The organism is Streptomyces sp. NPDC002476 (assembly GCF_042889785.1).
Taxonomy (GTDB): Bacteria; Actinomycetota; Actinomycetes; order Streptomycetales; family Streptomycetaceae; genus Streptomyces.
The window spans coordinates 1-57,671 of sequence record NZ_JBIARH010000038.1; the positions used below are offsets into that span (position 1 = coordinate 1).

At 72.9% G+C, this 57,671-nt stretch carries 44 protein-coding genes and 2 pseudogenes (1 of these 46 running past the window's edge); 17 read left to right on the top strand and 29 right to left on the bottom strand.

From position 1 onward, the window contains the following. Positions 1-493: 493 nt before the first annotated feature. Positions 494-943, top strand: coding sequence for a PTS glucose transporter subunit IIA (locus ACFYXM_RS30100; RefSeq protein ID WP_389294082.1), 450 nt, complete (start codon positions 494-496; stop codon positions 941-943). Between the two features lie 76 nt (positions 944-1,019). After that, positions 1,020-2,690, top strand: a complete 1,671-nt coding sequence (gene ptsP / locus ACFYXM_RS30105; RefSeq protein WP_389294084.1) for a phosphoenolpyruvate--protein phosphotransferase — start codon at positions 1,020-1,022, stop codon at positions 2,688-2,690. Between the two features lie 105 nt (positions 2,691-2,795). Here ptsP and ACFYXM_RS30110 read toward each other — a convergent pair whose 3' ends face one another. After that, a complete protein-coding gene (locus ACFYXM_RS30110) occupies positions 2,796-3,659 on the bottom strand; it encodes a hypothetical protein (RefSeq protein ID WP_389294164.1) in 864 nt (287 codons plus the stop codon). 218 nt (positions 3,660-3,877) lie between these two features. Then, positions 3,878-5,854 (bottom strand): acetoacetate--CoA ligase, encoded by a 1,977-nt coding sequence (locus ACFYXM_RS30115; RefSeq protein ID WP_389294086.1) that lies wholly within the window; start codon positions 5,852-5,854, stop codon positions 3,878-3,880. A gap of 241 nt (positions 5,855-6,095) precedes the next feature. Between ACFYXM_RS30115 and ACFYXM_RS30120 the strand changes: the two genes are divergently transcribed. Continuing rightward, a complete protein-coding gene (locus tag ACFYXM_RS30120) occupies positions 6,096-8,444 on the top strand; it encodes a glycoside hydrolase family 31 protein (RefSeq protein ID WP_389294087.1) in 2,349 nt (782 codons plus the stop codon). Positions 8,445-8,682: 238 nt separating this feature from the next. Here ACFYXM_RS30120 and ACFYXM_RS30125 read toward each other — a convergent pair whose 3' ends face one another. Next, entirely contained in the window at positions 8,683-9,270 is a 588-nt protein-coding gene (locus tag ACFYXM_RS30125) for an NUDIX domain-containing protein (RefSeq protein ID WP_389294089.1), read from the bottom strand. Between the two features lie 57 nt (positions 9,271-9,327). Here ACFYXM_RS30125 and ACFYXM_RS30130 point away from each other — a divergent pair, with 57 nt between their 5' ends. Then, complete coding sequence (locus ACFYXM_RS30130; RefSeq protein WP_389294091.1) at positions 9,328-10,134, top strand: M15 family metallopeptidase; 807 nt, start codon at positions 9,328-9,330, stop codon at positions 10,132-10,134. Between the two features lie 115 nt (positions 10,135-10,249). After that, positions 10,250-10,603: an Mpo1-like protein gene (locus ACFYXM_RS30135; protein WP_389294093.1), complete on the top strand. Its 354-nt coding sequence runs from the start codon at positions 10,250-10,252 to the stop codon at positions 10,601-10,603. 302 nt (positions 10,604-10,905) lie between these two features. Here ACFYXM_RS30135 and ACFYXM_RS30140 read toward each other — a convergent pair whose 3' ends face one another. The 4 genes from ACFYXM_RS30140 to ACFYXM_RS30155 are packed head-to-tail and all read right to left on the bottom strand — an operon-like array spanning position 10,906 to position 15,285. Next, positions 10,906-11,511 carry an ATP/GTP-binding protein gene (locus ACFYXM_RS30140; protein ID WP_389294095.1) on the bottom strand — a complete coding sequence of 202 codons (606 nt, stop codon included), beginning with the start codon at positions 11,509-11,511 and terminating at the stop codon, positions 10,906-10,908. Beyond that, positions 11,492-11,917: a DUF742 domain-containing protein gene (locus ACFYXM_RS30145; RefSeq protein WP_389294096.1), complete on the bottom strand. Its 426-nt coding sequence runs from the start codon at positions 11,915-11,917 to the stop codon at positions 11,492-11,494. The genes ACFYXM_RS30140 and ACFYXM_RS30145 overlap by 20 nt, the downstream gene beginning before the upstream one ends. Positions 11,918-11,926: 9 nt before the next feature. After that, positions 11,927-12,370: a roadblock/LC7 domain-containing protein gene (locus ACFYXM_RS30150; RefSeq protein WP_073790261.1), complete on the bottom strand. Its 444-nt coding sequence runs from the start codon at positions 12,368-12,370 to the stop codon at positions 11,927-11,929. After that, positions 12,367-15,285, bottom strand: a complete 2,919-nt coding sequence (locus tag ACFYXM_RS30155; protein WP_389294098.1) for a nitrate- and nitrite sensing domain-containing protein — start codon at positions 15,283-15,285, stop codon at positions 12,367-12,369. Before ACFYXM_RS30155 ends, ACFYXM_RS30150 begins: the two co-directional genes overlap by 4 nt. Before the next feature lie 405 nt (positions 15,286-15,690). On the opposite strand from ACFYXM_RS30155, the gene ACFYXM_RS30160 reads away from it, so the two are divergent. After that, positions 15,691-16,173, top strand: a complete 483-nt coding sequence (locus ACFYXM_RS30160) for a hypothetical protein (RefSeq protein ID WP_389294100.1) — start codon at positions 15,691-15,693, stop codon at positions 16,171-16,173. Between the two features lie 93 nt (positions 16,174-16,266). On the opposite strand, the gene ACFYXM_RS30165 is transcribed toward ACFYXM_RS30160, so the two are convergent. The 6 genes from ACFYXM_RS30165 to ACFYXM_RS30190 form a co-directional block, all read right to left on the bottom strand. Continuing rightward, on the bottom strand, positions 16,267-21,015 hold the full coding sequence (locus ACFYXM_RS30165; RefSeq protein WP_389294102.1) for a hypothetical protein: 4,749 nt from the start codon (positions 21,013-21,015) through the stop codon (positions 16,267-16,269). Between the two features lie 126 nt (positions 21,016-21,141). Further along, positions 21,142-22,068, bottom strand: coding sequence for a hypothetical protein (locus ACFYXM_RS30170; protein ID WP_389294104.1), 927 nt, complete (start codon positions 22,066-22,068; stop codon positions 21,142-21,144). A 283-nt stretch (positions 22,069-22,351) separates the two neighbouring features. Next, the gene (locus ACFYXM_RS30175) at positions 22,352-23,878 is read right to left on the bottom strand and encodes a hypothetical protein (protein WP_389294105.1); all 1,527 of its coding nucleotides are present in this window, start codon (positions 23,876-23,878) and stop codon (positions 22,352-22,354) included. A gap of 84 nt (positions 23,879-23,962) precedes the next feature. After that, positions 23,963-27,658 carry a hydantoinase B/oxoprolinase family protein gene (locus ACFYXM_RS30180; RefSeq protein WP_389294107.1) on the bottom strand — a complete coding sequence of 1,232 codons (3,696 nt, stop codon included), beginning with the start codon at positions 27,656-27,658 and terminating at the stop codon, positions 23,963-23,965. Positions 27,659-27,791: 133 nt separating this feature from the next. Continuing rightward, positions 27,792-29,210, bottom strand: a complete 1,419-nt coding sequence (locus ACFYXM_RS30185) for a HEAT repeat domain-containing protein (protein WP_389294109.1) — start codon at positions 29,208-29,210, stop codon at positions 27,792-27,794. A gap of 218 nt (positions 29,211-29,428) precedes the next feature. Further along, positions 29,429-29,821 carry an ankyrin repeat domain-containing protein gene (locus ACFYXM_RS30190; protein ID WP_389294111.1) on the bottom strand — a complete coding sequence of 131 codons (393 nt, stop codon included), beginning with the start codon at positions 29,819-29,821 and terminating at the stop codon, positions 29,429-29,431. A 429-nt stretch (positions 29,822-30,250) separates the two neighbouring features. On the opposite strand from ACFYXM_RS30190, the gene ACFYXM_RS30195 reads away from it, so the two are divergent. Together ACFYXM_RS30195 and ACFYXM_RS30200 are read left to right on the top strand one after the other, a co-directional pair. After that, positions 30,251-30,445 (top strand): hypothetical protein, encoded by a 195-nt coding sequence (locus tag ACFYXM_RS30195; protein ID WP_362031962.1) that lies wholly within the window; start codon positions 30,251-30,253, stop codon positions 30,443-30,445. A 44-nt stretch (positions 30,446-30,489) separates the two neighbouring features. Then, complete coding sequence (locus ACFYXM_RS30200) at positions 30,490-32,151, top strand: hypothetical protein (protein ID WP_389294113.1); 1,662 nt, start codon at positions 30,490-30,492, stop codon at positions 32,149-32,151. Between the two features lie 73 nt (positions 32,152-32,224). Here the strand turns inward: ACFYXM_RS30200 and ACFYXM_RS30205 are convergent, their stop codons facing one another. After that, positions 32,225-33,724, bottom strand: coding sequence for a PLP-dependent aminotransferase family protein (locus ACFYXM_RS30205; protein WP_389294115.1), 1,500 nt, complete (start codon positions 33,722-33,724; stop codon positions 32,225-32,227). 101 nt (positions 33,725-33,825) lie between these two features. Here ACFYXM_RS30205 and ACFYXM_RS30210 point away from each other — a divergent pair, with 101 nt between their 5' ends. The 4 genes from ACFYXM_RS30210 to ACFYXM_RS30225 all read left to right on the top strand — a co-directional run bounded on the left by ACFYXM_RS30210 (position 33,826) and on the right by ACFYXM_RS30225 (position 37,474). Beyond that, a complete protein-coding gene (locus ACFYXM_RS30210; RefSeq protein WP_389294117.1) occupies positions 33,826-34,638 on the top strand; it encodes a YitT family protein in 813 nt (270 codons plus the stop codon). Next, on the top strand, positions 34,635-35,399 hold the full coding sequence (locus ACFYXM_RS30215; RefSeq protein WP_389294119.1) for a glycerophosphodiester phosphodiesterase: 765 nt from the start codon (positions 34,635-34,637) through the stop codon (positions 35,397-35,399). Before ACFYXM_RS30210 ends, ACFYXM_RS30215 begins: the two co-directional genes overlap by 4 nt. 46 nt (positions 35,400-35,445) lie before the next feature. Next, positions 35,446-36,834, top strand: coding sequence for an MFS transporter (locus tag ACFYXM_RS30220; RefSeq protein ID WP_389294121.1), 1,389 nt, complete (start codon positions 35,446-35,448; stop codon positions 36,832-36,834). A gap of 265 nt (positions 36,835-37,099) precedes the next feature. Further along, positions 37,100-37,474: an RNA polymerase-binding protein RbpA gene (locus ACFYXM_RS30225; protein ID WP_007262928.1), complete on the top strand. Its 375-nt coding sequence runs from the start codon at positions 37,100-37,102 to the stop codon at positions 37,472-37,474. A 158-nt stretch (positions 37,475-37,632) separates the two neighbouring features. Here the strand turns inward: ACFYXM_RS30225 and fxsA are convergent, their stop codons facing one another. The 4 genes from fxsA to ACFYXM_RS30245 form a co-directional block, all read right to left on the bottom strand. Then, a complete protein-coding gene (fxsA, locus tag ACFYXM_RS30230) occupies positions 37,633-38,232 on the bottom strand; it encodes an FxsA family membrane protein (RefSeq protein ID WP_389294123.1) in 600 nt (199 codons plus the stop codon). A 100-nt stretch (positions 38,233-38,332) separates the two neighbouring features. Then, positions 38,333-39,100 carry a polyprenol monophosphomannose synthase gene (locus ACFYXM_RS30235; RefSeq protein ID WP_389294125.1) on the bottom strand — a complete coding sequence of 256 codons (768 nt, stop codon included), beginning with the start codon at positions 39,098-39,100 and terminating at the stop codon, positions 38,333-38,335. Positions 39,101-39,660: 560 nt separating this feature from the next. Then, on the bottom strand, positions 39,661-41,307 hold the full coding sequence (locus ACFYXM_RS30240) for an amidohydrolase (protein ID WP_389294127.1): 1,647 nt from the start codon (positions 41,305-41,307) through the stop codon (positions 39,661-39,663). 213 nt (positions 41,308-41,520) lie between these two features. After that, positions 41,521-41,961: an Lrp/AsnC family transcriptional regulator gene (locus ACFYXM_RS30245; protein ID WP_073790285.1), complete on the bottom strand. Its 441-nt coding sequence runs from the start codon at positions 41,959-41,961 to the stop codon at positions 41,521-41,523. 201 nt (positions 41,962-42,162) lie between these two features. On the opposite strand from ACFYXM_RS30245, the gene ACFYXM_RS30250 reads away from it, so the two are divergent. Beyond that, the gene (locus tag ACFYXM_RS30250; protein WP_389294129.1) at positions 42,163-42,561 is read left to right on the top strand and encodes a hypothetical protein; all 399 of its coding nucleotides are present in this window, start codon (positions 42,163-42,165) and stop codon (positions 42,559-42,561) included. 480 nt (positions 42,562-43,041) lie between these two features. Here ACFYXM_RS30250 and ACFYXM_RS30255 read toward each other — a convergent pair whose 3' ends face one another. Continuing rightward, positions 43,042-44,214: an acyl-CoA dehydrogenase family protein gene (locus ACFYXM_RS30255; protein WP_389294131.1), complete on the bottom strand. Its 1,173-nt coding sequence runs from the start codon at positions 44,212-44,214 to the stop codon at positions 43,042-43,044. Positions 44,215-44,576: 362 nt separating this feature from the next. On the opposite strand from ACFYXM_RS30255, the pseudogene ACFYXM_RS30260 reads away from it, so the two are divergent. Together ACFYXM_RS30260 and ACFYXM_RS30265 are read left to right on the top strand one after the other, a co-directional pair. After that, positions 44,577-44,924: pseudogene (locus ACFYXM_RS30260) on the top strand (chitinase); the annotation flags it as partial. A 329-nt stretch (positions 44,925-45,253) separates the two neighbouring features. Continuing rightward, positions 45,254-45,355, top strand: a pseudogene (locus tag ACFYXM_RS30265) (VOC family protein); the annotation flags it as partial. 245 nt (positions 45,356-45,600) lie between these two features. Here ACFYXM_RS30265 and ACFYXM_RS30270 read toward each other — a convergent pair. Then, entirely contained in the window at positions 45,601-46,968 is a 1,368-nt protein-coding gene (locus tag ACFYXM_RS30270) for a peptidase C39 family protein (protein WP_389294132.1), read from the bottom strand. A gap of 205 nt (positions 46,969-47,173) precedes the next feature. On the opposite strand from ACFYXM_RS30270, the gene ACFYXM_RS30275 reads away from it, so the two are divergent. Both ACFYXM_RS30275 and ACFYXM_RS30280 read left to right on the top strand, forming a co-directional pair. Next, positions 47,174-47,782: a uridine kinase gene (locus ACFYXM_RS30275; RefSeq protein ID WP_389294134.1), complete on the top strand. Its 609-nt coding sequence runs from the start codon at positions 47,174-47,176 to the stop codon at positions 47,780-47,782. A 400-nt stretch (positions 47,783-48,182) separates the two neighbouring features. Beyond that, positions 48,183-50,093: an AAA family ATPase gene (locus tag ACFYXM_RS30280; protein WP_389294136.1), complete on the top strand. Its 1,911-nt coding sequence runs from the start codon at positions 48,183-48,185 to the stop codon at positions 50,091-50,093. A 100-nt stretch (positions 50,094-50,193) separates the two neighbouring features. On the opposite strand, the gene ACFYXM_RS30285 is transcribed toward ACFYXM_RS30280, so the two are convergent. The 9 genes from ACFYXM_RS30285 to ACFYXM_RS30325 all read right to left on the bottom strand — a co-directional run. Then, positions 50,194-51,291 (bottom strand): hemolysin family protein, encoded by a 1,098-nt coding sequence (locus ACFYXM_RS30285; protein WP_389294138.1) that lies wholly within the window; start codon positions 51,289-51,291, stop codon positions 50,194-50,196. Further along, complete coding sequence (locus tag ACFYXM_RS30290) at positions 51,288-52,655, bottom strand: hemolysin family protein (RefSeq protein WP_389294140.1); 1,368 nt, start codon at positions 52,653-52,655, stop codon at positions 51,288-51,290. Before ACFYXM_RS30290 ends, ACFYXM_RS30285 begins: the two co-directional genes overlap by 4 nt. A 233-nt stretch (positions 52,656-52,888) precedes the next feature. Continuing rightward, a complete protein-coding gene (locus tag ACFYXM_RS30295) occupies positions 52,889-53,353 on the bottom strand; it encodes a PH domain-containing protein (RefSeq protein ID WP_389294142.1) in 465 nt (154 codons plus the stop codon). 33 nt (positions 53,354-53,386) lie between these two features. After that, positions 53,387-54,235 carry an ATP phosphoribosyltransferase gene (gene hisG / locus ACFYXM_RS30300; RefSeq protein ID WP_389294144.1) on the bottom strand — a complete coding sequence of 283 codons (849 nt, stop codon included), beginning with the start codon at positions 54,233-54,235 and terminating at the stop codon, positions 53,387-53,389. An 89-nt stretch (positions 54,236-54,324) separates the two neighbouring features. Continuing rightward, positions 54,325-54,597: a phosphoribosyl-ATP diphosphatase gene (locus tag ACFYXM_RS30305; RefSeq protein ID WP_018524273.1), complete on the bottom strand. Its 273-nt coding sequence runs from the start codon at positions 54,595-54,597 to the stop codon at positions 54,325-54,327. Positions 54,598-54,632: 35 nt separating this feature from the next. Further along, positions 54,633-55,118 carry a 6,7-dimethyl-8-ribityllumazine synthase gene (gene ribH, locus ACFYXM_RS30310; RefSeq protein WP_073790303.1) on the bottom strand — a complete coding sequence of 162 codons (486 nt, stop codon included), beginning with the start codon at positions 55,116-55,118 and terminating at the stop codon, positions 54,633-54,635. Between the two features lie 58 nt (positions 55,119-55,176). Further along, positions 55,177-56,475 (bottom strand): bifunctional 3,4-dihydroxy-2-butanone-4-phosphate synthase/GTP cyclohydrolase II, encoded by a 1,299-nt coding sequence (locus tag ACFYXM_RS30315; RefSeq protein WP_389294146.1) that lies wholly within the window; start codon positions 56,473-56,475, stop codon positions 55,177-55,179. Beyond that, positions 56,472-57,116: a nicotinamide riboside transporter PnuC gene (locus ACFYXM_RS30320; RefSeq protein ID WP_389294148.1), complete on the bottom strand. Its 645-nt coding sequence runs from the start codon at positions 57,114-57,116 to the stop codon at positions 56,472-56,474. The genes ACFYXM_RS30315 and ACFYXM_RS30320 overlap by 4 nt, the downstream gene beginning before the upstream one ends. Then, positions 57,113-57,671, bottom strand: the 3' portion of a protein-coding gene (locus ACFYXM_RS30325) for a riboflavin synthase (protein WP_389294150.1). It continues 59 nt past the right edge of the window; 559 of the gene's 618 nt are visible here — the last part of the coding sequence; its start codon lies beyond the right edge, outside the window — the gene reads right to left on this strand; the stop codon is at positions 57,113-57,115. Before ACFYXM_RS30325 ends, ACFYXM_RS30320 begins: the two co-directional genes overlap by 4 nt.

The following is a 57,671-nucleotide window of genomic DNA, read 5'->3' on the forward strand; positions in this document are numbered from 1 at the left end:
ACGCTTCCTTTGTACTCACCCCGACCTTCCGGTCCAGGCTTTCCTCCGGGCTTTTCCCTTCGGTCTTGCGTTTCCGACTCTATCAGACTCTTTCGTGTCCGATTCCCGGTCGAAGCGGGCCTCTGCAGAGCAGAATAATTCGCCTTCCAGATTTACGCTTTCGCGCTTTCCTCTTTCGGCGAGCCCGACTCTATCAGGCATTTTCCCTTTCCCTGACCGGCCCCCTGCGGACATGCGGGTGCCCATCCTGAAATGGAATCGTGCGTGAGGAGTCGTCACCGACCCCGAATCCATGTTGCATCGGGGCCAGGCGGAGGTATGACCATACAGGTGGGCCCAGGGCGAGGCAAATCGTCCCGGTGGCCGCTCAGGGTCTCGAACCGTCAGCACTCGGGCGGAATCGGAACTTCTTTTGACCTACGCTGCTGAACAGCACGCCGTCGTCCGCGAGCCGTGACGACGCCACCCGAGCCCCACCCCTGGGAGGTTCCCCATGACCGCTGTGACGTCGCCTCTTGCCGGACGTGCCATCGGGCTCGCCGCAGTGCCGGACCCGGTTTTCGCCGACGCGATGGTGGGCCCGGGGACCGCGATCGATCCCGTGCGTGAGCCGTCCGAGGTCGTGTCGCCGGTCGAGGGCATCGTCGTCTCACTCCACCCGCACGCGTTCGTCGTCGTGGACGGGCAGGGGCACGGTGTGCTCGTCCACCTCGGTATCGACACCGTTCAGCTCAACGGCGAGGGCTTCGAACTCCTTGTGAACAAGGGGGACACGGTCGCGCGCGGCCAGGGGATCGTGCGGTGGGATCCCTCGGGTGTGGAGGCGGCGGGCAAGTCTCCCGTGTGCCCGGTCGTCGCACTCGAGGCCACGGCCGATTCCCTTGCCGACGTCCGGGAGGACGGGGACGTGAAGACCGGCGACACACTGTTCGGCTGGCAGTGACGGACTCGGCGAAGTGACAGCGGACCGGATATCCACAGCGGGGGCACGGCCCACCGCACGACCGGGGACGGGTGAGATGGAGACAACGCTGCGAGGCGTCGGCGTGAGCCACGGGGTGGCGATCGGCCAGGTGCGTCATATGGGTACGGCCGTGCTCGAACCGCCGGCCAAGCAGATCCCGGCCGAGGAGGCGGAGCGCGAACAGGGGCGCGCCCGTCAGGCGGTGGAGGCCGTGGCGGCGGACCTGATCGCGCGGGGCAATCTGGCCGGGGGCGAGGCGCAGCACGTCCTCGAGGCCCAGGCCATGATGGCGCAGGACCCGGAGCTGATGGCCGATGTGGAGCGGCGCATCGCCGTCGGCAGCTCCGCCGAACGGGGGGTCTACGACGCCTTCGCCTCCTACCGGGCGCTGCTCGCCAATGCCGGGGAGTACCTCGCGGGGCGGGTCGCCGACCTCGACGACGTGCGCAACCGGATCGTGGCCCGGCTGCTCGGTGTGCCGATGCCCGGCGTGCCGGACAGTGACCAGCCGTACGTACTGATCGCGCGGGACCTGGCGCCCGCCGACACCGCGCTGCTCGACCCCGCGCTGGTGCTCGGTTTCGTCACCGAGGAGGGTGGGCCGACCAGTCACAGCGCGATCCTGGCCCGGGCGCTCGGTGTGCCCGCAGTGGTGGCCCTCCCCGGTGCCATCGAGCTGGCCGAGGGTGCTGTCGTCGCGGTGGACGGCAGCACCGGCGAGGTCTTCGTGGAGCCCGGCGCCGAGAAGCGTGCGGAACTGCGGAGCGCCGCCGCCTCGCGCAAGGCCGCGCTGGCCGCGTCGACCGGTCCGGGGGCGACCTCCGACGGTCACAAGGTCCCGCTGCTCGCCAATGTGGGAGGACCGGGGGACGTGCCCGCGGCGGTCGAGGCCGGTGCTGAGGGCGTGGGTCTCTTCCGTACCGAGTTCCTGTTCCTGGACGACAGCGAGCGGGCGCCGTCGGAGGAGAAGCAGTTCGCGGCGTACCGGGCGGTGCTCGAGGCGTTTCCCGAAGGGCGCGTCGTGGTGCGGGTGCTGGACGCCGGTGCCGACAAGCCGCTCGCCTTCCTGACGCCCGCGGACGAACCGAACCCGGCGCTGGGTGTACGCGGGCTGCGGAGCCTGCTGGAACACCCGGAGGTGCTGCGGACCCAGCTCACCGCGCTGGCGAAGGCGGCCGAGGGTCTGCCCGTCCATCTCGAGGTCATGGCCCCGATGGTGGCGGACCGTACGGACGCGAGAGCCTTCGCCGACGCCTGCCGTGAGGCGGGGCTGGGGGCGAAGTTCGGGGCGATGGTGGAGATCCCGTCCGCCGCGCTGCGGGCACGCTCGATCCTGCAGGAGGTGGAGTTCCTGTCGCTGGGCACCAACGACCTGGCGCAGTACACCTTCGCCGCCGACCGGCAGGTGGGGGCGGTGTCCCGGCTCCAGGACCCCTGGCAGCCGGCGCTGCTCGACCTGGTGGCGCTCTCGGCGGAGGCGGCCCGGGCCGAGGGAAAGAGCTGTGGCGTCTGTGGTGAGGCGGCCTCCGATCCGCTGCTCGCCTGCGTTCTGACGGGGCTGGGTGTGACGTCGTTGTCGATGGGCGCGGCGTCCATTCCGTATGTGCGCGCCGCTCTGGCCAAGCACACACTGGCGCAGTGCGAGCGTGCCGCCTCGGCCGCGCGTGCGGCGGACTCCGCGGAGGAGGCGCGGACGGCCGCCCAGGCCGTCCTGTCGGGCGAGTAGCCGCGCGCCGCGTACCGAGGTGAAGGGGCTCCCCGCCCGGTGAGTGCGGGGAGCCCCTTCGGTGTCCTCGCGCGGTGTGTCCCCGTTCCGGTGTTCCCTCCGTTCTCAGTGGTGTTCTTCCGGCTCGTCGGCTCCGAGGTCGAAGCCCGCGCAGTAGTCCACATGCGGCTCGGGGGCGACGGGTTCGCCGGTGTCGGCGTCGGTGCAGTAGGCGCTGAAGACCTCGCCCGCGGTGAGCGGAACCAGGCAGGCGCGGTCCAGGCGCCAGCCGTGGACGCGGTCCCGGGCGCCGGGATTGCTGGTGCGGAGCACGACTCCCCCGGGCTTTTCGAGGGCGATGCCTACGGCGAGGACGGTGACGAACTCGACGCCCTCCGCCGATTCGAGGCGAACGGGGCCCCCGGTGTCACGTTCGGCGTGGAGGACCGAGAGCAGGTGCTCGCCCGCCGCGGGCGCCGAGCAGACGAGGTGGTGGGTGCCCGGCCCCGCGGTCTCCAGCATGCGCAGCAGGAGATGGGAGGCCCGGTCGAAGGCGGCGCGGCCGATGTCCTGGCCGCAGTCCGCGCACTCCCCGAGGCCGGCCAGGGTCATCGTGGCGTACTCCCAGGTGGCCTGGCGGACGGCCCGGTCGACCAGGAGCGGGATCAGGTCGTCGATGCGCTGGCCGGTGTACGCGACGGTGGCTCCGGACGCGGCGACCTCCGCGGTGAAGCGGCTGCGGCTGGCGGGGGCGTCGGCCGCGATTCCGGACTCGGCGCAGAACTCCGCGTACTCCTCGGGGTCGAAGAGGGCGACCGTGGCGTGCCTGCCCTGTGCGGCGAGGGACTTGAGCAGGCCCTCGACCTGCTGGAGATAGACGGTGTGGTCGTCGAAGACGAAGGTGCGGTAGCGCCGCATCGCCGCGAAGTCCCGTTCGTCGGCCAGCAGGCCGATGGTGCTGGGGGCTTCGCGGCGCAGCATGCGGCGCATGGACGTCCCGGTACGGCCGCGGCTGCGGGGCCGGGCGGTGGCGACGGTCCTCTCCCGCCCCGGCCGTTCCTGCGCGGCCCTTTCGTGCGTGGTCCTCCCGGGCTCGGTCCCGCCGGGCCCGGTCCGCCGGATGTTGTTGTGGTGCGCCATGTGACTCCCCCAGTGCGCTGACGAACATTGCTCACTCAGAGTAATCAAGGGCACTGACAACGTGGCGCTCAGCGACGTCTGCGGGCGAGGTCCTCGAAGAAGTGGAGGAGTTCGAGGTTGTCGACGGAGCCGGGGTTGACCGCCTTGGCCAGGGCGGTTCCCTGCAGGAGGCGTTTGACCGGAACCTCGATGCGCTTGCCGGTGAGGGTGTGCGGGATGCCGGGGACCTCGATGACCTCGTCCGGGACGTGACGCGGCGAGAGGTTCTCGCGGATGGTGCGCTTGATGCTGTCGCGGAGGTCGTCGTCGAGCACGGCGCCCTCGGTGAGGTGGACGAACAGCGGCATCCAGTAGCCGCCGTCGGGTTCCTCGATGCCGATGACGAGGGATTCGCGGATCTCGGGGAGCCTCTCGACGGCCTCGTAGATGTCCGACGAGCCCATCCGCACGCCCTGGCGGTTGAGGGTGGAGTCGGATCGGCCGTGGATGACGACCGAGCCCCGTTCGGTGATCGTGATCCAGTCGCCGTGACGCCAGACGTCGGGGTACATGTCGAAGTAGCTGTCGTGGTAGCGGCTGCCGTCGGGGTCGTTCCAGAAGCGGATCGGCATGGACGGCATGGGTGCGGTGACGACGAGCTCGCCGACCTCGCCGACGAGCGGTTTGCCTTCGGGGTCCCAGGACCGCAGGTCCGTGCCGAGGCAGGGGGCCTGGAGCTCGCCGATGTGTACGGGAAGGGTGGGGACCGCACCGGCGAAGCAGCTGCACACGTCCGTTCCGCCGCTGATGGAGGCGATCCACAGGTCGTCGCCGACCTCGTCGTGCAGCCAGCGGAATCCGTCGGGCGGGAGCGGGGATCCGGTGGTGGCGACGCACTGGATTCGGGAGAGGTCGAGGTCGCGCCCGGGGTGGATGCCGGCCTTGCGACAGGCCATCACGTAGGAGGCGGAAGTGCCGAAGAGGGTGGCTCCGGTCTGTTCGGCGACCCGCCACTGGGCGCCGATGTCCGGGAAGCCGGGGCTTCCGTCGTACAGCACGAGCGTGGTGCCGGTGAGCAGGCCGGAGACGAGGAAGTTCCACATCATCCAGCCGGTGGAGGTGTACCAGAAGAACCGGTCCTCGGGGCCGAGGTCGCAGTGCAGGCCGATCTGCTTGAAGTGTTCGAGCAGGATGCCGCCCTGGGACTGGACGATGGCCTTGGGGAGTCCGGTCGTACCTGACGAGTACAGCACCCACAGCGGATGGTCGAAGGGCACTGGCTCGAAGACGGGTTCCGTGTCCGCGGCGGTGAGGGCGGACCATTCGAGCGCGCCGTCCGGGGCGTCCGTGCCCAGGAGCGGGATGTGGACGACGGCGCGCAGGGTGGGGAGTTCGCGGCGCAGCTCGGCGACCGTGTCGGCGCGGTCGTACTCCTTGCCGCCGTAGCGGTAGCCGTCCACCGTGAACAGGACGACGGGTTCGACCTGTTGGAAGCGGTCGAGGACGCTGCGGGCGCCGAAGTCCGGGGCGCAGGACGTCCAGACCCCGCCGACGGCGGCGGTGGCGAGGAAGGCGATGACGGCCTGGGGAATGTTGGGGAGGTACGCGCCGACCCGGTCGCCCGGCCGGACGCCGAGGGCGCGCAGTTCGGCGGCGAGGGATCCGACCCTGCGGCGGAGTTCGGACCAGGAGACCGCGGCCTGGGTGTGGGTCTCGTCGACGTGGAGCAGCGCGGGGGCGTCCGCGCGCGAGGGGTCCTCGGCGGCGCGCAGGGCGTGTTCGGCGTAGTTGAGGGTGGCGCCCGGGAACCACTGGGCGCCGGGCATGGTGCGGTCGCCCAGGACGGACTCGTACGGGGTGGAGAACCGTACGTCGAACCAGTCGGCGACGGCCTTCCAGAAGGTGTCGAGTTCCTCGACGGACCAGCGGTGCAGTGCCGGGTATCCGCCTTCGGCCGGGGCTCCGTAGCGCCCCGCCGCCCAGTTCTGGAAGCGGGTGACGGCCGCGGCGGCGACGCGGTCGGGGCCGGGCTGCCAGAGCGGGGTCTCGTCGGTTGCTGCGGTCATGGGCTGCTCCCTGACTGTACGGATACGCGGGGCGGGCTTGGGACGCGCACACGTGCCGGGGTGTGCGCGTGAAGCGGCCGTTACGGACGATGCCATGTGATCGTCGTTCGCACCAGGGTTCACCGCACATGCTCCGGTGTCCGCACATGTGGGCCGACCACGGGTACGCGCGGGCCGATCGCGGGTGAACGGAAGTTGAACGGGGCCCGCCCCCGGTCCGTCGGGTGGCAGGGTGATCCGCATGGATGGTCGTGACCTGGTGCGCTCGGTGAAGTTGGTCGGTTCGGCGCGGGGGCTGCGCATGGTGCGCGCAGCCGTGCGCAGGCGGAACGCGGACGCGCGGGCGCTGCCGCGCCGTGGTGCGGAGCGGGCGCGGGTGCCGGGGCTCGTGGTGGGCGCGGAGCCGGGGCCGGGCGGGGGCGTGGTGCGGTTCGCGCGGTCGGAGCTGCGGGTCCGGGTGACGGTGGGCGGCGCGGTGTTCTGGAGCTGGGACGGGGCCGATCCGCTGCCGTCGTACGCGCTGGCCGGTGCGGCACCGGAGGCGGATCCGCGGGCCCGGCTGGAGCCGGACACGGAGGACGGCTGGCAGGTGGTGTCGGAGCGGCTGACCCTCGCGGTGTCGCGGCACGGGGCCGTGGAGCTGCGGACGCCGGGCGGGGTGATGCTCCGGCGCGAGCTGCCGCCGCGCTGGTGGGAGCCGGTGGCAGGGGGAACGGCCCGGTGGGTGCAACGGTCCGAGGTGCCCGCGGACGCCCGGTTCTTCGGGCTCGGCGGGCGGGCCTCGGGGCCTCGGCTGCGGGACGGGGTGTACCGGCTGTGGAACACCGATCCCGGGGGGCGGTTCGGGCCGGAGGACGATCCGTTGTCCCTGACCATGCCGGTGCAGCTGGTGGTGTCCGACACGGGGACGCATCTGGTGTTCCACGACAACAGCTGGTCGGGGCGGGTGACGCTGCGCGAGGGCGAGGAGGGCGCGGGTTCCGGCCATGACCGTCCGGGCACGTGCGAGGTGCGGATGGACGGCGGGCCGCTGCGGTGCTGGGCGACGGCGGGTACGCCGGCCCGGGTGCTGCAGAGCTGGACGGCGCTCACGGGCGCCCCGGCGCTGCCGCCGTCATGGGCGCTCGGTCCACAGCACGCCCGTTGGGGGTTCGGCGGCGAGCGGGAGGTGCGGCGGATCGTCGCCGGGTACCGAAAACGGGAGCTGCCGCTGTCCGCGCTGCATCTGGACATCGATCACTTCGACGGAAACCGGGTGTTCACCGTCGACCGGGGACGTTTCCCGGATCTGCCGGGGCTGGCGGAGGAGTTGCGGGAGAAGGGGGTCCGGCTGGTGTCGATCGTCGATCCCGCGGTGAAGGCGGAACCCGGGTACGCGGTGTTCGACTCGGGCACGGAGGTCGGCAGCCGTGGGGCGTTCGTGCGGGACGCCCGGGGGCGGGTGGTGCGCGGAGAGGTGTGGCCGGGTGAGTGCGTGTATCCGGACTTCACCGATCCGCTGGTGCGGGAGTGGTGGGGCGGGCTGTACGAGGAGCGGCTCGAGCAGGGGTTCTCCGGGGTGTGGCACGACATGAACGAGCCGGTGTCGTTCGCGGCGTTCGGGGATCCGACACTGCCGCGGTCGGCGCGGCACTGCCTGGAGGGCCGCGGTGGGGATCACCGCGAGGCGCACAACGTGTATGGGCTCGCCATGGCGCGTGCCGGTCACGAGGCGCTGCGCCGGCTGCGGCCGCGGGAGCGTCCGTTCCTGTTCTCGCGTTCGGGCTGGGCGGGGATGCAGCGGTACGGGGGCACCTGGTCCGGTGACGTGGCGACCGGCTGGCCCGGGTTGCGGGCGTCGCTGGCACTGGTGCTGGGGCTCGGGCTGTGCGGGGTGCCGTACTCGGGGCCGGACGTGGGCGGGTTCGACGGGTCCCCCTCGCCCGAGTTGTATCTGCGGTGGTTCCAGCTCGGTGCCTATCTGCCGTTGTTCCGGACGCACGCGGCGATCGACGCGGGCCGGCGGGAGCCGTGGGAGTTCGGGCCGCAAGTGCTGGAGTACGCGCGGGCCGCGCTGGTGGAGCGAGAGCGGCTGAGGCCGTACTTCGAGACGCTGGCGGGGCTGGCCGCGCTGACGGGCGCGCCGTACGTGCGGCCGCTGTGGTGGGGGGCGCCCGGGGAGCGCGCGTTGCGGGACTGCGAGGACGCGTTCCTGCTGGGGGACGCGCTGCTGGTGGCGCCGGTGCTGGAGCGGGGCGCGGACCGCCGGGCGGTGCGGCTGCCGCGGGGGCGGTGGTACGACACGGTGACGGGTGAGGTCCACGAGGGGCCGGGGCAGGTGTTGCTGGACGCTCCGCTGTCCCGGGTGCCGGTGCTGGCGCGGGCCGGTTCGGTGCTGCCCGTGCGGGGTGCGGACGGGGAGGTGGAGCTGGAGGTCTGGGCTCCGGCGGCGGGACGCACCGGCGGCGGGCTGGTGGTGCCGGACCCGGGCGACGGCCGGGAACGGGCGGATGTCGAGCGGTACACGACGAGGCTGGTGGACGGAAAGGTCGTGGTGGAGCGGGAGGGGGCGGAGGGACCCGGCCGCCCGGTACGCGTGCGCGGCGCGTAGGCCCGGGGCGCGCGACGGGGCGAGCACGCAGTGCCGGGGCGCGCGGTCGCGGATGCCCGGTGCCGCAGCGCGCGGTCGCGGATGACTGGTGCCGGGGCGCGCAGCAGGACGGCTCGGAGTACCGGAGCGCGCGGTCACGGAGGCGTGATGCTCGGACGCACGCCGGCGGACGGGGGGCACCGGCCGTGGTGGCGGGCCCGGGGCGCGCGATGACGGGGCGCCCCGCGGGGTCGTCCGGTCAGTGGTAGCCGCCCTCGAACCACGACCGGGCGGCGAGCGTGTGCAGGGGGAAGGCGAGCTCGGTGGGTGCGCCGAGCACGTGGAAGCCCGTGGTCTCGTCGGTCGGTACAGAGGGCGGGAGGGCGGCTTCGGGGCGTGCCGGGAGGAGCCCGAAGAGGAGCAGGTGGCCTTCCGGGTCGCTGAGGGCGTCGGCGAGCCGGACGTCCCCTTCGTCGGCCTCGATACCGGTCTCCTCACGGAGTTCGCGCACCACGGCGTGCTTCCAGTCCTCGTCGTGGTCGATGAAGCCGCCGGGGAGCGCGACCCCGCCGAACTGCGGCGCGATGGTCCGGGTGATCACGACGAGGCCGGTGCCGTCGCGGCCGGTGACGGGGAGCAGGGCCACGGCGACCGGCAAGGGGTTGCGGTAGGCCGTGTCCCCGCAGGCGGCGCAGGTGCGGGGCCAGTCGGCCGGGGCTGCCGGGGCTGCCGGGGCTGCCGGGGCTGCCGGGGCTGCCGGGGCTGCCGGGACGGCGTACGGTGCGCCGCACGTGGCACAGTGGGAGCCCTTGACCGGCTTCTGCGGATGATTCGTGAACGCGGACACGCGCGGACTGTATCCGATCCTCTGTCGCGCTCTCCCCCGTTCCAGGATTATGTGCCCATGACAGGTATGGGTTCCGCCTTCCGTGTCCTGGTGACCGCTGCCGCCGCCCTGCTCGCCGTCACCGCCACCGCCCCGGCGGCCCGGGCCCGGCCCGAGCCGAAGGCCCCCGGCGAATTCGTCGCGCTCCGCTCGGTCGACCCGACGATCATCCAGGAGATGCGCTACCCCACCGCCCACACCTTCATGGGCGTGCCGGTGGACGGCTACCGCGAGCCGCTCTGCATCCTGACGCGTCCCGCGGCCCGGGCCCTCCACCGCGCGCAGACCCGGCTTCTGCGCCGGGGCTACTCCCTGAAGGTGTACGACTGCTACCGGCCGCAGCGGGCGGTCGACCACTTCGTGCGCTGGGCGAAGGACCTCGACGACCAGACGATGAAGGGCGAGTTCTACCCCCGGGTCGACAAGTCGCGGCTGTTCGCGGACGGGTACATCGCGGAGAAGTCCGGGCACAGCCGGGGCAGCACGGTGGACCTGACGCTCGTGAAGCTGCCCGCCGCACCGGCCGGCCCGGACGAACCCGGCCGGTGGAACGTGCCCTGCTACGCACCGCAGGACGAGCGCTTCCCGGACAGCTCCGTGGACATGGGCACGGGTTTCGACTGCTTCGACACGCTCGCCCACACCGACGACCCGCGGGTCCAGGGGGCGCAGCGGGCCAACCGGCAGTTCCTGAAGCGGACCCTCGCCGAGGCCGGATTCGTGAACCTGGCCGAGGAATGGTGGCACTACACCCTCCGGGCGGAGCCGTTCCCGGACACCTGCTTCGACTTCCCGGTCGCGAGAAGGTCCATGGCGGGGCACTGACACGCGGACGGGAGGGAGCGGCCGGGACCACCCCCGCGGGTTCCGGCCGCCCCTCCTCCCCCTCCGACGCGTCCGGGCCGTTTCCGGTTGCCGTCCGGGCCATTACGGTGCCCGTATGTCACAACAGGAGTTCGATTCGTACGAGGAATTCTGGCCCTACTACGTCGCGATGCACTCCAGGGCCGCGACCCGCTGGGTCCATCTGACCGGGACCCTCACCGGTCTCGCGGTCGCCGCCTACGGCCTGGCGCGGGGACGCAAGAGGTACGCCGCCGCGCTGCCGCTGATCGGCTACGGGACAGCCTGGCCAGCCCATTTCCTGATCGAGAAGAACAACCCGGCCACGTTCGGGCACCCCGTCTGGTCGCTCCGCGGTGACGTGCGGATGATCCGGACGATGCTGGCGGGACGCGACCACGAGCTGGCGGAGACCGCCGCCGAGTGGCTCGCCGTCAACCGTCGGCCGTGACCGCGGGCGGCGGTCTTCGCGGGGTGCCGGACGCCGCCCTGTCCGGCCCTCCGGCCGAGCGACGGGAAGACGTTGCCGGGAGCGGTACCAGGCCGTGTCGTCGAAGTGCCGTCGTCCGGCCGGAGACCGGGCCGTGCGGCGTCCGGTGCTTCCCCGAGTTCTCGGCTTCGCTCGAACAGGGGAGACCCCATGGACCGCAAGGCGGAGGACCGTCCGCGTACGGGACGTACGCGGGTGATGCGACAACGCCGCGAGGTGCCGTGCCGGGCGTCGCGAGCCGGTGAACCTTCCCGGTCACAGCACTATGTTGTCGCGGGCTCGCGCGGGCGCTCCACCCGGTCCGCCGCGTGCTCGACGACCGTCACCAGCGCGTCCCGCGCGGAGGAGCGGTCCCGCGCGTCGCACATGAGCACCGGCACCTCGGGGTCGAGGTCGAGCGCCGCCCGAACGGTCGTGACGGGGAAGACGTCGGCGCCCTCGAAGCAGTTCACGGCGACCACGAACGGGATCCGGCGTCGCTCGAAGTAGTCGACCGCCGCGAAACAGTCCTCCAGGCGTCTGGTGTCCGCGAGCACGACCGCCCCCAGCGCCCCCTGGGCCAGTTCGTCCCAGAGGAACCAGAACCGGTCCTGGCCGGGGGTGCCGAACAGGTACAGCACCAGGTCCTCTCGCAGGGTGATGCGGCCGAAGTCCATGGCCACCGTGGTGGTGGTCTTCGTCTCCACCCCCGCCACGTCGTCCACGGGACGGCCCGCCTCGCTGAGCCGTTCCTCCGTCCGCAGCGGCCGGATCTCGCTGACCGCGCCGACCAGAGTCGTCTTGCCCACGCCGAAGCCGCCCGCCACCAGGATTTTCAGGGTGACGGGATCGACGGGCCGCTTGCGGCGGCTAGAGCGCCCGAAGGCCATTGATCACCTCGCGAAGAATGCTCACGTCCGGCAGCTCGGCCGGCGGAACGGGACGGGTCACGTGCACGAGTTCGTCCTCGACGAGGTCCCCGACCAGGACCCGGACCACCCCCACGGGGAGGTCCAGGCCCGCCGCGAGCTCGGCGATCGACTGGGGCGTGGCGCTGCACAGCTCGACGATCTCCACGTGTTCCGGGGAGAGCGTCTGGTCACGGGCGGGGGCGTCGGCCGCGGGTTCGGGGACGACGACCGCGATCAGGTCGAGCCGATGACGGGAGGCGCTGCTGGTGCGCCCGCGGGTCATCGCGTACGGGCGGACCACGGGTCCCGCCTCGGCGTCGTACCAGCGTGACGTCTGCGGGCCCGTATGCGGTGCCGGGGGTCCCAAGGAGGAATCAGCGCTCATGCCGTCCGTTCACCCCCCGGCGGTCTGACCGGTCGTCCGGGGCGCGTTGGCCAGGTGGGCGCCGACGCGCTTGACCATCAGCGTCATCTCGTACGCCACCAGGCCGACGTCGGAGTCGGCGTCGGCGAGCACGGCGAGGCAGCTGCCGTCGCCCGCCGCCGTGACGAAGAGGAACGCCTCGTCGAGTTCGACGACGGTCTGGCGGACCCCGCCGGCGTCGAAGTGGCGTCCGACGCCCTTGGCGAGGCTGTGGAAACCGGAGGCGACGGCCGCCAGGTGTTCGCTGTCCTCGCGGGTGAGTTCCTCGGACGTGCCGGTGGCGAGACCGTCGCTGGAGAGCACCAGTGCCTTGCGGATGCTGGCGACGCGTCCGACGAGTTCGTCCAGGAGCCAGTTGAGCCGGCCGGAGCCCCGGCGTTCGGTGGTGGTTGCTACGGCGTTCGGTGCGGTCATCGACCGTCCCCTTCGGAAGTGGTTCCTTGTGCTGTGTCACCGGGACCGGTCATGTCCTCGGCGTTCTGCCTGCGGCCGCGCTGCCAGCCGCGTTGGAGCGAGGCCATGCGGTCACGCACCTCGTCCGCGTCGCGTTCGAAGTCCCGTGCCGGTCCCGTCCGGGCCGGTCCGGCGTCGCGACCGCCGGTCACCTCGCGCAGTTGCGGGGCGAGGCTCGCCTGCCGGATGCGGCGGGGCAGACCGCCCACCGTCTCGCGGGGCGGTCGGGAGGCCGTCGCGCCCTCGCCCCCGGCGGCCGAGGCCGGGGCGGGCCCGGCGGATTTCCAGGGGCCCGCGGACTCCCGGGGTCCGGCGGTGTCGTGCGGTGCGGCGGAATCGCCGGCCCCGGCCTCGGAGAGCCACGGTCCGACGGCGGCCGGTCTGGTCGCACCGTCGGTACCCGGGTTCCTGACGCCCGGTGCCCCGGCGACCGGGCCGCGGTCCCCGCTCCGGCGGGGCGGGGAGCCGTGCTCGGCGGTGACGGGGTGGGCGCGCCCCGCCTCGCCGACCCGGCGCCCGTTGTCGGCGACCAGGGTCGGCGGTTTACGGCGGGGCAGCGGCACCGGTCCGGCGGGGCGCCCCGCCCGCCCGCCGCCCGCGGCGTCGCCGGGCCGTCCGGACGCCTGCCGGTGCGGTTCGCGGTCGCGCCCGAGGTCACGGGCGCGGAAGATGCCGCCGCACTCGCTGTCGGCGTCGTCGAGGTCGGCCGCTCCGCTCAGCACCGGATCGAGCAGGGGGTCGTTCGCCAGGTCCGCCGTCTCCACCGGGCCCTCGAGCTCGACCGGCCCGTCCAGCAGGACCGGGTCCGCGATGCCCGCGGGTACCGGTACGAGGCCCGGGGACCTTCCGGTGGCCCGGCGGTCCGGCGCCCCGTCCGACCGGTCCTTGCCGCCGCCCGGCCCCTGGCGGCCGGACGTCCTCGTGCCCGTGGCCGTCTCCTCGGAGCGCCGGTCGAGACGGAAGCCGGCGCCGTGCGTCTCGGGTGCGTCGGTGAGCAGCGCCCCCGGGATGAAGACGACCGCGGTCGTGCCTCCGTACGGGGAGGTCTGCAGCGAGACACGGACGTTCTGCCGCTGGGCGAGGCGGCTGACCACGAAGAGGCCGAGCCGGTCGGTGTCCGACAGCTCGAACTCGGGAGTCTCGGCGAGCCGCAGGTTCGCGTCGAGGAGGGCGTCGGGGGCCATGCCGAGGCCGCGGTCGTGGATCTCGAGCGTGAAGCCGTTGGAGACGCGTTCCCCCAGTACCTGCACCGCGGTGTGCGGGGGCGAGAACACGGTGGCGTTCTCCAGGAGTTCGGCGATCAGGTGGGTGAGGTCGGCCACGGCGGGGCCGCTCACACCGATGCGGGGCAGCCGGCGGACCTCGATCCGCTCGTAGTCCTCGACCTCGGCGACCGCTGCCCGTACCACGTCCATCAGCTGGATCGGTTTGCGCCACTGGCGGGACGGGGCCGCACCGGAGAGGATCACCAGGCCCTCGGCATGGCGGCGCATGCGCGTGGTCAGGTGGTCGAGGCGGAACAGGTCCGCGAGTTCGTCGGTGTCCTCGGTGCGGCGTTCCATGGCGTCCAGGAGCGTGAGCTGCCGATGCAGCAGCACCTGGTTGCGGCGGGCGAGGTTGACGAAGACCTCGGACACACCGCGCCGCATGTCCGCCTGCTTGACGGCGGCTTCGACGGCGGCGCGTTGCAGGGTGTTGAGTGCCTGCCCGACCTGGCCGATCTCGTCCCGTTCGTACTGGAGACGCGGTGCCTCGGTCTCGACATCGATCTGTTCACCGGCCGCGAGTCGGCGCATCACGCTCGGCAGCCGGACTCCGGAGACGTCGTGGGCGTCCTTGCGCAGCCGGGAGAGGTCTCGGATGAGCTCGCGGCCGATGCGCACGGAGACGAACACCGAGGCCAGCAGGGCCAGGAAGCCGAGGACGCCGGCCACCCCGGCCTTGATCAGGACGCTGTAGCCCGCGGGCTTGCCGCGGTCCTGGAAGCGGTCGTTCATCTCGGTGGAGTCGGTGGCCAGCCGGTCCAGGACCGGTGTGGCCACCTCCTGCCAGCGCTCGGCGTCGACCACGCGCGGTTCGTCGGTGGGACCGGCGTCCAGGAGTGCCTTCTCAGCGGTTCTCAGCGCTTCGCTGTCCGGGCTCGACCAGTACCGCACCACCCGTTGGCGTTCCGCCGACGGGAGCATCTCGCCGTTGATCTCGTAGAGCAGTCCGCGGTTGGCGACGAGATCGGAGACCTGGCGCAGTTCGGTGGCGGTGATCCGCCCGGCGATGAGTGACGAGGCGACCAGCGCGTCTTCCCGGGAGAGCATTTCGCGGGCCCGTGAGATACCTACCAGCGCGCGGACCTGCTTGTCCATCGACACGTTCTCCATCGTGCGAAGACCGGTCAGAAAGCTGTGGCAGGGATCGACGAGTCGCCCGTAGAACTCCATCGCCTTCGAACGGTCGATGGTGCGCCGGTCGACCGATTCGCGGAGCGCGCCGAGGCCCTCGGCCGTCCCGAGAAGGGAGTTCAGCCGGGTCTCGTCGTCCGTCCGCAGAGCGTCTCGGACGTCCTCGCGTCCCGCGCTGTCCCTGACCTCCGTCAGGGCGCGGTCGGTGGCATCCCGTTGGCGCCGCAGCAGGGTCGGCCCGTCGGAGGTCCTGGGGTCGGCGAGGAGGACGAGTGTCTGACGGCGCTCTTCCTGGAGGGCGCGGACGGTGTTCTCCAGAGGATGGCCGACCTTTTCCACGACGGTGTTCGCGCGCATCAGATGACCGGCTTCACGCCCTGTCAGAAATGTGGCGAAACCCCAGAGTCCGGTGAGGGAGAGGAGGGGCACCAGCAGCAGTGCCACGATCTTCCTGCGGATGGACTTCCCGCGAAAGCGCACGGCCTCCCCCAGCCCGACCCCACGGGGCGAGGGGTCGTGTTCCGTCAACAAACGGCGCGAGCCTACTACCGACGGGGAGGCAACTCGAAGGGATGTCTGGGATGTTTTTCAGCCGCGACCCCGGTGTTGATCACACGTTCTCCCGGTATTCCGGACCGTGAATTTCGCGAAAGCGGCAGAAGAGCCCCGTGGAGGCATCACACTGTCGGGGAGGTCAGTTGGCTGGAAATTTTCGCTCGATGACGGATCGGGGGAATTTTCCCACCCTGTCACTCGTCTCCCTGTACGGGGCAGGGGAAACAACGGGAGCACTCGGGACAGGACGGTCCGTTCCACCCGCGCGTAGAGACGGCACATCCCGGGCAGAAACCCTGAAGTCGGACATTGGTGGGGAGTTGAGAGTTCTTGGATACGGAAGAACGCCGGGGCCGGGGGCCGTCGGCCCCGGCCGCGAGAACGGCCTCGGCAGCCGCCCCCGGCGCGCCGATCCCGCGTCAGCGACGCCGGCAGCTCTGGGTGGAGGAGCCGGCCACCCGTTGGCGGATGCCGGATCCCGTCCGCACGGCCGCCGTGCGTGCCGTGCTCATCATGTCGTTGACGATCATCCAGGCCGTGGTGGCCTTCCTGTGCACACTGGCGGAGTCCTGGCTGGCCTTCCCGATGGTGCTGAGCAGTGTGGCCAGCACGGTGATCGCGACCTGGGCGGTGCTGGACGTCTGGGTCACCCGGCAGGTCTGGAACCAGCGCCACGGCGTGGTGTCCGCGCCGAGCAGTTCGGCACGGCAACTGCGCCGTGAGCGCCGCGGCGCGCGCCGGGCCGCACGGGCCGCCCGGCGGGAGGAGGCGCGCACACGCCGCCGGGGCGCGGGCGACTTCTCGCGGGCCTGACCGTCCCGTCCGCCCGGGCCGTCCGGGCCGCGAGGCCGTCCGGCCCGGCGGACCGGCGGACCGGACGGCCCCGTGGACCGGGACGCCTGGCGTCTACGCGCCGGACGGGGCCGAGGCCGCGGTCCGGGTGGTGTCGGCCGGTGTCGTGGCGGTGCTGCGCTTGAACATGCGGGTGGCGGTGATCTCGCCGTGCACCGTCTCCCCGCTCGGGTCCTGCTGCGGCAGCCCCGGGCGCAGGTGCTCCTCCACGCTGATGTACTTCAGCCCCGCCCGCAGGTCCGCGTCGTTGCGCAACCGGATGACCAGCGGGAACTCGGCGAGCGCCGTGGTGTCGAACAACCCCGTGGTGTAGAGCAGCTGCACACCGAGCGCGTCGGACACCGCGCGCTGGAGCTCCAGCAGATACGTGGCGTTGGCGCGGCCGATGGGATTGTCCAGGAACAGCGTGCCGGCGTGCCGGTGCTGGATCCGGTCCTGGCCCCGGTCGTTGCTGCGCAGGGCGGCCATCGTGCAGTACAGGGCGATGGCGGCGGTGAGCAGCTGCCCGCCGGAGAACACGTCGCCCATCTGCCCGACCGGGACCCGTTCGGCCCGCAGCACCGCGTCCGGCTTGAGGATCTCCACGGCGACGCCCCTGGGCTCCAGCGCCGCCTGCACACCGCGCAGCAGGAGGGACATGCCGTCCCTGCGCAGGTCGGAGTTCTTCCTGAGCGCGGCGCGGGTGGCCTCGTCCACGACCTCGCCGAGCCGTTCGGTGAGGGTCGCCTGGTCGGGTTCCTCGAAGCGGATCCGGAGGAACTCCTGGCCCGACCACTCCCCCAGCCCCTCGGGGAGCCGGGAGAGGCGCTGGGCGGACCGGAGCGTGGTCAGCGAGGACTCCACGAGTCCGCGCAGCCGGTCCACGATGGAGTCGCGGTTGCGCTCCAGTTGGGTCAGCTCGTCGGTGAGGACACGGAGCCTCGGCGCGAAGGCGGCGGCCCACTTCTCCGCGTGCTCGGGCAGCGCCGCGGCCGGCAGCTCCCGGATCTGCTGACGGGCGGGGGTGCGGACCTGCTCGTACCGGGTGGAGTTGGCGTGCCGGACGAGGACGTCGCTCGCCTCCCGGACCGCGCTCTCGGCGGCCGACAGGTCGGCGGCGCAGCCGCGCAGCGATCGGCGGGCCTCGGTGGCCGACCGCCGTGCCTCGTCGAGGCCGCCGGGGTACGGCTCGGGCGCCTCGGGCTCGTCCTCCGTGCCGTGGTCCCGCAGCAGGTCACGCAGGAGCGCCGCGGTCTCGTCGAAGCCCCCCGCCGACTCCTCGGCGATGCGGTGTGCGTGCAGCAGTTCGGCGTGGGCGGCGCGGGCGGTGTCCAGGGTCGCGGTGGCGGACGCCAGTTCGGCCGTGGCGATGCGCAGAAGGATCTGGGCCTGATCGGCGTCGGTGGGGACCAGTTCGGGGGAGAGTTCGGTGTGGTGGGGCTCGCCGTCGGCCGGGGCCAGGCGCTCGGCCTCGCCGCGCAGTCGGCCGAGCTGCTCGCTCGCGGCGGAGGCCCGGGTCTCCAGGGTCTGGACCAGCGATTCGGCACGGGCGGCGGCCGCCTGCCGGGACGGGCCGTCGGCGCCGTCGGTGCTTTCGAGGAGCTGGGCGGCCCGGGTGCGGACCTTGTTGGTGAGCCGGTCGAGTTCGGCGAGGGCGGCGCTCTCGTCGCCCTCCGCGCGTGCCTGTTCGGCCCGCAGGTCGGCCCCGACGCCCACCTTCTCGTACAGCTGCGACGCGGCTCGGTACGCCTCCCGCAGCGCGGGCAGGGCGGGGCGCGAGGCGTCGTCCTCCGGTTCCGGGAGGTGCTCGGGGGCGCCCGCGATCTCGGCGCGCTCGGCACGCAGCGCGCGGGCCGTGCGCCGGGCGTCGTCGGCGGCGCGCTGGGCGGCCCTGCGGTCCTCGTCGGCGGCGCGGGCCCGTTCCAGGCAGACCGTGGCGCGGGCCTGCGACTCGGCGGCCTCGTCGGTGAGTTCGCGCAGCTTCGCCTGCCAGGCGGCGCGTTCGCGGAGCCGGTGCGCGAGTCCCGCGAGTGCGTCGGCGGCGCGGCGGGCGCGCTGGGCGGCCTCCTGGCGTTCGTCGCGCACGCGGGCGGTGTCCGCGGCGGCCTCGTCGGCCTCGGCGCGCAGGGTGCGGGCCTCGGCGAGCCCGGCCTCCGCCGTCTCGGCGGCGGTACGGGCGGTTCCCGCGGCCTCGGCGAGCTCGGCGAGCATGCCGGGCGGGCAGTCGGCGCGCCAGGAGCCGATGCGGGCGGCGAGGGAGCGGTCGGCGGCGAGACGGGCGGCGAGGGAGCGGATGTCCTCGTCACGGGCGGCGGCCCTGACCCTGAGGGCCTGCCGTTCCTCGTCGGCCGCGTGCTCGTCGTGCATCGCCGGGTTCGGCGGGACGAGGAACACGCCTTCCGTGTCCGCGGTCGAGCCGGGGGCGGGGACCGGGGCGAGCAGCGCGGCGGCCGTGCCCACGGCCACGGCGGAGCGAGGCAGCAGGGCGGCGGCGCTCAGGACCTCGCGGGCGCGGGCGTGCGAGTCGGGGTCGGTGATGACGACACCGTCGACGAGTTCGGGCCGGGCGGCGAGCACGGACGCGTGGTCGGCGGGGTCGACGGCCTGGGCGAGGTAGCGCCAGCCGGGGAGGGCCGGGATGCCGTGCTCGCCGAGGTACTCGACGGTGGCCAGGACGTCGGGGCCGGGTGGCAGCAGTCCGCCGTCGCCGAGCGCGCCGAGGATCCGGGCGTCGTCGGCGGCGGCGGTGCGCAGGTCGAAGAGACGGCGTTCGGCGGAGGCGATGGACTGGTCGAGCAGGTCCCGCAACTGGTCGGCGCCACGATCGAACTCCTCGACGGTGAGGGGCTGTTCGTGGTCGGCCGGCCGGCCGGTGCCGTGCGGTCCGCGGGCCGGGCGGTCCGCCGGGCCCGCACGGCCGCTGTCCGGTCCGCCTGCGTCCGCGTCCTGTCGGGGGCCGGGTACGCCGGTGTCCCGCACGGCGGGCAGCCCCAGCAGTTCCGCCAGGCGGGGGGACGCGGCGATCGACTCGGCGGCCCTGCGCTCGGCCTCGTAGGACTGTTCCGCGGCGCGAGCGGCGTCGGCGGCGCGCGCCGCGGCCAGTTCGGCGCGGCTCTCGGCCGCCGCGGCCTCCCTGGCCCGTTCGGACGCCGAGCGGGCGGCTTCCCTGGCGGTGTCCCAGGCGGCGACGGCCGACTTCTCGGCGTCGCTGGCGGCGAGGGCGGAGCGCGCGGGGTCGGCGTCCGGCGCGGTGTCGTCGAGCCAGCCCGCCCGTACCGCCTCGGCCGTCTCCTGCTCGACCTCGGCGAGGCGCTGGCGCAGGTGTCCGGATTCGCTGCGGGCCCGCTGGGCTTCGGTCGCGGCGATGGTGGCGTCGCGGTGGGCGGTCTCGCCCGCGGCCTGGAGGGCGTCCGAGCGGGCCTCCTCCTCGTTGGCCAGCGACTCGCCCGCCTCGGCAGCGGTGTGCAGGGCCCGTACGAGATCGGTGGCGGCCCGGGCGCGGGCGGCGAGCGCCGGTGCGGCGTCCCGCTCGGCCTCACGGATGGCGGCGGCGACGCGGGCGGAGCGGTCGGCGGCGGCGCGGTGGCGCAGGACGGCCTCGGCGGCCTGCCAGGCGGAGTGCAGGGTGCGGGCGTCGCCGAGTTCGCGGCGCTGGGCGGCCGCGCCCTTCTCCGCGGCGGTCAGCGCCAGGGAGGCGTGCCGGTAGGCCAGTTCGGCGGCGATGAGGGCGCTGCGGCCGCGGGCCTCCTCGGCGGTGGTGACGGTGTGGGCGGCGGAGGTCACCTGCTGGGCCAGTTCGGCGGCGCGGCCGCGTTCCTCTCCGGCGCGGGCGGAGAGCCTGCGGGCGAGCGTGCGGGTGCGGCGTTCGGCGCCCGCGTGGATGTCGCGGGCGCGGGCGCGGGACTCGGTGGCCTCCACGATCCGTCCGAGCAGATCGACCGAGCCCGCCGTGAAGTCGCGTTCGGCGGTCAGCTCGGCCCGGCGGCCGAGCTTGTTGCCGAAGCCGCTCACCAGGTCGGCGAGGCCGTCCGTGTCCCGGGCGTCGGTGACGGCCCGCAGCAGCAGGTCGGTGAAGTCGGAATCCTTCTTGACGGCGAAGAGTCCCGCCGCCTCGCCCTCGTCGGCGTTCATCTCGCGCTGGTAGCGGAAGAGTTCCGGGTCCAGGCCGAGGTCCCCGAGGTGTTCGTTCCAGCGGTCGTGGATCTCCTCCCAGTGCACGTCGAGGTGCTGGTAGAACTTGCCCGCCTCCGTCAGGGCGTCGCGGAAGCCCTTCATCGTGCGCCTTCGGCCCTTCGCGCCGGAGGCGCCCTCGGCGGGGCGGTGCACGGTGGTGGACTCGGCGACCGGCAGGGAGTCCAGGCTGAGGCCGGGGCCGGGGCGGAAGGAGTACCAGGCCTCGGCGAATTTCCGCGGGTCGTTGGAGACCTGGCGCCCGCGCCACTCGCTGACCTTGCCGACCACCACGCATTCGCCGGTGAGGGTGTGCTGCCATTCGAGGGCGACATGGCCGCAGTCGTCGGCGAGCAGGAACTTGCGCAGTACACCGGAGCTGGCGCCGCCGAGGGTGTTGCGGTGGCCGGGCAGCATCACCGAGAAGATCAGCTTCAGCAGCACCGACTTGCCGCCGCCGTTCTCCAGGAACAGCACCCCGGCGGGGGCTGGTCGGCGCGGCGGGCCGACCGGCTCCTCCTCGAAGAACTCCGCCTGGGCCGGGGCGGGGTCGGGCACGGGATCGCCCACTCCGCGCAGGTCGAGCACGGTGTCGGCGTAGCGCGCGCCGGCCGGCCCGATGGAGTAGAGGCGGATCCGGGACAGCTCGTACATTTCGGCGGACTCTCGTCGTTCAGGGAGCGGGAGGGGATATCGGGAGAAAACGAGGTTTCGGGGAACGGGCGGGGACGTCCGGCGGCGGCAGGGCCGACGGTGCGTACCGGTGGCGGCGTGTGCCGGTCAGGCGTGGAAGGGCAGTCCGGCGTCGGCGGCCAGCTCCAGGTCGTCCCCGTCGGGCGGCGGCAGCAGCGTCGCCGTTCCGTCGGTGACCGGTACGACGCCGAGTTCCAGGAGCTCGGCCATGGCGGCGCCGCCGGCCATGTCGCGGACCTGGAGCTGGTAGCGGGCGGTGGTGCGGAAGGCGCCTCCGGCGTCGTCGCCCGTGCGCTGGAGGAATCCGGAATCGGTGAGGAAGGCGACCGCCTTGCCGACGATGCCGGTCGTGGAGCCGGCCAGTCTCCGGGCGTCCTTGGTGGCTCCGGTGGCGCTGCGCCGGGCATAGATCCGCCAGGCCGCCTCCAGTCCGGGGGCGTCGGTGGCCGGGTCCGTGTTGTCGCCGTGCTCCTCGGCGCGTTCCTCCAGGCGGCGGCACGCCTGGCGGACGAACGCGTCGACACCGTTGACGGTGATCCGGCCGATGTACACGTCGTCGGCGAGGTCCTCGGGACGGGGGAAGGCCATCGCCGCGACGGCGAGGTGGGCGAGCCCGTGCAGGAAGCGGTCGGCGGAGTCGGACGAGGCGCGGCGGGCGTAGTCGCCCATGCGGACGGCGAAGACGGAGTCCTCACCGGCGGTGACGGCCATTCCGGCGCGCGGGGACACCTCCAGCACGACGAGGCCGAGGCCGGTCGCGACGGCGTCGGCGAGGCGGGCGAAGCCTGGCTCCTCCCGGTAGCGGCGGAGGAGGTCGGCGTAGGCGAGGTCGCGGGCGGGCAGCAGCTTGGGCTGCAGGCCGAAGGCGACGAGCCGAGCCGCGTCGGCCGCGTCGGCCGGGGTGAGGGAGGCGGGCGCGGGGGCGGCCGGTGCGGCCGGGGCCGTGCTCTCGGCGGCGTACGCGGCGGTCGGCTCGGTCCACGCGTCGGCGTGCTGTGCGTGGTGGTCGCTCACGACGGTCGCTCCTCGTTGCGGTGACTCTGGTGACTCTTCGGTACGGGTCGGGCGGCGCCGGGTCTCGCGGCGTCCGCCCGGGGCGGTGCGGTCCGTGCGCCCGGAGCCCGTCCGGCCGGCGGGCGGGTCGCGTCCGCTGCGGTCGGTACTGCGCCCGGCGCGGGGTGCACGGCCGGGGCGTACGCCTTTCCCCGGGGCCGGGCGGCGTCGGGGCGGCGGGGTACGCGGCCGGTGCGCCCGGGGCGGGCCGTCGCCGTCCCCTCCGGTGCGCACGGGGCGCCGGTCATGACGCCTCCGAGCGGTCCGCGGCCATTCCGGCCGCGTCGAGGAGGGCCGTACCCACTATCAGGTCCGCGCCGCCGAACTCCTGGTCGTCCAGCGGTGTGCCGTCGTCGACGGAGAACAACAGGCGTTCCTCGCCCTGCCGGTAGGCGGTGCCGACGGGCGGGCTCGCGGCGTGCACCGCGAGCAGGGCGACCAGGTAGGGCAGATCGGGGTCGCGGCGCCGGGCCTCCGCGAGGAGACCGGACAGCCGGCGCGGCGCGTCGTGCTCCAGGTCGAGGAGTTCCATGGCGCTCGCGAGCTGTTCCTCGCTGAACCTGCTGTCGTCCGGGGTGGTGATCAGGTCGGGTTCCGGCATCTCGGCGCCCAGGTGCTCCCGCTCCTGGGGCGGGGTGAGCAGCATCCCGACGAGATCGTCCACCCGGACCGCCACGGGTGTGCGCAGCCCGGTGCCGTGGGCGAAGAACGCGTCCGTGACCCTGATGGCCCGTTCGACGGGGAGCGGCAGCAACGGCGCGACCAGCTGGCCGTACAGATCGAGGCCGGTGCGGGCGGCGGGTGTGGCGAACGCCTGCCGGTCCTGCTCGGCGCGGAACAGCGGTCCGGCCTCCAGGAGGCGGGACTGGAGCTGGGTGTGACGGCGGATGCAGTCCTTGACTATGTCGACGAGTTCGGCCGCGCGGCGCTTGTGCTCGGGGTCCTCGGCCTCGTCGCGCGCGCGGCGGATGTTGGTGAGGATCGCGTTCTCGTGGCGGTAGCGGTCGGCGACGTGGTCGAGCGCCTCGGCGATCATGTCGGGGACGGCGTTGAGCCAGTCGACCGCGCGGACGTTGCGCCGGGTCGCCTCCAGCGTCTTGCGGAGGGTCTCCGCGTACTGCACGGTGCGGTAGCGGGCCTGTTCGGCGGCGAGCTGGGCGTCGGCGAGACGGCCGCGGCTGATGAGGACCTCCAGCTTCACCTCGGCGGCGATCTGGGCGCTGGTGACGTCCGTGTCGAGGGCTCCGACCAGGACGTTGACCGCTTCGTCCGTGGTGCGGAGGTAGACGGTGCCGCCGTGCCCGGGAACCTCCTCGATGAGTTTGAAGTCGTAGTCGCGGCGGACGTACAGGCCGTCGGCCCCGAACGTGCCGTACACGGCGCGGAATCCGCGGTCGACGCTGCCGACGTTGATCAGGTTCTCCAGCACCCAGCGGGCGACCCGCTCGTGCTCGGCGGCCGGGCGGCCGGGGGCCTGGGCGGCAATGCGGGGAAGGAGCCTGGCCACTATCTGGTCGTGGTCGGCGCCCGTGTCGAAGTCCATGTTGAGGGTGACGAGGTCGATCGCGGCGAGCGCGATCTCCGCCATCGCGTAGACCGTGTACTCGCCGGCCAAATTCGCCTTGCGCGCGTCGAGGTCGTGCAGCGGCGCCGTGCAGGCGAGTGCCCGCAGCCGCCGCGCGAGCCCCTCGTCGGCGGCCGGACCCGGGGCGGGCCGCGGCCCCGCGCCGGGCCGGGACGCGGCGTTGTCCGTGTTGGCAGGCGAAGTCACGGTGCACAGATTAGGTCCTCGTACCGACAACGGTCGAAACGACGCAGGCGCGCCCCGTCCTCCGCGCGGCGGACGCCGGTGGTGTCAGGGCCGGTCCCGGGGCGGTCCGTCGCCGCGCCGTTCGCGGTCCTCGGGGCGGGTGCGGCCCGTGGGAGCGTCGGGACGCGGTCCCGGCGTGCCGTAGCCGCCGCCGCCCGGCGTACGGATCACCAGGACGTCACCGCGTTCCAGCTCCGCCGTGTCGCAGCCGCGCAGCGGGGTGACCGTCCGGCCGTCCGCGCGCTCGACGTGCTGTTCGCCCAGGGCGCCGGGTTCGCCTCCGGCCATGCCGTACGGCGGGACCCTGCGGTGGCCGGACAGCAGGGCCACGGTGACGGGTTCGAGGAAGCGGATGCGCCGTACCACGCCGTTGCCGCCGTGCCGGCGTCCCCGGCCGCCGCTGCCGTCGCGCACCCGGAAGTCCTCCAGCAGCACGGGGTAGCGCCATTCGAGGATCTCGGGGTCGGTGAGGCGGGAGTTGGTCATGTGGGTCTGGACGGCGTCGGCGCCGTCGAAGTCCTCACCGGCGCCGGAGCCGCTGGCCACGGTCTCGTAGTACTGCACGCGTTCGTTGCCGAAGGTGAGGTTGTTCATGGTGCCCGAGCCCTCGGCCTGGACGCCGAGGGCCGCGTACAGGGCGCCGGTGACGGCCTGGGAGGTCTCCACGTTCCCCGCGACGGTGGCCGCCGGGTGGACGGGGGCCAGCATGGACCCCTCCGGGATCCTGACCTCCAGGGGTTCGAGGCAGCCGCTGTTGAGCGGGATGTCCTCGGCGACCAGGGTCCTGAAGACGTACAGGACCGCGGCCATGACCACGGATCTCGGGGCGTTGAAGTTCCCCGGCTGCTGGGGCGAGGTGCCGGTGAAGTCGACGACGGCGCTGCGGGCGGCCCGGTCCACGGTGAGGGCGACCTCGATGACCGCCCCGTTGTCGGTCTCGTACCGGTAGTGGCCGTCGCGCAGTCCGGCGATGATCCGGCGGACGGACTCCTCGGCGTTGTCCTTCACGTGCCGCATGTACGCGGCGACGGTCCCGGGCCCGAACCGCTCGACCATGCGCCGCAGTTCCGCGATGCCCTTCTCGTTCGCGGCGATCTGGGCGCGGAGGTCGGCGAGGTTGGTGTCCGGGTCGCGGGAGGGGTGAGCGGCGGTGGTGAGCAGTTCGCGCGTCTCCGTCTCGCGGAACCGGCCGTCGCGCACCAGCAGCCAGTTGTCGAACAGCACGCCCTCCTCGTCGACCGTGCGGCTGAAGGCGGGCATGGAGCCGGGGGTGATGCCGCCGATCTCGGCGTGGTGGCCGCGCGAGGCGACCAGGAAGCGGAGTTCGGGGCCGTCGGTTCCGGTCTCGTCGAACACGGGCGTCACCACGGTCACGTCGGGCAGGTGCGTGCCGCCGTGGTACGGGTCGTTGATGGCGTACACGTCACCGGGCCGCATCGTGTCCGTGTTGCGGCGCAGCACCTCCTTGATGGACTCCCCCATGGAGCCGAGGTGGACGGGGATGTGCGGGGCGTTGGCGATCAGGTCGCCGTCCGCGTCGAAGAGCGCGCAGGAGAAGTCGAGCCGTTCCTTGATGTTGACGGAGTGAGCGGTGTTCTCCAGGCGCACGCCCATCTGTTCGGCGATCGACATGAAGAGGTTGTTGAAAATCTCCAGCATCACGGGGTCGACGCGGGTCCCGACGGCCGTACGGTCCGGGCGCGGGCGTGCCCGGGTCAGCAGCAGATGGCCGGTACCGGCGAGGACGGCCCGCCAGCCGGGGTCGACGACGGTGGTGGCGTCCGCCTCGGCGACGACGGCGGGGCCGGTGACGGTGTCACCGGTGCGCAGGTCCTCGCGCCGGTGGAGCGGGGTGTCCTGCCACCGGCCCTCGGCGAACATCCGTACGGTGTCGTACGGCCGCGGTGGCTCTCCCGGGCGGGCGGCGCGTCCGGCCGGGCGGGGGCGGTGCCGGCCCGACGTTCCGGTCGCCTCGACCGACACCGCCTCGACGACGAGGGGCTTGTCCATGGTGAACCCGTAGCGTGCGCGGTGCCGGGCGGTGAACGCCTCGGTCATGGCGGGGACGTCGTCCAGATCGACGGGCAGACTCGCGTCCGTGCCGGCGTAGCGCAGGAACACCCGGGCGCGGGTGCCGATCGCGTCGTCGGGGATGCCGTCGGCGCGCAGTTCGGCACGGGTGCGCCGGGCGAGGGCGTCGCAGAGCGCGCCGGCCTCGGTGCGGGTGTCCTCGTCGAGTTCCGCCTCGACGGACTGTTCGCGCATCGCGGTGGCGTCGGCGAGGCCGATGCCGTACGCCGACAGCACCCCGGCCAGCGGCGGTACGAGGACCGTGTCGACGCCCAGGGCGTCGGCGACGGCGCAGACGTGCTGGCCCCCGGCGCCGCCGAACCCGGTCAGGGCGTAGCGGGTGATGTCGTGGCCGCGCTCCACGGAGATCTTCTTGACCGCGTTCGCCATGCTGAGCACGGCGATCTCCAGGTACCCGGCGGCGACCTCGGCGGCCGTGGGCCGCGTCGAGGTGGCGTGCGCCACCTCCTCGGCAAGGGCTTCGAAGCGCCCGCGGACGAGGTCCGCGTCGAGCGGGAGGTCGCCGTCGGGTCCGAAGACGGCCGGGAAGTGCGCGGGCTGGATCCGGCCGAGCATCACGTTGGCGTCGGTGACGGTCAGCGGCCCGCCGCGCCGGTAGCAGGCGGGGCCGGGGGCGGCGCCCGCCGAGTCGGGGCCGACGCGTTGGCGCCGGCCGTCGAAGTGCAGGATCGAGCCGCCGCCGGCCGCGACGGTGTGGATGTTCATCATGGGGGCGCGCATGCGCACTCCGGCGACCCGGGTGCCGAGTTCGCGTTCGAACTCGCCGGCGTAGTGCGACACGTCGGTGGAGGTGCCGCCCATGTCGAAGCCGATGACCCGTTCGTGTCCGGCCTGTTCGGAGGTACGGGCCATGCCGACCACGCCACCGGCGGGTCCGGAGAGCACCGCGTCCTTCCCCCGGAAGTGGGAGGCCTCCCGCAGCCCGCCGTTGGACTGCATGAACATCAGCCGGATGCCGGGGAGTTCGGCGGCGATGCCGTCGACGTAGCGGCGCAGGACGGGTGAGAGGTAGGCGTCGACGACGGTGGTGTCGCCGCGCGGTACGAGTTTGATCAGCGGGCTCACCTCGTGCGAGCAGCTGACCTGGGTGAAGCCCGCGGCGCGGGCCGCGGCGGCCACGGCGTTCTCGTGTTCGGGGTGGCGGTAGCCGTGCATCAGGACGACGGCCGCGCTGCGCAGTCCGTCGGCGCGGGCGGCGCGCAGCCGCTCGGCCACCGCGGCCCGGTCCAGCGGTGTCACGACGCGGCCGCGGGCGTCGATGCGTTCGGGGACCTCGATCACCCGGTCGTACACGGCCTCGGGCAGCAGGATGCGGCGGTCGAAGAGCCGGGGGCGGTTCTGGTACGCGATGCGCAGGGCGTCCCGGAAGCCGCGCGTGATGACGAGGACGGTCGGCTCGCCGCGCCGCTCCAGCAGGGCGTTGGTGGCGACCGTGGTGCCCATCCGGACCGTGCCGACCCGGTCGGCGGGGACCGGGTCGGTGGGGCCGAGACCCAGGATGGCCCGGATTCCGGCCACGGCGGCGTCGCGGTAGCGGTCCGGGTCGTGGGAGAGCAGTTTGCGGGTGACCAGGCGCCCGTCGGGGTCGCGGGCCACGACGTCGGTGAACGTTCCGCCACGGTCGATCCAGAAGTCCCAGCGTCCGGTCATCCCCCCATACTGGCGCGCGGCGCGGGCGGCGGACAGGGCGGCGCGGCAGGCCGTACGGCGCGGCGCCCGTACCGGGGCACCCGCCCCGCGCGGTGCGGAGGGTCCTCGGTACGGGCGGTGGCGGCCGTCCGGGTCAGGCCGTGGGGGTGTCGGGGCCGATCCTGCTGCGTACCGCCGTCTGCACCTCGGCCTCCTCGGCCGGGTCGGCGGCGAGCCTGCGCAGCCGCTCGGCGACTCTGAGGTCGCCGGTCTCGGCGTGCAGCGCGGCGAGTTCGCGGGTGGTCTCCTCGCAGTCCCACAGGCATTCGACGGCGAATCCGGTGGCGAAGGAGGGGTCGGTGGCGGCCAGGGCGCGGGCCGCCCGGCCGCGCAGGTGCGAGGACGACGTCTCGCGGTAGACGTGGCGCAGTACGGGTGCGGCGCAGGCGATGCCCAGTCGGCCGACGCCGTCGACGAGGGTCCACAGGCGCGGGGCGTCCGGGCCCTCGCCCCGGACCGCCTCCCGGAGCGCGCCGAGGACCAGGGGCGCGTCCTGCGCCCCGCCACGGCAGGCGAGGACTCCGGCCGCGGACGCGCCCAGGGCGTCCGGTCGGCGGGCCCAGCCCCTGGCGCGTTCCACGGCCGCGCCGCCGCACATCCGCTCGAAGGCAGCGACGGCCGCGTCGGCGACGGTGCGCGAGGGGTCGTCGGCGGCGCGTTCGATCAGGTCGAGGGCGGCCGGGTCGGCGGCCTCGGCCAGGTGGTGCAGGGCGGCGCAGCGGGCGGCCTCCGGGCCACCGGCTGCGGCGTCGAGGATCGTGGGGCGGTCCTCGGGTCCGGCGACGGCGGTGAGGCAGCGGGCGGCCGGAATGTGCAGCGAGCTGCCGCGTTCGAGTCCCTGCTGGGCCCAGTCGAGGACGGCGCGGACGCTCCAGCCGGGGCGAGGTCCGCCGGGCCGCAGCTGGCGCTGCCAGCGGTCGAAGGAGCCCCGTTCCGAGGCGGCCCTGATTCTGGCACCGATCTCGTCGCGCGGGTCGTCCGCCCACAGCCGCCAGGGGCGCGGCTCGAAGGCGTCGCGTACGGCGGCGGCCAGCTCGGCGTCGCCCTCCTCGGTGGCCGGGAAGCGGCCGAGCACGGGTTCGGCCAGGGCGCGGAGCCCCGCGTCGTCGTCGCGCAGCGCGAGCTCGTCGAGCGCCCAGGCCCAGTTGGCGCCGGTCGCGGCGTAGCGCCGGAGCAGGGCCAGGGCGTCGTCGCGTCCGTACGAGGCGAGGTGGCCGAGCACGGCGAGGGCCAGCCCGGTGCGCGCGTCGTCGGTGTCGAGGTGGTCCTCGGGGTCGCGCAGGTGCCGCTCGATCTCCTCGACACCGCCGTCGAGGTCGAGGTACAGACGTGCGTAGTAGAGGGAGCGGTTCTCCACCTGCCAGTCGTGGCGGGGGTCGCTCAGGACGCAGTGGTTGAGAGCCGTCAGGGCCTCGGGGCGCGGCGCGGCGAGCGCGTGGAGTGTGCCGTCGCCACGGCCTCTCTGCAGCAGGCCGAGCAGGGTGCCGCTCGGCGCTATGAACGGATCAAACATGGGAGGGCCTCACATCAAGCTGTCGACGCAACCGGGACTGTGCAGTTCCAAGTGCCTGATGGGGCACTACGCCGCGCAGCAACATGATCGTCCGACCGCCGTCTTCCGCTTGGTGTAGAGCATCTTCCTCTGCCTCTCGTCGTCGGCCCTGAGCGGGCCCGCGACGTCATGATGACCCAGCCATTTCGCCACCGCGACCACATTTACGGCGTACCCCGTCAGCGGGTGCCGAAGAGTTCCAGCAGGTCGGACTTGCCGAACATGCGCGCGGTGTCCACGGCGGAGGGGGTCCCGGCGGTCGGATCGGCCCCTGCCGCGAGCAGCGCCTCGATCACCTCGTTCTCGCCCTTGAAGACGGCTCCCGCGAGTGGCGTCTGACCGCGGTCGTTGGCCCGGTCCGGGTCGGCGCCGCGCCGGACGAGGGCGGTGACCGCGGCGGCGTGTCCGTGGTAGGCGGCGAGCATCAGCAGCGAATCGCCCCGGTCGTTGGTGAGGTCGGCGGGCACACCCGCGTCGACGTAGGCGGCGAGGGCGTCGGTCTCGCCCCGGCGGGCCAGGCCGAACACCTTCGTCGCCAGCTCGATCACCTCGGGATCGGGGGTTTCGCTCATCGTTCGGACCGCCTTCCATGAACCGCCTGCACCGCTGTTGACCTGCTGTGGTGTGCACCGGGGGCGCACGAGTGAACCGACAGAGTACTGCCCGTGCGGGCGGATGGCCCGACCCGTGCGCGAGGGTGTGATCCCGCCCCCGCACATACCCCGGAACACATGGGCCACACGGGTCTCTCCCCCGCGCCCGCGGCCCCGCCCGGACGGACGGCGCGCGGCGCCGGGGGCCCGGGCGGCGGGCGGGTGCCGGCGACGCCCGGTGAGCGCGTCCCGGCGGTCCCGGGCACGGACACCCCGGCCACACCCCAGGGTCGGCCATTCGGGTGAAAATACTGACTTTTCACCCGAATGCGACTTTCATCACATAGATACTTCCGGTGAATCTGGAAGGACTCATGGTGACCGTCCCACCGAACCAGGAGAGCTCCCATGGTCCTGTCCATGTCAGGCGTCGTCATTCTCGGCATCATCGTCTTCCTCTTCTTCAGGAAGGACGGTCTCAAGGCGTCGCACGCCCTCGTCACCGCCCTGTTCGGCTTCTATCTGGCGGGCACCGCCATCGCACCGAGCATCACCGCGGGGGGCGCGAGCCTCGCCAGCCTCCTGGGCGGGATCAAGTTCTGACCCTCCTCGACCGCTTCCACCCCCCTCAGGCTCAGGAGACCGACGTGGCCCGGCGACCACTCCCCCGCATCCTCAGCAGCGGCAGCGTCTCGCTCACCCGCGGCCGCGAGTTCGCGCGCACGGCCACCGACAACGCCACGGACGTCCTCCAGCCGCTGATCACGGTCACCCGCGGTCTGCGGCTGCTGGTCGGCGCCGCCCGGCGCAGGTGGGCCTCGACACCCAAGGACAAGCGCGGTCCCGTGCTGTTCACCGTCGCGGCCTGCGTGTTCGGGCTCGCGGTCCTCCCGTACGGATCCGTCATCGCCCTGGTCTCGGTGATGGGCGCCGCCGCCTGGGCGGGGCGGGAGCGGACACCCGTGCGGACCGGGCCGGACGAGACGGAGACCGCACGGCTGCGTTCCCTGTACGAGGCGCTCGTGCCGCACTTCTCCGTGGCCGACGACCCCGCCCCCCTCTACGCGCACGGCGGCGACTGGCGGAAGGTCCTCAGGGACCACGCGTTCGACGGCGACGGCCGGCCGACACGGCTGCGGATCTCGTACCCCGCCTACTTCACCGATGGCGAGGCCGCCGCCCGCGCCCGGATCGAGGAACTGCTGCACGCCAAGTCGGGACGCGGACGCGAGTACCGCTTCGACTGGGACGAGGAGGGCAACCAGCTCGTGATGAGCGTGCTCGACGCCCTGCCCACCACCATCGGCGCCCAGCGCTTCGTCACCGCGCCGGGGGAGACGGTGCTGGGGTTCACCGACGGCGACGCGGTCCCGCGCACGGTCCCCGTGACCGACGGGGACACCACCAGGGACGCGCCCCCGGTCGTCTGGCGGACCGGCGCCCGTTCCACCGAACCGCACCTGCTCGTCGTCGGGCAGCCCGGCAGCGGCGTCACGACCCTGCTGCGCTCCGTCGCGCTCCAGGCGCTCCAGCACGGCGACGTCCTGGTCGTCGAGGGCAACGGAACGGGCGAGTACGCCTGCCTGACCGGCCGCGACGGCGTACTGGCCGTGGAATGCGGCCCGGCGGGCGCCCTGACGACCCTGGAGTGGGCGGCCAACGAGACCGAGCGGCGGCTGATCACCGCGAACCGCGCCCGGCAGGCCGGCCACCCCGTGCCCGACGACGTCCGGCGTCCGCTCTGGATCCTGCTGGACCGGCCGGGCGTCCTCGGACATCTGACGGCCACCGACGGCCGGCCCGACCCCCGGGACCTGCTCCAGTTGCCGCTGCGGCACGGCAGGGCGGCCAACGTCACGGTGGTCCTGGCCGACCAGTTCGACGACCTGGACGGCCTCGGCGAGACGGTACGGACCCACACCCGGGCCCGCGTCGTGCTCGGCCGCTGCTCCCGCGACCAGATCGCGTCGGTGCTGGGCGCGGAGCCGCACACCACCCCGGCACCGGACGTCCCGCCCGGCCGGGGGTACGCACGCCTGGGCACCGGCCCGGTGCTGCGCCTCCAGGTCCCGGCCACGCCCGATCCGTACGACGAGGCGACCGGCGAGAGCCAGCGGCAGGCGGTCCTCGGGCTGCTGCCCGCCCTGCGGGAGGCGGCCGAACCCGCCGGAGCGGCCGTCGCGGAGCCCGCCGGTACGGCCGTCCCGATCGACACGGCCCCGCTCGTCGCAGCGGCCGTCCCGGACCCGGCGGCACCGTCCGGCCCGACCGCCGCCCTGGCCGACGACGGCGCGAAGGCACGTGGCTGAGCGGCGCCGCGGCGTGGACCGACGGGCGGCGGCGACGGGCCCGCCCGCATGGGGCCGCCCCCTGCCCCGGCCCTCAGGCCACGAACGTCCGCGGCGTCTCGGTCTCCCCGGCCGCCCCCGAGCCGACCAGGCGCGCCGCAGCCGCCAGCCGCACCGCCGCCTCGTCCGCGACCGGACCCGACACCGTGAACGGCAGCCGCACATACCCCTCGAAGGCGCCGTCGACCCCGAACCGGGGCCCGGACGGCACGCGCACCCCGACCCTTTCCCCGGCCACCGCCAGCCGGGAGCCGGAAAGCCCACCGGTGCGCACCCACAGGGTCAGCCCGCCGCCCGGCACCGAGAACTCCCAGTCGGGCAGCTCCCGGCGGACCGCGGCGACGAGCGAGTCCCGGTTCTCCCGCGCCTGTTCGCGCCGCAGCCCCACCGCCTGCTCCCAGCCGCCCGTGCGCATCAGCCAGTTGACGGCCAGCTGCTCCAGGACGGGGGTGCCCATGTCCGCGTAGGCACGGGCGGCCACCAGGCTGCGGATCACGTCCGGTGCGGCGCGCACCCAGCCGATCCGCATGCCGGCCCAGAACGCCTTGCTCGCCGATCCGACGGTGAGCACGGTGGAGCCCGCCGGATCGAAGGCGCACACCCGGCGCGGCATCCGTACGTCCGGGTCGAGGTACAGCTCGTTCATGGTCTCGTCGACGACCAGGACCGTGCCGGCGGAACGGGCCGCGTCCACCAGGGCGCGGCGCCGGTCCTCGTCGGCCAGCGCGCCGGTGGGGTTGTGGAAGTCGGCGACGACGTAGGCGAGGCGCGGCGCGGCCTCGCGCAGCACCTGCCGCCAGCGGTTCATGTCCCAGCCGCCGAGCCCCTCCTCCATCGCCACCGGTACCAGCCGGGCGCCCGCCTCCCGCATCAGTTGCAGGATGTTGGCGTAGCTCGGGGACTCCACCGCGATCCGTTCCCCGCGTCCCGCGAAGAGATGGCAGATGGCGTCGATCGCGCCCATCGCCCCGGTGGTGACCATGATCTGCTCGGGCATGGTCGGGACGCCGAGACCGGTGTAGCGGTCGGCGATCATCTGCCGCAGCGCGGGCAGGCCGGCCGGGTAGTCGCCGTGGGTGTGGGCGTACGGCGGCAGCTCCTCCAGGGCGCCCTGGACCGCGCGGGTCAGCCACGGCTCGGGGGCGGGCAGCGAGGCGCAGCCCAGGTCGATCATCGAGCCGAGCGATTCCGGGGGCAGCGGTTCCAGACCGCGGGCGGGCAGCGGGTTGCCGGCCGGCACGGCGGTCCAGCTGCCGGCCCCGCGACGGGATTCCAGGAACCCCTCGGTGCGCAGCGCCTCGTACGCGGCGGCGACAGTGGTCCGGCTGACGGACAGGGCGAGCGCCAGTTCGCGTTCGGCGGGGAGCCGGGCAGCCACCGGCACCCGGCCCTCCAGCACGAGCAGCCGCACCCCGTCGGCCAGCGCGCGGTACGCGGGCGGCTTGCGCGCGCCCGGTCCGGTGGGCCGGGTGTGCTGGGCCTGGAGCTGCCGGGCGAGCTGTGCCGCGCCGACCGCCGAAGTCCATTGCGCCATGGAAATCAGTCCACCTTCCTCGGATTGGCCATAGTTGGCGGCCGAACCCCTGCCACAGAGTGACATGCGGCAATCCACTCCCACCACTCCAGGGGGCACCCTTGTCCGTCACCTCCGTCCCTCGCGGGGCGCACCTCGCCCGAAGGCTGGTCCAGCTCTACGTCGGTCTCGCGCTGTACGGGGCGAGTTCGGCGCTCCTGGTCCGCGCCGGTCTCGGTCTCGAACCGTGGGGGGTGCTGCACCAGGGGCTCTCGGAGCGCAGCGGGCTCTCCATCGGGGTCGTGTCGATCGTCGTCGGCGCCGTCGTGCTGCTGCTGTGGATACCGATCAGGCAGCGCCCCGGTCTCGGCACCGTCTCCAACGTCTTCGTCATCGGCATCGCCATGGACGGCACGCTCGCGCTCGTGCCCTCCGTGCACGGCGTCGCGGCCCGGATCGCGCTGATGGCCGCGGGGGTGGTGCTCAACGGCGTCGCGACCGGCCTGTACATAGCGGCGCGGTTCGGCCCGGGTCCGCGCGACGGGCTCATGACCGGTCTGCACCGGCGCACCGGCCGCTCGATCCGGCTGGTGCGCACCCTGATCGAGGTCGCGGTGGTGGTGACCGGTTTCGTGCTGGGCGGTTCCCTCGGTGTCGGCACCGTCGTCTACGCCCTCGCCATCGGCCCGCTCGCCCAGTTCTTCCTCCGCCTCTTCGCGGTCGGCGGGGAGCCGGCCGACGGGGGCACGCCCGGGAGCGGGCCCGCGGCCGGGGCCGACGGGCCGGCGGGCGAGGACGGAAGGACGGGCAGGGACGGACCGGGGGGCGGGGAGGCGTCGGTGCCCGCCCGCGGCCGGTCCGTCGCGGCCGGGTCGCCCGGCCGCGGGACCCGTGTCACCGGCCGGACACCGGGACGGGCCATACTGCCGCGGTGACCTCCGTACGCCATCCCTACCTGGACCACCCCGCGACGATCCCCTTCGCCCATCGGGGCGGCGCCGCCGACGGGATCGAGAACACCGCGGCCGCGTTCCGCCGCGCCGCCGACGCCGGGTACCGCTACTTCGAGACCGATGTGCACACCACGGCGGACGGCCGGCTGGTGGCCTTCCACGACACGACCCTGGACCGGGCCACGGACGGCCGGGGCCGGATCGCCGGGCTGCCGTGGAGCGAGGTGCGGCGGGCCAGGGTGGCCGGGCGCGAGCCGCTGCCGCTGTTCGAGGAGTTGCTGGAGACGTTTCCGCAGGCGCGCTGGAACGTCGACATCAAGGCCGAATCCGCGCTGGTCCCGCTGGTCGAGCTGATCCGCCGGACGAACTCCTGGGACCGGGTGTGCGTGGGTTCGTTCTCCGAGGCGCGGGTGGCCCGGGCCCACCGTCTCGCGGGTCCCCGGCTGGCCACGTCCTACGGCGTGCGCGGGGTGCTGGGCCTGCGGCTGCGCTCCCTCGGCATCCCGGCGGCGCTGCGCTCCGGCGCGGTGTGCGCGCAGGTGCCGGAGAGCCAGAACGGGATCAGGGTCGTCGACCGGCGCTTCGTGCGCGAGGCCCACGCCCGCGGGCTCCAGGTGCACGTGTGGACGGTGAACGAGCCCGAGCGGATGACCGCGCTCCTCGATCTCGGCGTGGATGGCATCATGACCGATCACATCGAGACGCTGCGCACGGTGCTGAGCGACCGCGGGGCCTGGGTCTGACGCCCCTCGTGCGCGCGGCTCACGGGGAGAGACGAGGGGGAACGGCTTGAGCACCGAAGCCACGGACACCACCGGGCCGGTGGAACGCGCGTCGGGGCGCGACGACGCCGCCGCGGACCGCGTACGCGAACAACGCGGCTGGTATTTCTACGACTTCGCCTGTTCCGTCTATTCGACGAGCGTCCTGACGGTGTTCCTCGGCCCGTACCTGACGTCGGTGGCGAAGGCGGCGGCCGACGCCGACGGTTTCGTGCACCCGCTCGGCATACCGGTGCGCGCCGGATCGCTCTTCGCCTACACGGTCTCGGTGTCCGTCGTGGTCGCGGTGATCGCGATGCCGGTCGCGGGCGCCGCGGCGGACCGCACGGGCCGCAAGAAGCCGCTGCTCGCGGCCGCCGCCTACGTGGGGGCCGCCGCCACGACCGGCATGTTCTTCCTGGAGGGCCACCGCTATCTGCTGGGCGCGTTCCTGCTCATCGTGGCGAACGCGGCGTTCTCGGTGTCGATGGTCCTCTACAACGCCTACCTGCCGCAGATCTCCGAACCGGACGAACGGGACGCCGTCTCCTCGCGCGGCTGGGCGTTCGGCTACACCTCGGGGGCGTTCGTCCTCGTCCTCGACCTGGTGCTGTACACGGCCCACGACTCGTTCGGGCTCTCCGAGTCCGACGCGGTACGGATCTGCCTCGCATCGGCCGGTGTCTGGTGGGGCGTCTTCACCCTGGTCCCGCTGCGGCGGCTGCGCGACCGCCGGACGCCCCGGAGTGGCGCCGGACCGGGCGCGGGCGCGGCCGGCCCGGGGTGGCGGCAGCTGGCCGCGACGCTGCGCGACATGCGCCGCCATCCGCTGACGCTCTCCTTCCTGCTGGCGTACCTGGTCTACAACGACGGCGTGCAGACGGTGATCTCCCAGGCGTCGGTGTACGGCTCCGAGGAGCTGGGGCTCGACCAGACGACGCTGATCACGGCCGTGCTGCTGGTCCAGGTGCTCGCGGTGGCGGGGGCGCTGGGGATGGGCCGGCTGGCGCGGCGTTACGGCGCGAAGCGTACGATCCTCGGCTCGCTCGTCGTCTGGACCCTGATCCTTCTCGCCGGCTACGTCCTGCCCGCGGACGCGCCGCTCTTCTTCTACGTGCTGGCCTCGGCGATCGGCATGGTGCTCGGCGGCAGCCAGGCGCTGTCGCGCTCCCTCTTCTCGCATCTGGTGCCTGAGGGCAAGGAGGCCGAGTACTTCTCCGCGTACGAGATGAGCGACCGCGGACTGAGCTGGCTGGGGCCGCTGGTGTTCGGTCTTGCATATCAGCTGACCGGAAGCTATCGAGATGCGATCATGTCACTGGTGATCTTTTTCGTGATCGGTTCCGTACTGCTCGCGAGGGTGCCGATTCGCCGGGCTGTGGCGGCTGCGGGGAACCCTGTCCCGGAACGGATTTAGACGTTGAAGTGAAAGGCCGGTAGTGTACGCCTTTGGCCTGCCCGGAGGACCGTTACTGCGAGTGGAAGAAGCAAAACCGTTGGGTGACAACTTCCGCCAGATGTGACAAACCGGGCATTGGTGGGTACCCCAACCCTGAAGAAGCAGCGGCACGACGGGCGACGCATGACCGGCAACGGGAATCTTTACCGCCGACCGGACGTTGACCGGATGACGACGACAGCGACACCTGTCCTGTGGGCGACAAGCCCGGGAGGCACGATTCATGAGTGAGCGAGCTCTCCGCGGCACGCGGCTCGTGGTTACCAGCTACGAGACGGACCGCGGCATCGATCTGGCCCCGCGCCAGGCGGTGGAGTACGCATGCCAGAACGGACATCGATTCGAGATGCCCTTCTCGGTAGAGGCGGAGATTCCGCCTGAGTGGGAGTGCAAGGCGTGCGGCGCCATGGCGCTCCTGGTGGACGGGGATGGCCCCGAGGAGAAGAAGGGCAAGCCCGCGCGCACGCACTGGGACATGCTCATGGAGCGGCGCACGCGCGAGGAGCTGGAAGAGGTGCTGGCCGAGAGACTGGCGGTTCTGCGCTCCGGAGCCATGAACATCGCCGTGCACCCGCGGGACAGCCGGAAGTCCGCCTGACCGTAGGGCACCGCAGTACGACAGAGCCGCGGGCCGTGGCACACCCGGTGTGTGCACCACGGCCCGCGGCTCTGTCGCGTCCGGGCACGGGAACGGCCGCGACAGGGGCCGTCCGTGAACGGGCCGGGCCAAAGGAACCGGCGCCGACCCGTGCGGGATCAGGGGGTCAGCGGCGGCCGGGGGCCGTCGTCGGTGCGGGAGCCCGGCCGCGGCGCGTCGTCGTGGCGGACGACCTCACCCTGCACGATCTTTCCGTCCGGCCGGTGAATCCGGGCCTGCTGAAAGGCGTCGGAGATGCTGCCGGGGGATGCGGCGCGCATCCGGCGTTCCAGCGAGCGCTCGGCGTATCGCCCGAGCATCGAGCGGACCCGCGGCACCAGCAGCAGGAGCCCCGCCACGTCGGAGACCGGCCCCGGGACCATCAGCAGCAATCCGCCGAGCATCAGGAAGCCGTTGCCCCCACCGCCCGCGGGGGCCGTCCGCCCGGTGGTGTCGGCGCCGGGCTGCCCCGGCATCCGCTGGAGGGTCTCGGTGAGATTGCGGAAGGCCCGGCGGCCGGCCCGCTTCACCACCGCCGCCCCGAGGACGAGCCCCGCCACCAGGAGCAGCAGCACGGTGAACCCGCCGGCCGCGTCGGCCACGACGGTGAGCAGCCAGATCTCCAGCACCGCCCAGGCGGCGACGGCGAGCGGGACGAAGGTGCGGGCGCGTGAACGCCTCGGTGCGGTCGGGGGCGGTGTGCCTGTACCGGTCGTCATGGTCCCCAGTGTGCCCGTACGCGCATCCGAACGGCGTAGGGGGGTGAGTCGCGGCCGGTCGCCGGGGCGGGGCGGCCTGATCCGGCCGCCCCGCCCCGGCTCAGACGGCCTTGCGGCCGAGGGCCCGGTTCGTGCGGGTGGCGACACCCCAGGAGGTGACCCGCCACAGCGCCTCGACAAGGATGTCGCGACTCATCTTCGAGTCGCCGATCTCCCGGTCCACGAACGTGATCGGGACCTCGACGACGTGGTAGCCGGCCTCGACGGCGCGACGGGCCAGGTCGACCTGGAAGCAGTAGCCCTGGGAGGCGACCCGGTCCAGGCCGATGCCCTTCAGGGTCTCGGCGCGGAAGGCCCGGTAGCCGCCCGTGACGTCCCTGGTCCGCAGACCGAGGAGGATCCGGGAGTAGGTGCTGCCTCCGCGCGAGATCATCTCGCGGGACTTCGGCCAGTTGACCACTCGGCCGCCCGGCACCCAGCGGGAGCCGAGCACCAGATCGGCGCCCTTGAGCGCGGTGAGCAGCCGGGGCAGTTCCTCGGGCTGGTGGGAACCGTCGGCGTCCATCTCCACGAGCACGCCGTAGCCGCGCTCCATGCCCCAGCGGAAGCCCGCGAGATAGGCGGCGCCCAGTCCTTCCTTGCCCTCGCGGTGCAGCACCCGGACCTGCTCGTCCTCGGCGGCGATCTCGTCGGCGACCTTACCGGTGCCGTCGGGGCTGTTGTCGTCGGCGACCAGGATGTCGGCCTCCGGCACGGCGGCGCGCACCCGGCTGACGATCGGCTCGATGTTCCCGGCCTCGTTGTAGGTCGGAATGATCACCAAGGTTCTGCCGAGCGGGCCGTATCGCCTCTGACCGCCGTCGTTCACTTACTGCCCCTTCAGTCCGTACGCAGATGCACACCTTATCCAGCGTCCGGGGGCCGTACGCCGACACGGTCGGGCACCCGCGGAGGACAGAAGCGGGGAAGTGCGGACAGAAAAGCACGGACGGGACCAGGAGACGGGCGCGACCGCGCGAGGAGACTACGGATGGGGGCCCGGCGCCCTTCGGGCCGGCCTGGGACCCGCTGGCTGCGGGTCGACCGAGAGCCGTTGTCTACTGAACGTCCGGGCCCCACCCGGGTCGCACCCCCGTCCGGCGATGCCTTCCCTCGCCACCGAGGCGCGGGCGCTGAACCTGGCTGTCAGTGGTGGCGCGCCGGTACGGCACACCACCCCGTGACCCAGCGGCGTTCGACGACTGCGTGGAGGTTCGACCGGTCGGGCGTCCTGTGGTGGACCCGGCAGAACCTACCGGCCGGTGGGCGCGTTCTGTCAATACCCATCTGACCTGCGACATTCATGGAACCTGCCTGGTCAGTGGCGGAGATCCGCAGGTCGTGGCGGAACATCGGAACCCTCGATCGACGGTGCGAAATGTCCGTGCGTCACTCGTTCGGTCGTACGTAGACCGTTTGTCCGAAGACAACCGTCCGCAGGCAGACCGGGAGTTCGGCGCCCGGGGTGAGATCCGGCAGTCCGGGGGTGCCCGACCTGGGATCGGTCGACCAGCGGGCGACCCGGTCGTCCGGCGCCTGGACCACGAGGCCGCCGGTGCGCCAGACCGCGTAGTCGGCCGGGGCGCCGGGCACGAGCGTGCCCGCGTCGTCGCGGCCGACGGCCCTCCAGCCGCCCCGGGTGTGGGCGGTGAAGCCCGCGCGCACGGAGATCCGGTGCTCGGGAGTGCGGTGGAAGGCGGCGGCCCGTACGGTCCCCCAGGGGTCCAGCGGGGTCACCGGGCTGTCCGAGCCGAACGCCAGTGGCACACCGGCCCGCAGGAGCGCCGCGTACGGGTTGAGGGTCCTGGCCCGCTCGGCACCCAGCCGCCGCGCGTACATGCCGTCCTCCCCGCCCCAGACGGCGTCGAAGGCGGGCTGCACCGAGGCGGTCAGGCCGAGTTCCGCGAAGGCGGCGACGGTCTCGGGGGTGAGCATCTCGGCGTGCTCGACCCGGTGCCGGGCGGCCCGGATCCGGGCGAGGCCGAGCTTCTCGGAGGCGGCCCGGACGCCCTCCACCACGGCGGAGACCGCCGCGTCGCCGATGGCGTGGAAACCGGCCTGGAGTCCGGCCTCGGTGCAGGCCGTGACGTGGGCGGCGATCCGAGCCGCGTCGAGATGGGCGGTGCCCGTGTGCCCGGACGGGCCGTCGGCGTACGGCTCGTGCAGGCAGGCGGTGTGCGAGCCGAGCGAGCCGTCGGCGAACAGGTCCCCCGCCGCGCCGACCGCGCCGAGTTCCCTGACGCGGCGGGCGTCCTTCTCGTCGGCGACCTCCTCGGCCCAGTAGCCGAAGACCCGCGGGCCGCTCTCCTCGGCCGCGAGCCTCAGCAGTCCGGTGAAGTCCTCCTCGTCGGAGATGTCGGGGCCGCCGCACTCGTGGATGCTGCCGATGCCCAGGGAGGCGGCGCGGTGCAGGGCGGCCCGCTGGGCGTCGGCGCGCTGGCGCGGGGAGACTGCCCCGTGGGCCGCGGCGCGCACCGCGTGGTGGGCGGCGTCGGTGAGCGGGGCGTCGGGGTGGTAGCCGGTCAGCCCGGTGACGCCGGGGACCAGGTCCAGCAGGGCGGTCGTGACGACCGCGGAGTGCACGTCGACGCGGGGCAGGTAGACCGCCCGTCCGCCCGCGGCGGCGTCGAGTTCGGCGCGCGACGGGGGGCGCTGCTCCGGCCAGCGCGTGGCGTCCCAGCCATGGCCGAGGACGACCCGGTCTGCGGGATGCGCGGCCGCGTACGCGCGCAGCAGACCGAGTGCCTCGTCGAGGGTCCGGGCGGCGGAGAGGTCGAGCCCCGTGAGCGCCAGACCGGTCGCGGTGGTGTGCACATGGGCGTCGGTGAACGCGGGGGTGACCAGGGCGCCGTCGAGGTCGATCACCTCGTCGACGCCACTCGCGAAGGCGTCCGCGGCCCCTTCCGAACCCACCCAGGCGACATGGCCGCGTTCGACGACCATGGCGGTGGCGAAGGGGTCGGCGGGGCTGTGGACGTCTCCACCGCGCAGCAGCACGGTGCGGTGTTCGCTCTGGTGGGCGGTGCTCTCGGTCATGGGACCAGTCTCGCGCCTGTCCGCGGCCGTCCTGTCCGCGACCCCCTCGGAGTCTGTCGGGCGACCTCCGGCCGGGCGGCCACGCCCCGGGCACGCACGCTTCCGGCGTCGACGAAACGCCCGTGCGGCTCCCCCACGAGGACATCCCGCCGCCTCGGAACCGCACGCACCCTGCCGCATCCGCCTTCCGGTCGAAGATCACCCGACAGGTTCTCAGATCTTCGGGGGCCGGGCCTCGTACGGCGTGGACAGGACGACGGTGGTACGGGTGGAGACGCCGGCCAGCGAACGGATCCGGGTGAGCAGGTGCTCCAGCTCCAGGGGCGCCGCGACCCGCACCTTGAGGATGTAGTTCTCGTCGCCCGCGACGCTGTGGCACGCCTCCAGTTCGGGGACGTCGGCGAGCCGCTCGGCGATGTCGTCCGGCGCGCTCGGGTCGAAGGGTTTCACCGAGATGAACGCGGTGAGCGGCAGACCCACCGCCTCCGGGTCGACGACCGCGGCGTAGCCCCGGATCACTCCGCGCTGCTCCAGTCTGCGGACGCGCTGATGAACGGCCGATGTGGACAGGCCCGTGGCCTTGCCCAGGTCGGTGTAGCTCATCCGCCCGTCCTTGACGAGCAGCTCAACGATCTGTCGGTCCAGCTCCTCCATGCGGTCAACCTATTGCCCGGGCGCCTCCAGGAACAGCGACGAGGGCCCCGGAGTGACATCTGCGCCCGGCATGTGACGAACGCCACAGGATTACGGCTGGGTAGCGCGCCACCTCGCGGTTACGGCCGACGCACGACGGGAAGTGCTTGCTGTGGTCCAGGCCACGGCGCCGGACCGGGCCCACCCGAGGGGGAAATTCCCATGCAGAGCTTGAAGCTCACCGAACGCTTCGAACCGGATTCCGTCGATCCGGACGACGACGCGGTCGCCGATCCGTACGACATGTTCGAGATGTACCGGGTGATCTGCCCGGACTGCGCGCAGCCGATCGCGCTGCTGGCGGACGAGGACGTGCTGCCGGAGCACGCGCTGTGCCCGACTCCGTGGAACCCGTTCGTCCTGCAGGTCTGCTCCGGAACGGGCCGCGCGGTCTCCCGGACGCGGCCCGCGGACGAGTCGCCCGATCCCCAGGAGCAGGACGGCGGACTGCTGTTGACGCTCCCTCAGGGGCTCGACTGGAGGATGCAGCCCTTCTCCCACGCCGGCGGTCCCGGCTCGCGCCCGATGCGGGCGCCGCGGATGCGGCGCGAGGCCGCCTGAGCCGGCCCCCGCGCCCCGCGGTACGGCCCGGTGACCGTCCGGGCCCGTCCGCCCGGTGGGTGCGCGTCCGGCCCGAGGCCGGGAACCGCACGACGCCGCGGTCCGGCGGCGCCCCGCCCGAGGAACCGCCGCCCCGGGGAACGGCCCCTGGAGAAACCGCCCGGGGAAGGGGCGAACGGGCTCTCGAATCGCTGGGACGGTGACTCGGTCCCGCCCCTCGCCGTTGGCCGGGCATGACCCCGCCGCACACAACGGCCGGTACCGGTCGTCGCCGTCTCACCGTCCCCGCCTCCGAGGAATCGGTTCCGCAGCCCGGTGCGCGGCCGGCGTCCCGGACGCCGCCGCACTCGGCCGATCCGCCCATCTTCCGGGCCCTGCTACGTCATTGGGAGCGGCACGGGCGGACCCTGCCGGGCCATCGGGACCAGGAGTGGAACCGGATCATGACGACGCCCGTGTGGCCGCAGCGCCCGCCTCGGCTCAGCGGGTCTCGGGACCCGCGAGATGGCGGGCGATGACCATCCGCTGGATCTGGTTGGTGCCCTCGACGATCTGGAGCACCTTGGCCTCGCGCATCAGCCGCTCCACGGGGAAGTCGGCGGTGTAGCCGTAGCCGCCGAGGACCTGGACCGCGTCGGTGGTGACCTGCATCGCCGCGTCCGTGCAGAACAGCTTGGCCATCGCCGCCTGGCGCGAGAACGGCTTGCCCTCGTCGCGCAGCCGGGCCGCCTCCAGATACAGCGCCCGGCCCGCCTCGATGCGGGTGGCCATGTCGGCGAGCATGAAGCGCAGGCCCTGGAAGTCCGCGATGGGGCGGCCGAACTGCCGGCGCCCGGTGGCGTAGGAGACGGCCTCGGTCAGGGCCGCCTGTGCGACACCGATCGCGCAGGCGGCGATGCCCAGGCGTCCGGAGTCCAGCGCGGACAGGGCGATCGCGAAGCCCTGGCCCTCGTCGCCGATGCGGCGCGCGTCGGGGATCCGTACGCCGTCGAAGTTCAGCTGGGCGGTGGGCGAGCCCTTCATGCCCATCTTCTTCTCCGGCGCGGCGGCGTTCAGCCCCTCGGCGTCGCCGGGCACCAGGAAGGCGGTGATGCCGCGGGCCCCCTCGCCGCCGGTGCGCGCCAGGACCGTGTAGAAGTCCGCGATCCCGCCGTGGGTGATCCACGCCTTGGTGCCGGTGACGACCCAGTCGTCGCCGTCCCGCACGGCCTTGGTGCGCAGCGAGGCGGCGTCGGATCCGGAGGCGGGCTCGGAGAGGCAGTAGGCCCCCAGCAGGCCCCCGCCCAGCATCGCCGGGAGGTGCGCGTCTTGCTGCTCCTCGGTGCCGTATCCGGCGAGCGCGTGGCAGGCGAGGGAGTGGACGCTGACGCCGAGGCCGACGGTGAGCCGGGCCGCCGCGAGCTCCTCCAGGACCTGGAGGTAGACCTCGTAGGGCTGGTCGCCGCCGCCGTGGCCGGAGTCGTAGGGCAGTCCGAGCAGTCCGGACTCGGAGAGGAGGGTGAAGACCTCGCGCGGGAACCGGCCCGCTTCCTCCTCCTCGGCCGCCCGCGGCGCGATCTCCCGCTGGGCGATGTCACGGACGAGGGCGAGCAGTTGCCCGGCCTCCTCGGTCGGCAGACGGCGTTCCACCGAGAACGGGGCACGGTCGGACATGATGCGCTCTCCTCCCTGTCGGGCGTGGCGGCGGTCGCGCGCGGGGTGTGGGCGGCACCGCCGGGGGCTTTCGGACAGCGCCCGGAAGAGCACTGCCACCCAACCGATGCCGGCCCCCGGATTACGAGAGCTGCTGGCCAGCGGCTGTGGCGGCTTGAGTATGCCCGATCGGACGATATCCGTCACGGGGTCGGCGGGCGACTCGGCGGCAGCCGGAATGATCAGGGAAATTGGTCCGAACCATTAACCCAACCGGTCTAGTCCCTCTACGGTTTCAGTCGGGCCGGCATTTCCGCGTCCATGCCAAGTTCATGGAAGGGCCGGACTCCCCCACCACGTTCCCTCCCCCACGAGGAGACAAGATGTCCGGACAGCACCGCGCCCGGCCCGCGTACGGGCCTTCACCGCGGCCGCCTGCACCACGGCCCTCGGCGCCGCCCTCCTGGGCGTGACCGGCACCGCCCCCGCCGACGAGCGACAAGGTGGTCGGCTACTTCACCAACTGGGGTGTCTGCCAGCGCAATTACCACGTCAAGAACATCGAGACCTCGGGCTCGGCCGACAAACTCACCCCCATCAACTACGCCTTCGGCAACGTCACCGCAGACAAGTGCGCGATCGGCGACTCGTACGCCGACCACGAGAAGGCGTACCCCGCCGACCGGTCGGTCGACGGGGTCGCCGACACCTGGGACCAGGAGCTGCGCGGCACCAGCGGGACAACTTCTACACCGACGGCAGCAACGGCTGGTACGCCCGGTCCTCCGGCGGCTGGACGGGCGACGGATGCAACGGGAGCTACGACTCCGTCCCTATGTCCGGCGACACGAGCACCGACATGCAGAACCGCGTCAAGTGGTGGTGGAATCCCGGCACCAAGGCCCGTACCTGCCAGATCTCCGTGTACGTCCCGAACAGCGGCAACGTCCTGTACGTGGGCGGGCACCCCACCACGTACCACGTGCTCGTGAACGCCAACGACCGTACGACCAAGTACGACAGCTTCACGATCAACCAGGTGAACCACCGAGGCCAGTGGGTGAACGCGGGCACCTTCGACTGCGCGGAACCTGAGCGCGTCGCTCGTTTTTGGTGCGAGGTGCTGGGGTACGTCGTAGCGCCGTTTCCCTCGGGCCTCTCCCGGTCTCCCGTGCGAGTCGTGGGATCGCGCCATCCGGCGGCCCGGTCCGCCTGAATACGATCCGCACCACATGCGGCACAAGTGGACCACCGTGACCCCGACGAGCGGTCTGCCCATCCGCGAGGTGCCTCGTCGGCCCGGACATCGTTCGATCAAGGTCACGGTGGACCGGTACGGCCACCTCACGCAGGACGGCCAGGAGCGGTGCCGTCAGGTCGTGGAGACGGCCGTGGGACCGTACATGCTCACAGCAGGCCGAGCGAGCGCAGTGCGCGGTGCTGACTCGGTGCTGGCTTAGCAGGCCAGTACAGGTAGCAGACCCCGCCCGTACCGCTCCTGACCTTGCCGTTCGCGTCGTAGCGCTTGGTGCGCAGCCAGATGTTCTCCCATTCGCGGCGCCGGTAGACCCGGCGGACCGCCTCATTGTCCGGAGAGGCCGGGTCGTTGGCGATCACGTCGCCGTCCGCGGTGAACCCGATCACGGTCATCAGATGGCCGGACGTCCCGTATCCGGCGCCGGTCAGTTCCTCCCTGAGGAAGGACTGCGACGTGATGACCGGGATGCCCACCCGGATCAGGGTCTCCACGTCCGTGAGCGAACCGAGCCTGGTCACCGCGGCGCCCATGTCGTCGTAGGTCGCGGCGTAGGCGGCGTTGAACGGCCAGTTGCCGCAGCCCTCGTATTGGTAGTCGTACGTGAACCGGGCGGCGTGGCAGACCTGTGGGTCGGCCAGACCGGGCTCGACCCAGGCGAGATCCTCGGCGGTGGGACGGCGGCCCCAGTACTCGATGATCATCTGCGAGGACGTGGGGCTGCACCACGCCTCGCCGCCGTTGTCGTACTCCGGGTACTGCCCCGCGTGGATGTTCTGCGAGTAGCGCGGCACCGGCAGTTCCCCGACGAGACCGGGAACGCTGGCGGGCACGGTGAAGCGGTCCGGGACGTCGGACGCCATGGTGCCGAGCCGCCACACGGTGGGCGTGCGGCGAGTGCCCGGGGCGCGGTGGAGGGTCAGCCGCATGCGGTGGGCGGCCAGCCGCAGCCCGCTCGCCGGGTCGTCCACCGAGAAGGTGTCGGTCCAGACGGAACTTCTGCCGTCGCCCTGGTCGTCGACGGAGGTCCTGCGGATGTCGCCGTCGCCGGAGGCCCACCGGCCCATCACGTACCACGGGGTCCAGGTGCCGTCCGAGTAGCGGCCCTGGAGCTCGATCTGGATCCAGGTGCCCTCGGGGGTGTGCGCGTTCCAGGAGGCGATCACCTCGGTCGCCGGGACGGCCGACCGGTGGAGCGGCGAGGTCCAGGTCGCGTACTCCCAGGCGGAGGTCCGCCCGCTGTGCGGGTCGGTGTAGTCGGTGCGCCCCTCGGGGCGGCCGATCACCAGACCGGAGCGGCGTCCCGCGACGGCTCGGGTACCGGCGCGGAAGCCGCCGCGCCAGTCGGTGTACGTGTGCCAGGAGTGGTTGTCCACGGAAGAAGCGGCCGCCGAGGGGGCCGAGGCAGCGGTGGACGAAGCGGTGGCGGCGTGCGCGGAGGCGGCGGAAGGCACCGTACCGGCGGCGGCCACCGCGATTGCGGCGGTCAGCACGGTCCTGCGCGAGGTCGGTCTGTTCATGGGCGAGACCCCCGGTCGTGAACTCGTGGGCGGAATGCGGTTGCGGGTGTGCGACAGTGCGCCAACTATCGCGGTTCGCGGCCGGATCCGGCAGGCTTGCGACACCCCGCCGAGCCACCAATATTGGTCTGGACCACTGACATGACCTGCGGCGGGCCGGGGCTCGCCCGGCGAACGCCCCGGACCGGCTCGTAGGCTGGAACCCATGAACGACCTCTCGGCCCCCGCCGCGCGGCTGCGCGCCCTGGCACCGTCCTGCGGACCGGTACGACTGGTCGCCGTGGACGGTCACGCGGGATCGGGGAAGAGCACCTTCGCGACCCGTCTGGCCGCAGCACTCGGTGACGCCCCGGTGCTGCGCCTCGACGACCTGGCCACCCACACGTCCTTGTTCACCTGGACGGACAGGCTGCGGGAGCAGGTGATCGAGCCGCTGTCGCGCGGGGAGCGCGCCCATTACGCGCCGTACGACTGGACCGCCCGGACGTTCGGGGCGCCGCGCGCCCTGGACCCCGCGCCGGTGGTCCTCATCGAGGGCGTCGGCGCGGGGCGCCGCGCGCTGCGCCCGCACCTGGCACGGCTGCTGTGGATGGACCTGCCCGCCGCGGAGTCCTGGGCGCGGGGCCGGCGCCGGGACGGGCCCGCACTGTCCGCCTTCTGGGACGGGTGGACGGCCGCCGAGGAGGGGCACTTCTCGGCCGATCCCTCGCGCCCCCACGCGGACACGCTGATACGGCAGTTGCCGGTGGGCTACGCGTGGGCGGAGGGCCCTCGCCCGGCGGCGGGGGGCGAGCCACTGAGTCACGGACGGTGAGCAGGGCACCCCCGTATCAACTGCTGAGAAATCGGCCCGGATGGCCCCAACTCGGCTTGACCGGAGGGCGGTACAGGTCTTACGTTCTCAATGTGCGGCTTTTCGAAGCCCTCACAGACACGAAGCCCCCGGTTGTTCCCCCGTGATCGGGGGCTTCGTTCTGCTCACGCGCACCCTCTCCCCCACGGCCCCGCGCACTCCGTTCACCCTCGGTCACGGCCTCCCTTCGGCACGCGGCGCCGCCCCACCTATGCGCGCGACCTCTTATTCGAGTACTCCCCGCGCAGGTACGATGCCTCTCGGTGCGGTCAATTCCCGCTCGCGGCACAGTGGTTCGGCGCGCCTCGGCGGGCGGGTCGCGCTGCGGGACATCCTGGGGGCACGGTTTGTGGGGGACCAGATGGACATCGGCACACAGGGCGCACAGACCCCCGCCGACCTGGCCTGGCTGCGCGGCGTGGACGCCTACACGATGGGCGCCTATCCCCAGGCCGAGGAGGAGTTCAGAGCGGCGGTGCGCAGCGACCCCGGCATGGCGGACGGCTGGCTGGGGCTCCACGCGCTGAGGGTCGACACCACGACGGCGCTGCTGCGCATGTACCGGCACCGTGAACGCTTCGGCGAGCAGCGCACCCGCCATCGGCGCACCCTCAATTCGTGGTACTGGCTGGGCTGGTGGGTGCAGCCGGTGCTGGAGAGCCCGCGCGACCTGCTCCTCGCGCACGCCTCGCACTGGCTGGACGGACGGCACGTCGCCGAACTGGACCGCGCCCTGGCCGACCTGCCGCCGGTGGACACGGATCCGCAGGTGCGCTTCCTTCACGCCTGCCGCGCCTACCTGGTCAAGGACTGGGACCAGCTCGTGCGCCACACCGAACAGCTGATCGACGACCCGGTGCTCGGCATCGAGGCGGGGCTGTTCGGCGGGATGGCGCGGGTGCGGCTGGAGATGTACGGACAGGCCGAGCCGCTGCTCGCCACCGCGCTGATGCGCTGCCGCAGCGAGCAGCCGCAGCGCAAGGAGCTGCGCTACTGGCTGGCCCGGGCGCACGAGGGAACGGGCCGCAGCGCCGCCGCCCTGCCGCTGTACCGGGCGGTGCACCGGATCGACCCGGCGTTCATGGACACCTCGGCCCGGCTCGCCGCCATCGCGGACTACGACGGTCTCGACGGCCCGGACGAGGCGGCCGGCATCACCGCGGTGTCCCTGGCCGGGCCGGGCACGGACACCGCGGCCGACCCCCAGCCGGACCCGGACGCGGTACCCGGCAGCGGCCTGGTGGACGCCCGGGAGCCGTGGCCGGGCGACGACGTCCCCGGGCTCGGCGGTCTCGGGGTGCCCCCGCCGTCCGGCGGGGCGCGGCACCGGGCCCCGGTGTCCGGATCGGCGTCGTTCCCCTTCCCGGCCGGTCCCAGCGACCCGGTGCTGCTCGCCGAGGCGCTGGCCCAGCTGGAGCGGATGGTCGGCCTGGACCCCGTCAAACGCCAGGTGAATGCGTTGTCCGCGCAGCTGAACATGGCGCGGCTGCGGGCGGGCCAGGGGCTGCCGGTGCAGCCGCCGAAGCGCCATTTCGTCTTCTCGGGCCCGTCCGGCACCGGCAAGACCACGGTGGCCCGCATCCTGGGCCGGGTCTTCTACGCGCTCGGCCTGCTCGGCGGCGACCATCTGGTCGAGGCCCAACGGGCGGACCTGGTCGGCGAGTTCCTCGGGCAGACCGCGGTCAAGGCGAACGAGCTGATCGACTCGGCCCTGGGCGGGGTGCTCTTCGTCGACGAGGCGTACAGCCTCTCGAACACCGGCTACAGCAAGGGGGACGCCTACGGCGACGAGGCCCTCCAGGTCCTCCTGAAGCGGGCCGAGGACAACCGGGACCATCTCGTCGTCATCCTCGCGGGCTATCCGGAGGGCATGGACCGTCTGCTGGCCGCCAATCCGGGGCTCTCCTCGCGTTTCACCACCCGGGTGGACTTCCCCAGCTACCGGCCCGCCGAGCTCACCTCGATCGGTGAGGTACTGGCCGCGGAGAACGGCGACGTGTGGGACGAGGAGGCGCTGGAGGAGCTGCGCTCGATCAGCACGCACGTGGTGGGTCAGGGCTGGATCGACGAACTGGGCAACGGGCGGTTCCTGCGCACCCTGTACGAGAAGAGCTGTGCCTACCGCGATCTGCGGCTCTCCGCGTACCCGACGGCGCCGGGCCGGGACGATCTGGCGACGCTGCGGCTGCCCGATCTGATGCAGGCGTACGGCGAGGTGCTGTCCGGCCGGGGGCCGGTGGAGCGGGGGCCGCAGGAGCCGCCGACGCCGTGAGGACGCCCGGCTGACGAGCCGGGCACCGGAGGCCCCGCGGACCGGAGAGGCCGGAGAGGCCGGGACGACCGGCCCCTCCGGCGTTCGCGGGCGGGTCCGGTCAGCGGACCGACGCGGTGAGTTCGCCGTAACCGGTCGTGGTCTCCGCCGCCCGGCGCGGCACCGAGATCCGGTGGGCCGGGTCGCGCACCTCACCGACCAGCATCTCCAGCACGTCCTCCATGGCGACGAGGCCGAGGACCCGACCGGAGGCGTCGGCGACCTGGGCCAGATGCGTCGCGGCGCGCCGCATCACGGTCAGCGCGTCGTCGAGGGGCAGCTCGGCCCGTACGGTCGCCATCGGGCGCCAGATGTGCTGGGGGACGGCCCGGTCGACGTCCTCCAGGTCCAGCACGTCCTTGACGTGCAGATAGCCCATGAACGCGCCGCCGCCCTCCGCGCACACGGGGAAGCGCGAGAAGCCGGTCCGCACGGTCAGCTCCTCGATCCGGCGCGGGGTGACGGACGGGTCCACCATGACCAGGGACGCCCGCTTCAGCAGCACATCGGTGACGGGCCTGCGGCCGAGCTCCAGTGCGTCCCCCAGCCGCTCCTGTGCCTCGGGCTCCAGGAGACCGGCCTGACCGGAGTCCTCGACCAGCCGGTTGAGCTGTTCGCTGGTGAAGACCGCCTCGATCTCGTCCTTCGGTTCGACGCCGAAGATCCGCAGCACCAGCCGGGAGCAGGCGCCCAGCGCCGAGGTGACCGGGCGGCATAGGCGGGCGAAGCCCACGAGACCGGGGCTGAACCACAGCGCGGTCTTCTCCGGTGCCGCCATGGCGAGGTTCTTCGGGACCATCTCGCCGATGACGAGGTGGAGAAAGACCACGGAGGCGAGGGCCAGGACGTAGCCGAGCGGGTGGACGAGTCCCTCGGGGAGCCGGACCGCCTCGAAGACCGGCTCCAGCAGACGGGCGACGGTCGGTTCGGCGACGGCGCCGAGGGTCAGGGAGCAGACGGTGATGCCGAACTGGGCGGCGGCCATCATCTGCGGAAGATTCTCCAGGCCGTACAGCACCTGACGGGCGCGGCCCGAACCGGCCGCGGCGAGGGGTTCGATCTGGCTGCGCCGTACGGAGACGAGGGCGAACTCGGCGCCCACGAAGAAGCCGTTCGCCAGCACGAGGAGACCGGCGAACAGCAGGGGGACCAGGCTCATCGCGCGGCCTCCAGGACCGGCCGGTCCACCGGGGCGCCGTCGGGGCCGACGGGATCCGCCAAGCGCACGAAGCGGACCTTCTCGGCACGGTAGTGGCCGACCTGGCGGACAGAGATCCGCCAGCCGGGCAGTTCGGCGCGGTCGCCGGGGGCCGGGATGCGCCCCAGCAGGTCGGCGACGAGTCCGGCGACGGTCTCGTAGGGGCCGTCGGGCACGTCGAGGCCTATCCGGCGCAGGGTCAGGACCCGGCAGCTGCCCTCGGCGTCCCAGGCGGGGCGGCCGTCCTCGGGCACGGCGGGGGCCAGCTCGGGCCGGTCGGCGCCCTCGGCATCGTGCTCGTCCCTGACCTCGCCGACGAGCTCCTCGATGATGTCCTCCAGGGTGACGACCCCGGCGGTGCCGCCGTACTCGTCGACCACGACGGCTATCGGCTGCTCCTTGCGGAGCCGCTGGAGCAGCTGCTCGACGGGCAGGGTCACGGGGACCAGCAGCGGCGGGACGGCGATCCGGCCGGCCGGGGTGCGCAGCCGCTCCTGGGCGGGAACGGCGAGGGCGTCCTTGAGGTGGACCATGCCGACGACCTCGTCGATGCGCTCCCGGTACACCGGGAAGCGGGACAGGCCGGTGGCCCTGGTCAGGTTGAGGACGTCCTGGGCGGTCGCCGACGTCTGGAGGGCGCTGACCCTGACCCGCGGGGTCATGACGTGCTGCGCGGTGAGTCCGGCGAGCGACAGGGTCCGTACGAACAGGTCGGCGGTGTCCTGTTCGAGGGTGCCGGCCTCGGCGGAGTGACGGGCCAGGGAGACCAGTTCGCCGGGGGTGCGGGCGGAGGCCAGCTCGTCGGTGGGTTCGACGCCCAGAAGGCGTACCAGCCGGTTGGCGACCGTGTTCAGCAGACTGATCACCGGCCGGAACGCGGCGGAGAAGCGATGCTGGGGGCCGGCGACGAACCGGGCGACCTGGAGCGGCCGGGAGACCGCCCAGTTCTTGGGCACGAGTTCGCCGATCACCATCTGGACGGCGGAGGCGAGCAGCATCCCGGTCACCACACCGATGCCGGACACGGCGCCCTCGGGCAGGCCCATCGCGGTGAGGGGGCCGTCCAGCAGCTGGGCCAGGGCCGGTTCGGCAAGCATGCCCACGACCAGTGAGGTGATGGTGATGCCGAGCTGGGTGCCGGAGAGCTGGAAGGAGAGTTCGCGCAGGGCCCGGACGACGGAGCGGGCCCGTCGGTCGCCCTCGGCCGCGGCGCGCTCGGCGTCCGGCCGCTCCACCGTGACGAGCCCGAATTCGGCCGCCACGAAGAAGCCGTTGGCGAGGATGAGCAGGAATGCCGCGCTCAGAAGCAGCAGGGGGATGGTCATGCCGCCGCCTCCTGGGAGGGGGCGGCGCAGGTACTACCGGACGATCCGTCCATTGCTGGAAGGAGTCACTCCTCGGGTCGCAGGAAAAGCCCCGCCGGTCTCGGGGACCGTTCGTGCGGGGCGGGGCGCACCGGGGCGCCGCCTCTCCAGAGTAACGACCCGGGGGCCGATCGCGAGCCCCGCTCCCGATCGGCCCCCGGGTCGTCGTCGGGAACGGCCCCTGCCGGGAGGGATCAGCCGTTGTCCGTACCGGTACCGGTGCCGTGCCGCTCGGCGAGGGCGCGGAGCGCGCGGGCGTCCCGGATGGCCTGCTGCCGGCCGATCCCCGGCTGGATGCCGAGCGCGGGCATGCTGGTCCCGTCGCTCAGGTCCAGGAAGACCCAGGGGTCGCCGGGGCGGAGGTTGACGCGGAGGATCTCCGGCCAGGACAGCCGGCGCGTCCGGGTGAGGTTGACCACGGTCACACCGCTCGCGTCCGCGACGACCTTCGGGCGGCTGAGGAGCGCGAGCACGCCGAAGAACAGCAGCGCAGTGAAGACGAAGCTGGAACGCTCCCCCGGGCTCATCTGTTCGAGGGTCAGGGCGACGACGGTGATGACGACGAACATCGCCGCCCCCACGGTCAGCAGGACCACCCGGGTGCGGGTCGGCCGGAAGGTGACCGGGAGTGCGGGGAGTTCGGACACGGGGGCGGACATGGCGTTCTGCGTCTCCGGGTGGTGGCCCGGCCGTCAGAGGCGGCAGGCGTGGATGGCGGTGGTGAGGATGGCACGGGCGCCGAGGGCGTACAGGTCGTCCATGATCCGCTGGGCCTCGCGGGCGGCGACCATGGAGCGGACGGCGACCCAGCCCTCGTGGTGGAGCGGGGAGATGGTCGGCGACTCCAGGCCCGGGGTGAGGGCGACCGCGCGCTCCAGGTGCTCGACGCGGCAGTCGTAGTCCATCATCACGTAGCTGCGGGCGACCAGGACGCCCTGGAGGCGGCGGAGGAACTGCTGGACCTTGGGGTCGTCGGCCGGGGCTCCGGTGCGGCGGATGACGACGGCCTCCGACGTCATGATCGGCTCGCCGATCACTTCGAGTCCGGCGTTGCGCAGGCTGGTGCCGGTCTCCACGACGTCGGCGACGACCTGGGCGACTCCGAGCTCGATGGCGGTCTCGACCGCGCCGTCGAGGTGGACGACGGAGGCGTTGACGCCGATGTCGGCGAGGTGCTTGGCGACGATGCCCTCGTAGGAGGTGGCGACCGTCTTGCCGTCGAAGTCCTGCGGGCCCTCGGCGATGCCGGGCTTGGTGGCGTAGCGGAAGGTGGAGCGGGCGAAGCCGAGCTGGAGGATCTCCTCGGCGTCGGCGCCCGAGTCCAGCAGCAGGTCGCGGCCGGTGATACCGATGTCGAGACGGCCGGAGCTGACATAGATCGCGATGTCGCGGGGCCGCAGGTAGAAGAACTCGACCTGGTTCTCGGGGTCGACGAGGACGAGTTCCTTGGACTCCTTGCGCTGCTGGTAGCCGGCCTCATGGAGCATCGCCATCGCAGGCCCGGAGAGTGATCCCTTGTTGGGGACGGCGATGCGCAGCATGAGGTCTGGTTTCCTTTGCGAGGAGGGGTCTTGTCCGGAGTATGCGGATGTGCGGGATGCGGGGGTGCGGGGCGGTGCCCCGCTCGTGCTCAGAGGTGGGCGTAGACGTCGTCGAGGGAGATCCCGCGGGCGACCATCATCACCTGCACGTGGTACAGGAGCTGGGAGATCTCCTCGGCGGCGGCGTCCTTGCTCTCGTGCTCGGCGGCCATCCAGACCTCGGCGGCCTCCTCGACGACCTTCTTGCCGATGGCATGGACGCCCTTGTCCACCAGCTCGGCGGTGCGGGAGGTGGAGGGGTCGCCGTTGGCGGCCTTGAGCTGGAGCTCGGCGAAGAGCTCTTCAAAGGTTTTGTTCGCCATGATGGTCCTTAGCCTACGGGGTCCGACCCCCTCGATCAGCGCCAGGGCTCGCTGACGGTGCGCAGTGTGGTGGCGGTGGCGACGGCCGCGGTGACCGCTTCGTGCCCCTTGTCCTCGTTGGATCCCTCCAGTCCGGCCCGGTCGAGCGCCTGTTCCTCGGTGTCGCAGGTGAGCACGCCGAAGCCGACCGGGACGCCGGTGTCGACGGCCACCTGGGTGAGGCCGTGGGTGACGCCCTGGGACACGTACTCGAAGTGGGGGGTCCCGCCGCGGATGATCACGCCCAGGGCGACGACCGCGTCGTAGCCGCGCCCGGCGAGGACCTTGGCGACCACGGGGAGCTCGAAGCTGCCGGGGACCCGGAGCAGGGTCGGTTCGTCGATGCCCAGCTCGTGCAGGGCGCGCAGGGCACCGTCGACGAGTCCGTCCATGACCTTCTCGTGCCACTGCGCGGCGACGACCGCCACGCGCAGGTCACCGCAGTTGCGTACGGTCAGTTCGGGTGCGCCCTTGCCGCTCATGTTCTCTCCTGCCGGTCGTTCGGTGTGCTGGTCGTTGCGGTGGTGCTGTTCGTTGCGGTCACTGGTTGGCGCAGGTCGACGCCGTGGCGGCGTCGAGCCAGGGCAGGTCGTGCCCCATGCGGTCGCGCTTGGTGCGCAGATAGCGCAGGTTGTGCTCACCGGCCTTGACGGGCATCGGCTCTCGGCCGGTGACGGTCAGGCCGTGCCGCAGGATCGCGGCCGTCTTGTCGGGGTTGTTGGTCATCAGCCGCAGGCTGCGGACGCCGAGGTCCTTGAGGATCTGGGCTCCGGCGGCGTAGTCGCGGGCGTCGGCGGGCAGGCCGAGTTCCAGGTTGGCGTCGAGGGTGTCGATGCCGCGTTCCTGGAGTTCGTAGGCGCGCAGCTTGGACAGCAGGCCGATGCCCCGGCCCTCGTGGCCGCGCAGGTAGACGACGACGCCGCGGCCCTCCTCGGTGATGCGGCGCATGGAGGCGTGCAGCTGGGGTCCGCAGTCGCAGCGCTGCGACTGGAAGATGTCGCCGGTCAGGCACTCGGAGTGGACGCGGACGAGGACGTCGTCGCCGTCCCCCAGGTCGCCGTGGACGAGGGCGACGTGCTCGACGCCGTCGGCCGTGGAGCGGTAGCCGTACGCGGTGAACGGGCCGAAGCCGGTCGGCAGCCGTACCTCGGCCTCGCGGCGCACGGTCGGCTCCGAGGTGCGGCGATAGGCGATCAGGTCCTCGATGGAGATGATCGTCAGGCCGTGCTTGCGGGCGAACGGGACCAGCTGCGGCAGGCGCAGCATCGTGCCGTCCTCGGCGGCGATCTCGACGATGGCCCCGGCGGGGCGCAGTCCGGCGAGCCGGGCGAGGTCGACGGCGGCCTCGGTGTGGCCGTTGCGGACCAGGACGCCGCCGGAGCGGGCGCGGAGCGGGAAGACGTGGCCGGGCCGCACGAAGTCGCCGGGGCCCGCCTCGCCGGAGGCGAGCATGCGCAGCGTGGTGGCCCGGTCGGCGGCACAGATGCCGGTGGTCACGCCGTGGGCGGCCGAGGCGTCGACGGAGACGGTGAACGCGGTGCGCATCGACTCGGTGTTGTGGTCGACCATCTGCGGCAGGGCGAGCCGTTCCAGCTCGGCGTGTTCCATGGGGGCGCAGATCAGGCCGCGGCACTCGCTCATCATGAAAGCGACGATCTCGGGGGTGGCCTTCTCGGCGGCGACGACGAGGTCGCCCTCGTTCTCGCGGTCCTCGTCGTCGACGACCACGACGGGGCGTCCGGCGGCGATGTCGCGGATGGCCTGCTCGACGGGGTCGAGCGCGAGATCCTCGGTCGCGCTCTCGTCCTCCCGGTGCAGCCAGGCGGGCTGGGCGGTCATGCCGTCGCTCCTTCCAGGGCGGGGGTACGGGAACGCAGCCACCAGTCGCGCATGCCCCACAGGACCAGGGCGCCGTACACGACGTAGATGAGGCCGGAGAAGGCGAGGCCGCTGTGGAAGTTCAGCGGGACACCGACCAGGTCGACCAGGAGCCAGGCGAACCAGAATTCGACCATGCCCCGGGCCTGGGCGAACATCGCCACGAGCGTGCCGGCGAAGATGTACGCGTCCGCCCACGGACTCCAGGACAGCGAAGGGAAGGCGGTGAACAGGCCGCCGACCACGAGCGTGCCGAGTGCCGCCCCGCCCAGCAGCAGACCGCGCTCGCGCCAGGTGGCGAACCGGACGGCGATCGAGCCGTCCTGCGCCCGCCGCCTGCCGCGGTTCCACTGCTGCCAGCCCCAGACCGCCACGGCGATGACGACGACCTGTTTGCCGACGCTGCCGGCCTGGTGCACGGAGACGTTGGCGGCCACCAGCACGACACCGGACAGGAGCTGGGCGGGCCAGGTCCAGACGGACCGGAGCCAGCCCAGGGCCAGCGCGAGCAGTCCGACCGTGTTGCCGATCAGGTCGGACCAGATGATGTGCTGGCCGAAGGCGGTGAACGCCTCCGAGTTCAGCCAGTTCAGCGCGGTCACTTCACCGGCTCCTCGGGCTCGGACGCGGTGGCGGCGAGCAGCCGCTCGACGTACTTCGCGATGACGTCCACCTCCAGGTTGACCGGGTCGCCCGGCTCCTTGATGCCGAGCGTGGTCAGGGCGAGGGTGGTGGGGATGAGGCTGATGGTGAAGTAGTCGGATCCGGCGTCCACGACGGTCAGGCTGACGCCGTCGACGGTGATCGATCCCTTCTCCACCACGTAGCGCGTCAGGTGGGCGGGAAGGGAGATCTTCACGATGTCCCAGTGCTCGGACGCCTTCCGCTCGACGATGCGACCGGTGCCGTCGACATGGCCCTGGACGATGTGGCCGCCGAGCCTGCCGCCGACCGCCATGGGGCGTTCCAGGTTGACCCGGGAGCCCGCCTCCAGGGCGCCGAGAGCGGACCGGTTCAGGGTCTCGGCCATCACGTCGGCGGTGAACTCGCCGTCGCCGAGGTCGACGACGGTGAGGCAGACGCCGTTGACGGCGATGGAGTCGCCGTGCTTGGCGCCCTCGGTGACCAGCGGACCGCGCAGTCGGAAGCGGGAGGCG

Coding starts and splice junctions, on each gene's coding strand:
- ACFYXM_RS30165 (WP_389294102.1), bottom strand. CDS start 21,015: ATGTACGAGCTGTCCCGGATCCGCCTCTACTCCATCGGGCCGGCCGGC.
- ACFYXM_RS30135 (WP_389294093.1), top strand. CDS start 10,250: ATGTCACAACAGGAGTTCGATTCGTACGAGGAATTCTGGCCCTACTAC.
- ACFYXM_RS30275 (WP_389294134.1), top strand. CDS start 47,174: ATGAACGACCTCTCGGCCCCCGCCGCGCGGCTGCGCGCCCTGGCACCG.
- ACFYXM_RS30290 (WP_389294140.1), bottom strand. CDS start 52,655: ATGACCATCCCCCTGCTGCTTCTGAGCGCGGCATTCCTGCTCATCCTC.
- ACFYXM_RS30180 (WP_389294107.1), bottom strand. CDS start 27,658: ATGACCGGACGCTGGGACTTCTGGATCGACCGTGGCGGAACGTTCACC.
- ACFYXM_RS30315 (WP_389294146.1), bottom strand. CDS start 56,475: ATGACCGCCCAGCCCGCCTGGCTGCACCGGGAGGACGAGAGCGCGACC.
- ACFYXM_RS30145 (WP_389294096.1), bottom strand. CDS start 11,917: ATGAGCGCTGATTCCTCCTTGGGACCCCCGGCACCGCATACGGGCCCG.
- ACFYXM_RS30110 (WP_389294164.1), bottom strand. CDS start 3,659: ATGCGCCGCATGCTGCGCCGCGAAGCCCCCAGCACCATCGGCCTGCTG.
- fxsA (WP_389294123.1), bottom strand. CDS start 38,232: ATGACGACCGGTACAGGCACACCGCCCCCGACCGCACCGAGGCGTTCA.
- ptsP (WP_389294084.1), top strand. CDS start 1,020: ATGGAGACAACGCTGCGAGGCGTCGGCGTGAGCCACGGGGTGGCGATC.
- hisG (WP_389294144.1), bottom strand. CDS start 54,235: ATGCTGCGCATCGCCGTCCCCAACAAGGGATCACTCTCCGGGCCTGCG.
- ACFYXM_RS30190 (WP_389294111.1), bottom strand. CDS start 29,821: ATGAGCGAAACCCCCGATCCCGAGGTGATCGAGCTGGCGACGAAGGTG.
- ACFYXM_RS30150 (WP_073790261.1), bottom strand. CDS start 12,370: ATGACCGCACCGAACGCCGTAGCAACCACCACCGAACGCCGGGGCTCC.
- ACFYXM_RS30225 (WP_007262928.1), top strand. CDS start 37,100: ATGAGTGAGCGAGCTCTCCGCGGCACGCGGCTCGTGGTTACCAGCTAC.
- ACFYXM_RS30245 (WP_073790285.1), bottom strand. CDS start 41,961: ATGGAGGAGCTGGACCGACAGATCGTTGAGCTGCTCGTCAAGGACGGG.
- ribH (WP_073790303.1), bottom strand. CDS start 55,118: ATGAGCGGCAAGGGCGCACCCGAACTGACCGTACGCAACTGCGGTGAC.
- ACFYXM_RS30240 (WP_389294127.1), bottom strand. CDS start 41,307: ATGACCGAGAGCACCGCCCACCAGAGCGAACACCGCACCGTGCTGCTG.
- ACFYXM_RS30205 (WP_389294115.1), bottom strand. CDS start 33,724: ATGGCGCAATGGACTTCGGCGGTCGGCGCGGCACAGCTCGCCCGGCAG.
- ACFYXM_RS30255 (WP_389294131.1), bottom strand. CDS start 44,214: ATGTCCGACCGTGCCCCGTTCTCGGTGGAACGCCGTCTGCCGACCGAG.
- ACFYXM_RS30295 (WP_389294142.1), bottom strand. CDS start 53,353: ATGTCCGCCCCCGTGTCCGAACTCCCCGCACTCCCGGTCACCTTCCGG.
- ACFYXM_RS30285 (WP_389294138.1), bottom strand. CDS start 51,291: ATGAGCCTGGTCCCCCTGCTGTTCGCCGGTCTCCTCGTGCTGGCGAAC.
- ACFYXM_RS30195 (WP_362031962.1), top strand. CDS start 30,251: ATGGTCCTGTCCATGTCAGGCGTCGTCATTCTCGGCATCATCGTCTTC.
- ACFYXM_RS30305 (WP_018524273.1), bottom strand. CDS start 54,597: ATGGCGAACAAAACCTTTGAAGAGCTCTTCGCCGAGCTCCAGCTCAAG.
- ACFYXM_RS30185 (WP_389294109.1), bottom strand. CDS start 29,210: ATGTTTGATCCGTTCATAGCGCCGAGCGGCACCCTGCTCGGCCTGCTG.
- ACFYXM_RS30120 (WP_389294087.1), top strand. CDS start 6,096: ATGGATGGTCGTGACCTGGTGCGCTCGGTGAAGTTGGTCGGTTCGGCG.
- ACFYXM_RS30130 (WP_389294091.1), top strand. CDS start 9,328: ATGACAGGTATGGGTTCCGCCTTCCGTGTCCTGGTGACCGCTGCCGCC.
- ACFYXM_RS30100 (WP_389294082.1), top strand. CDS start 494: ATGACCGCTGTGACGTCGCCTCTTGCCGGACGTGCCATCGGGCTCGCC.
- ACFYXM_RS30280 (WP_389294136.1), top strand. CDS start 48,183: ATGGACATCGGCACACAGGGCGCACAGACCCCCGCCGACCTGGCCTGG.
- ACFYXM_RS30250 (WP_389294129.1), top strand. CDS start 42,163: ATGCAGAGCTTGAAGCTCACCGAACGCTTCGAACCGGATTCCGTCGAT.
- ACFYXM_RS30270 (WP_389294132.1), bottom strand. CDS start 46,968: ATGAACAGACCGACCTCGCGCAGGACCGTGCTGACCGCCGCAATCGCG.
- ACFYXM_RS30115 (WP_389294086.1), bottom strand. CDS start 5,854: ATGACCGCAGCAACCGACGAGACCCCGCTCTGGCAGCCCGGCCCCGAC.
- ACFYXM_RS30140 (WP_389294095.1), bottom strand. CDS start 11,511: ATGGCCTTCGGGCGCTCTAGCCGCCGCAAGCGGCCCGTCGATCCCGTC.